Below are 56,553 nucleotides of genomic sequence, written 5' to 3'. Positions count from 1 at the left end.
GCCTGGACGGCGATGACGCCGGCGCCGCAGCCGATCTCCAGGAGGGAGAGGGGCGACCGGTGGGGGGTGGTGCCGGCGAGCCCGAGGAACTCGGCGCCGATGCGGGTCGAGGGGGAGTAGAGGGGCGCGAAGACCTCGCCGAGCAGGTCCCAGCGTCGGCCCAGGAGGGTGAACTCCCCGGGCCTGTCGGGCCGGGTCAGCGAGCGGTGGCTGCGTTCGAGCGACTTGAGGTGGTCACGGACGTCGGACATCAGGGCCTCCGGAAGAGGTGTGTGGTGCTCCGGCGAGTCGAACTCCTCACACCTTTCTCGATGGGGGCCCGCGCCCGGAAGGTGATCGAGTGACAGCCCCGGCCGCCTCGGTGGTGGCTCGGCCACAGGGTTGGGTGCGCCCCATGCTGGGCAGGCGTGCGAGTGCGCGGGGGCGGCCTCAGCCGGGACGGCAGGCAACCGCCGTGTGCGGACATGGCGGATCCGGTGCGTGGGGGAGAAGCGTGCGTTCAGACGAGTTACCGATATCCGAAGGCGGACGACCGGACGAGAGCGCACACATGCTCTCCGTCCTCGAACTCCTCGCGGCGGAGGCCCCGCCGGCACGGGTGCGGGAACTCGTGAGAGGTTTCGGCCGCGGGGACCCGAAGCCGGACCGCGAGGCGGTCCTGCGACTGGAACGGGCCGAGAGCCTGGCCCTCCAGGTCCACTCGCTGTTCGCCCGCCGCAAGCAGCGAGAGGCGGAGCTGTCCGCGCTCGTCGACACGGCGCGCGATCTCACGCTGCCCTACGAGCTCGACACCCTCATGGGGACCATCACCCGGCGCACGCGCGGCCTGCTCAGCATGGACATGTCCTACATCAGCTTCCATGACGACGGCGGGAACGGGAGTTTCGTGCAGAGCGCGGACGGCCACGCCTCAGCCCTGACGGTCGGTTACCGAGTGCCCGACGAATCGGGCCTCGGCCGCGCGGCGACCGAGAAGGGCGTCCCCATCTGGACCCCCGACTACCTCTCCGACGACAGTTTCCGGCACACCGGCGTACTCGACGACGTGGTGCGAGCGGAGGGGATCCGAGCGATCATCGCCGCTCCGCTGTCGGTCGGCGGCCGCACGTTCGGCGTGCTGTATGCGGCCGACCGGAACGTGCGCCACTTCAGTGTCAACGACGTCGCCCTGATGAGTTCGCTCGGCGGCCTGGCGGCCGTGGCCATAGACAAGACCCGCGCCCTGGAGCGCAGCCACGCGGACGTCGTCGGCCTCACCGACTTCCGCCGCCTCGGGGAGACGCACAGCAGACTGGTCGACCTCGCCCTCGCGGGCGGCGGCCTGCAGACGCTGGCCACCGAGGTGGCCGACGCCCTGGACGGGGCCGTGCTCGTGCGGGACATGGAACATCGCTCGCTCGCCTCCGTCGGGACGCTGCCCGAGATCGACGAGGAGGAGGCACGGGCGGCCGTCCGGACGGCCGCCACGGTCGGCGCACAGCGCGCGAACCAGGGCCGAACGGGGGTGTGGGCCGTGCCGGTCATGGCGGGCAGCGAGGAACTCGCCGTACTGCTGGTGCACCCGCGGCGGCCGCTGGACGAAGCCGGTGTACGCCGCTTGCGCCTTGCGGCACAGGCCGTCGCCGTTCTCCTCCAGGTCCAGCGCAGTGAGGCGACAGCGGCGAGCCCCTTCCGTGACGAGTTGTTCGACGACCTGCTGGCCCTTGAGCGACGACCGCTCAAACAGCTCGAACTGCGGGCGAGCAGACTGGGCATCGCCCACGACCAGTCGTTCGTCCTGGTGGTCGTGCGCCCCGAGGGCGGTACCGCCGGGCGCGTCGCGAGCTGGGCGGCCTCGTACGCGCACCGCGTGGGCGGACTCCGCAGCATCCAGAGCGGGTGCATCTCCCTGCTGGTGCCCATGTCGGCCGCCCCCGAGCCCGGCTGGGGAGCGGGGGACTTCGCCCGGTCGGTCTCCGACCAGCTGGACGGGCTGCTGGGACACCCGGCCACGGTGGGCGCGGGCGGGCCGGTCCGGGGGCTGGACCGGGTGCGCAAGGCCCATCAGGAGGCCATGCGCTGTATGGAGGCGCTGGTCGCGCTCGGCAACGAGGGGGCCAGCGCGTCGGCGGCGGACCTGGGCTTCCTCGGCGTGCTGCTCTCGGACGACCGCGACGTGGCCGCGTTCGTCGACTCCACGATCGGGCCGGTGCTCGACTACGACGCACAGCGGCTGACGGATCTGACGAGAACCCTGGACGCGTTCTTCGCCGCGGGCGGCAGTCCGACCAACGCGGCGGAACTGCTGCACGTGCACCCCAACACGGTCTCCCGGCGCCTGGAGCGCGTGGCCGAACTCCTCGGCGCGGACTGGTCGAAGCCGGAGAAGGCACTCGACGTGCAACTGGCTCTGCGCCTCCACCGGACGAATCGCATCCTGCGCCACCGGAGGCGGGCCCGCCGGACGACGGAGCCCTCCTCTCAGGCGGACAGCCCGCAGACCTTCGAGCCCGAGCCGTACACCGACTGACCGGCGGCGTCCGCCGCAGTCAGGGCGGAGATCGCGTAGGCGCAGGAGGCCAGGGTCATGTGCCGGTGCCAGCCCTCCAGCGACCGGCCCTCGAAGTCGCGCAGTCCCACCGCCTCGCCAAGGGTGCGCCAGCCCTGCTCGGCTCTCCCGGACAACCGGGTGAGGTTCAGCAACGCGGGCGCGGAGAGGGCGGGCACATTGGTCAGCCACACCTGCGACGGCGGGTGGCGCAGGTCGTGCCAGACCCCGAGGGCGGTGAGCGGCCCGCGGCCCGGCCCTTGGCCGGCGAGGCGCACCGGGGTGGTCACGAACGCCGTGTCCGGCCGACCGCCTCCCGTGGGCGACCGGGTGTGCCGCGATCGCAGCGCCCTGTCGAGGATCCGCTGCGCGGGGGCGACGCAGGGGCCGTGACCTCCCGACGTCGGATGTTCCGCCGCGATCCGCATCCGCCCGCCGATCCGCACCACGAGCGGGAACCCGGCCTCCAGACGCCGTGTCACGAGACCTTCCTCCTCCGGTACGCCGCGCACATCGAGCAGCGCCGGCCGCGGCGGGTCGCTCCAGCGGCGTACGTCGTCCAGGAGCCCGGTGACGGTGTCGTACCGGCCGGTGTCCGCCGCCGCGTCGTCGCTCCACCGCCCGGTCAGCCTCAGGCGCCAGCTGACCGGTGCGGTCACGCTCGGGGACGCGAACCACATGCCGTACGCCTGCTGGCCGTTGACGAGCTGACGGGTGTCGGGCGAGAAGTGCCGGCCCACCCCCACACTGTGTTCGCCGGTCTTGCGGATCGACACCGGTTTCAGCACCCAGGCCGACGCGGGTCCCGTCGTCTGGAGGAAGCGGGCGAGGGCCCGGCGCAGCGGCGTCCACTCCCAGCGCGAGCTGCTGACGAAGTGGTGCAGCCGCTGGGCGTCACGGGGTGCTCCGACGGCCGACGCGATGTTGGCGATGGACTTGCGTCCCTCGGCGCTCAGCAGCCCGTCCAGGTACTGCCGCGCCTGGATGCGCTGGTCGTAGCGGCGAAACTCCGTGAACAGGACGGCGCACAGCTGGGTGGCGATGTCTTCCATGACACACCAGGCTTCTCGTCGCCGGTGCGGAGGACGAGGTGGGAGGAACACACCGCTGCCGCCCGCCGAGGGTGGCCCGGTCACCAACCGGCGCCGGCCAGGATCCCGTCAACCGCCCGAATCGGGCGGCGAGGTGGTGGCCGGGCCACCACTCACGTCTCCGTCGCCCCGTCGTCCTCGGAGAGGAAGGCGACCAGTGCGTCGAGCAGGCGCGTGGTCGCATCCAGTGGCACCAGATGGCCCGCGCCGGGGATGAGCCGCAGCCGCGCGCCGGGGATCAGTGACACCAGTTCATGGGCCTTCGCGACGGGGATCCAGGAGTCCTCCTCGCCCCAGCACACGGTGACGGGGACACCGATGTCCCGGTACCGCCCCTGGATCTCGTCGGTGTGGCGCTGGTCGGCCTGGGCGATCTGCCGGTAGAACGCCGCTTGTCCCGTCTCGTCCGTCCAGGGCCAGGCCAGGGCGTCGGCCGCCTCGGGGCGCAGCCCCGCGTGGCTCGCCGAGGCGATGTACTCGCGCACGAGCGCGCGGTGCAGTGCGGGCGGCAACTGCTCGAACACGTGCGCGTACTCGCCGACCAGCCGGAAGAACGGTGAGCCCCACGGTGCGAGGGCCACCGGATCGACGAGCGCCAGGCGACGGTAGGGAACGTCGTGCAGCAGATGGGCCCTGAGGGAGACACAGCCACCGAAGTCGTGGGCGACCACGGACGGGGCCGACAGCCGCCAGTGCGCCACCAACTCGGCGAAGACCTCGCCCTGCGCCGCGAGGGAGACGTCCTGGCCCTCGGCCTTCTCGGACGCACCGTAGCCGGGCATGTCCCAGACGAACACCTGATGGCCCCGGTCGGCGAGCGCGGAGGCGATCTCCCGCCACACGTACGAGGAGAACGGGGTGCCGTGCAACAGCACGACGGGTTCACCCTCTCGTGGTCCCAGCCGGTTCCATCGGACTGTCCCCGACCGGCTTTCAAAGGTCTCGGGCAACTCCCAGTCGTGCAACGGTCGGTTCCTTCCCGTCCTCACCAGGCATGGACGACCGGAGGACTCCGGTGTCGGTGCGTCATGAACAGTCTCTCACCGGGACACCGTCCGGGCCTCGCGGCCGGGGTGTGGTGGCCCGGGCACCGTCCCGGCGCCCGGTTCGGGCGGTTGCCGCGTCCCGGGCGGTGCCGGGTGGTGACCGGACCACCGCGAGGGGGCCGCGAGGGTGTGTCCCTCGCACCTCGCCCCGGGCACCGGAACGCGGGAAGTCTGGTGCGCCGTGGACGACATCGGCCCGTGCGGCGCGTCTCCACGGACTCCCCTCTCTGCTCACACCGCTGCGGTCCCGGCGCGAGATCCCCCGGCACGCAGCGCCTCGATCCGAGAGAAAGAAGACAGAACACACATGACAGTGAACACGAGCACATCCGTGGAACCGGACCGGCTGGACTCCCCCCACCGTCGCGTCGCGGACCTCGCGTCCGTGCTGGCCACGTGGTGCCCCGACCTGTGCGCGGCGACCCCGTGCGGTGTGCTGGCTCCGCTGCTCGGCCGACTCGAGGGGGGACCATCCGGAGTTCCGGTACGTCCATCGTGAGGACAACGCCGTCGCGCTGGCCGTGGGCACCGCCCTGGCCGGCGGGCGTGGCGCCGTGCTCATGCAGAACTCGGGCTTCGGACAGTCCGTCAACGTCATGGCGTCCCTGGTGGAACCGTTCGACGTGCCGCTCGGACTGATCGTCAGCATGCGCGGCACCGGTGTCGACGGCACTCGGGAGAACCGGGGCATGGGAGAGGTGACCGTGCCCGTGCTCGACCGTCTGGGGGTGCCCTGGCGCACGTTCGGACCGGACGGCGACCGCGGTGCGGTGGCGTGGTTCGAGACCATGCTGGCGGACCGGACGGGGCCCGTCGCCCTCCTGGTGCCCCCGGAGTCCTTCGGCTGGAGCGCGGCCCGGTGACGCGGCGACCGGACGTGCTGGAGGCGGTCGTGGCCCACGGACACGACAGCCCTGTCGTGTCCACCACGGGCTACACGTGCCGGGAGGCCTTCGCCGCGGGCGACGCGCCGAACCACCTGTACATGACGGGCTCCATGGGGATGGCCTCGGTGATCGGTGTGGGAATCGCCCGGCGGACGCACCGGACCACGGTGGTGGTCGACGGGGACGGCGCCTTCCTCATGAACCCCGGGGCGCTGATGGTCGTGAAGCAGTACGGGCCGGAGAACCTCCTCCACCTCGTCCTCGACAACGGCGGCTACGAGTCGACCGGCGGCCAGGAATCGTCCAGCGCCCTGTTCGACATCCCCCTGATGGCCATGGCCATGGGCTACCGCGCGTGCACACGGATCGAGGACCCGGCGGACCTCCGTCGACGACTGCCGGAGCTCGTCCGCACCCCCCGGGGGCCGCATCTGGTGTACGTCCCCACGGAGCCCGCGCCCGCCGGGAGCAGTCCACGGATCGCGGTGGACCCCGCGGCCAACTTCCTGCGCTTCCGCGACTGGATGACCGGTCCACGAAAGGTGGAGGTATGACGACCGCCCTCACGTCGCACGCGACGTTCGACTCGGAGATCAGGACGACCTCGTCGGACAGCCTGATCGTGCGCTACTACCGCGGGATCCGGCTGGTGTCCGAGAGGCTTCGCGACAGGGCGCCCGGCGACACCTTCACCCCCGCGTTCGACTACCCGGAGCTGAACGACACCTGGGAGGAGTTCTTCAGCGTCGCGCGAGCGTCGTGGACGGGGCTCGACGACTACGGCGACAAGCGGCTGACGCTCCTGGACCTGACGAGGAATCCCGCGACCCGCACCGGCAAGACCCCCGCCTCGCTGCTGATGGTGGCGCGAGCCGTCCGCCACATCCGGCGCACCGGCGAACCGGTCCTGCTCTTCACCCCCTCGTCGGGCAACAAGGCGATCGCCCTGCGGGACGCGGTCGGGCGGGCCCTTCGGCTGGGGCTGGCGGACCCCGACGAACTGCGCATCGTGACGCTGACCCCGCGGGGGACGCTCTACAAGTTCCGCCGCGACCCGCTCATCGACTCCGACGAGCTGCGGCGTCTGAACCCGTTGATGGTGTACGAAGGCGACGATCCGGCCGCGGTGAAGAGGATCGGCGCGGAGTTCACGCGCGTGCTGTCGGCTCCCGGGCACGGGCCGTGGCGTGTCTGGCAGTCCTTGAACATCGCCAACTACCAGGCTGCGGACTGCTGCCGGGCCTTCTTCGAATACGAGTTCGGTGACGGGCCCGGCCGCCGGCTGCATGCCCACGCGGTGTCCAGCGCCTACGGACTCCTCGGCTACCAGCGCGGCCTCGACCTGCTGGCGAGTCTGGGCCTGCCGGTGCGTCAGCCCGGCTTCCTGCTGGTGCAGCACTCCGAGACGAGCGACATGGTGCGGCACTTCCTGCGTGCCCGGACGGGCGAGGAGCCCCGCGTCGAGTACCGGCACGACAGCCGCACCGGACTGCTGCGACAGGACGCCTCGCCCCACTTTCCGCGGACCACCTGGTCCGAACGGGAGAACCTGGAGCCGACCTTCTACACCAAGGAGCCCCCGACCGCGCCCGAGATGACCGGGCTGATGAAGGCGCACGGCGGCTCGGGCGTCATCGTGTCGCTGCAGGAGTGCCTGGCCCGCTACGGCGAGGTGCGGCGGTATCTGCGCGGCACCGGCTGTGAGCTGCCCGACGACCCGCGCACGCTCGGGGAGTGGTCGCTGGTCATGGCGCTGACCGGTGTCTTCAACGCTGTCGACCGAGGACTGGCCGACGGCTTCGGCGACCTCGTGGTCCACGGCTCCGGGGTCTATCACCGGCCCGTGGGCGAAGGTGTACGACCGGACCAGGTACAGGTGGTGACCGACGCGCAGCACATGGCCCTGCTGGTCTCCGAGGCCCGGTGACCTCTCCCCCGCCGTCCCGAGAAGAACCGTGCGGTGAAGAACTGTTCGACGAAGAACCGTGCGGCGAAGAACCCCGAAGGCGAGAACCGAGAAGGAGTTGACGACCCGTGAAGCGTGAACTGCTCAAGTCGAAGATCCACCGGGCGACCGTGACCCAGGCGGACCTGCACTACATCGGTTCGATCACCCTCGACCCCGACCTCATGGAGAAGGCCGACATCCTGCCGCACGAAAAAGTGGACGTCGTCGTCCTCAACAACGGCGCGCGCTGGACGACCTACGCCCTTCCGGGCCCCCGCGGGAGCGGTGTCATCGGGATCAACGGCCCGACCACCCGGCTCGCGCTGCCGGGCGACCTCGTGATCATCATGGCGTACGCCGGCGTCACCGAGGAGGAGACCAAGACGCACGAGCCCCGGGTCCTCTTCGTCGACGGTTCGAACAAGATCATTCACGAGGGCACCGACCCGGCCGCCGCCCCCGAGGGAACGGGCACCTTCCGCGGCGACCAGCTGAAGGAACCTCACCCCTCCGCCCCGCACCCCGCGGCACGGTAGGAATGCCGTGCGGGACCGGACCCGCCCGTCGCGGGTCCGGTCCCGCGCCCGCCCGTCGCGGGACGACCTCAGAGGAATTCCATTGACCAGTCGCGACATCCTGATCGTCGGAGTGGGATCGCTCACGCGGGCGATCCGCTCGTCCCTCGCCACCACCGCCGCCGAGCGGTGCACCGTGACCCTGCTGTCGGGCACACCGCGCAACGCGGCGGAGGTCTGCTATGTCGCGAACACGCGCGCCGCACTCAGCGGGACCGGGGCGGTGTTCCGCGCGCTGCCGGCGCCGGAGTACTCCGCCGAGGTGTTCCGTGCCGTGCTGGCACGCGTTCGGCCCGCCGTCGTTCTCAACTGCGCCTCGCACCAGTCACCTTGGGAGGGGACGCGCACTCCGTCGGCCTGGAGCGATCTCGTGGCCCGGGCCGGGTTCGGCGTGACCCTGCCGCTGCAGTCGGTGCACGCCCTCACTCTGGGAGAGGCGATCGCCGAGGTGAGTCCGCGGGCCCTGCTGGTGAACGCCTGTTTCCCTGACGCGGTCAATCCCGTGCTGGACGCGCTCGGCGTCCCCGTGTTCTGCGGGACGGGCAACGTCATGACGATCGCCGCCTCGCTGCGGTCCGCGCTGAGTGCCGAGGAAACACCGGGAACCCTGCGCGTGCTGGGTCATCACGTACATCTTCACGCGCCGCGCCACCCAGACGACGAAGCGCTGGCCTGGCTCGACGAGGCGCCCATGGCGGAGGTCACCGACGCGCTGCGCGCACAGCGCGGCACCCCGAGGTCCGAACTCAACGCGGTGGGCGGCCATGCCACGGCCCTTCTCCTCGGGCACCTCCTCGACGGGCGCGACACGCACGCGAACCTCCCGGGGCCCGCGGGCCTGCCCGGCGGTTACCCCGTGCGGATCCGCTCGGGCCGCATCCACCTCGACCTGCCCCGGGGAATGTCCCGGGAGCGGGCCGTCGCCCTCAACCAGCGTTGGGCGGTATCGGACGGCGTCCAGGTCAGGCCGGACGGCGAGGTCCGCTTCACGGCGGAGGGCGACCCGGACACCGACAAGGAACTGCCGGACGTCCTGCGCCCGTCACACGTCTCGGACATACGGGAAAGGTGCGCCCGGATGCTCGCGCTGAGGACACGGCTGCGGAACCTGCCGCCACGGGCCTGCGCATGAGGGAGGGCCAACGCGAGAGGCGGGCCTCCGTGGTGCCGGACACGACCGCGGGGCCGGGCGTGCCGCCCACCCTGATGGTGCTCGGTGGCATCGTCGCCCTGGAGCTGGGCGCCGCCCTCGCCAAACTGCTGTTCCCCCTCGCCGGTGTGGCGGGAGTGGTGGCCCTGCGGCTCCTGTTCGCGGCCGTCGTCCTGGCGGCCGTCATGCGGGCGTCCCCGCGCGCCGTGCGCGACCGAGCGACGCTCGGGCTCGTCCTGCTCATCGGAACCCTGCTGGCCCTGCACCATCTGGCGTTCTACGCGGCCGTCGACCGGCTGCCGTTGGGGGTCGCCGTCACCATCGAGTTCACCGGCCCCCTGGCGATCGCCCTGTTCTCCTCGATGCGACCACGCGGTCTGCTGTGGGCGGGGCTGGCCGCGGTGGGGGTCTGTCTCACCGCGCTGGCCGACACGACGGGTCCGGTGGGTGTTACCGGGGTGCTGCTGGCCGTCGGGGCGGCGGTGACCTGGGGCGGCTACATCCTCGTCTCCTCGGCCCTGGGGCGCCGGACCGCGGACGGGCGATGGCTGACGGTCGCGACCGCGTGGGCCGCCCTCCTGACGCTTCCCCCGGCCCTGACCACCTCCGGCACCCGGTTGCTCGACCCCTGGGTGCTGCTGGGCTGTCTCGGCGTGGCCCTCCTGTGCGAAGTCGTGTCCTACTCGCTGCAGAACAACGCCCTGCGCCGCATGCCGGCGCAGGGCTTCTCTGTCCTGATGAGCCTGGAGCCCGCCGTCGCCGCGCTTCTCGGGCTGCTGATCCTCGGCCAGGCCGTCTCCGCCTGGCAGATCGCCGGGATCGTGGCGGTCGTGCTCGCCTCCATCGGCAACACGCTGGCGCCCGGCCGGAAGTGAGCTCGGCGCCCCCGGTCGGCCGCTCAGTCGTTCCAGTGCGCGGGCGGGGGCGCCGGCCGCAGCCCGTGACGGATCGCATGGGCCGCGTCGATGCCGTACACCACATCACGGAAGAAGCGCTTGAAGGCGATACCCAGTGCGTACATTCCGTCTCCACCTCTCTTCATCTCTGCGCCGATACGTCTCTGCGTCTCTGCGCCGATACGTCTCCGCATCTCTTCGTCCTGTTGACATCACCCAGCGTTCCGTGAGCGCACGACGCGAACCAGTGGCGGCAATGACACCTTTCGATAAGATTCCGCCAGGGACTCCGTCATACCGAGGGAGGAGCGAGCGATGAGAGAGCGGCAGGCAGAGACCCCTTACCGGGTCGCCGTGCTGGTGACGGACGAGACCTCGGCCTTCGAGGTCGGCATGGCCACGGCCGTCTTCGGCCCGTACCTGGGCGACCTGATCCCCGGACGCTACGAGCTGCGGCTCTGCGCGGAGCGGCCCACCTCCGTCCCCCTGGCGGGCGGTGCCGTGCTGACCACGCGCTATGGGCTGCGGCAGCTGCGCACCGCCCACACCGTCATCGTGCCCAGCAGCGCCGATCTGGACGTACCGCCGTCCGACGCGCTGATCGAGGAGTTGCGCGCCGCGCACCGGGCCGGTGCGCGCATCGTCTCCACGTGCACGGGCGCCTACAAGCTGGCGGCGGCCGGACTGCTGGACGGCCGGCGCGCCACCACGCACTGGCGGTGGGCCGGCCTGCTGCGCACCCGCCACCCGCTGGTCGAGGTGGATCCGAATCCGCTGTACGTGGACGAGGGCGATGTCCTGACCGGTGCCGGCAGTGCCGCCAGTCTGGATCTGTTCCTGCACCTGGTGCGCAAGGACTTCGGGACGGAGCTGGCCAATACGGTGGCACGCCGCCTGGTGATCCAGCCGCACCGGGACGGCGACCAGGCGCAGTACATCGAGGCGTCGGTGGCGGCCCCGCCGGAGGACGACGGGCTCGCGCGGAGCATGGCGTGGGCGCTGAAGAACCTGGGCGGACCGATCACGGTGGGCACGCTGGCCCGCGAGGCGCGGATGTCCGAGCGCAGCTATCTGCGGCATTTCGCGAGGAGCCAGGGGATCTCACCGATCCGCTGGCTGATCTCGCAGCGGGTCCGCGCGAGCCTGCCGCTGCTGGAGACCTCACAGGCCTCCGTGGAGGAGGTCTCGGCCGCTGTCGGCTTCGAGTCACCCGTGACCTACCGACACCACTTCACCAAGATCATGCGCACCTCGCCGTCGGCCTACCGCCGAGGCTTCCGCACGGTCCAGGTGGGCAGGGAGGCGGCTGGGCCCGATGCGCTCCGTACGGTAGCGCCATGAGCGATCACTCAGAAGCAGCTGTCGCGCCCGTCGAGGCCTACGAACCCCCTTACTACGTGGCTGTGTTCACCACCGTGCGGACCGAGGATCAGGAGGGCTACGCGGAGACGAACGCGCGTATGGAGGAGCTGGTGAAGTCCCTCCCCGGCTACCTCGGGATGGACCATGCGCAGACCCCCGGCGGGCTGGGCATCACCGTCAGCTACTTCCGTGACGCCGACGCGCTGACGCGGTGGCGTACCGACGTCGAGCACCGCACGGCGCAGAAGCGCGGGCGTGCCCAGTGGTACCAGAGCTACTCGCTGCATGTGGCGAAGGTGGAGCGGAGCCACGGGTTCACGCGAGCGGGGGCCCCGCGGAACCCGGCAGTGGACTGACCGGCGGACCGGGGCGGGCGGCGGTGCCGTCGAGCACCGCCGCGAGGTCGTCCGCCGACTCGGGCGCGAGCCGGTAGAACCCCTGGAGGCTGACCGCGCGCTGCAGTCGTCCGTCCGCCACGTACTTCAGGTTCCGGGTCTGTCCTCGGCGGTTGCGCCAGGTCAGGCGTCCGAGGAGGTCGCCGGGTATCGGCAGGTCGAAGCGAACCGGTGTGGCGTCCACGTGCACGGCCTCGGCCCCGCAGCCGCCCGCGCCTAGCGCCGACCATGCGTGGTGTCCGGGGAACCCCGGGTCGCTCCAGGTCGCCGGAGCGGCGCCGCAGCAGTCGCGCCGCTCCCTGTCGACCACGCGCATCCGGCTCACCACCAGCACCTCGCCCCGGTTCACGTGCAGCGCGTACACCTCGTCGTCGGGGCGGGCGCCCGACCAGGCGGGGAGCGAGGAATGGACACCGCTGAAGGCGACGGGCGGGCGCTCACCCTCGCGCCCCGCCGTGCGCAGGGCACGGCACGTGTCGTGGGTCCACAGGACCGTGAAGGCATCGGACATGCCGAGATCCTACGAACGGGCGCTGACAACGCATGGTCAGCCTTCGGCCGCCTCGCGGGCGATCTGCTCGAACTGTGCGCCCATCGCCTCGGACAGCGCCTGGGCGGCGGAGAGCGGTCGGACCATCACCGTGAACTCGTCGATCTTCCCGTCGTCGTCGAAGTGCAGGAAGTCGCAGCCCTGGAGCCGCTTGCCGGCGACGGTCGCGGTGAAGACGAAGGCGTGGTCGCGCCCGTCGGGGTTGGCGATCTCGCGGACGTACGTAAAGTCCTCGAAGACGCGGGACACACCGCGCAGGATCGCGGCGGTGATCGCCTTGCCCGGATACGGCTTGAACGCGACCGGGCTGGTGAAGACGACATCGTCGGCCAGCAGGGCGGCGACGGCCTCCATGTCGCCGCTCTCCACGGCCTTACGGAAGGCGTGCATGAACCCACCTCTCACAGAGATTCATATTCAACGAGTTGAGTAAGTCATGAGGAGACTAGAGGGGCGCGTCACCCTTGTCCACAGGGCGAAAGAGCAGGGAATGGTCACCTCGTTGAGTGATCACGACGCTGCTAGCGTGTGCCCATGGCTTTGCGGAACGCGGTGATGGCCGCGCTGCTGGAGGGCGAGGCATCCGGATACGACCTCGCGAAGGCGTTCGACGCGACGGTCGCCAACTTCTGGATGTCGACTCCCCAGCAGCTCTACCGGGAGCTGGAACGCATGGAGGCCGAAGGGCTGGTCACGGCCCGCGTCGTCGAACAGGCACGCCGCCCCAACAAGCGCCTGTTCTCGCTGACCCGGGCCGGGCGCGAGGCCGTGCGCGCCTACACCGCCGAGCCGCCCGGGAAGCCGGAGGTGATCCGGGACGAGCTGATGGTCAAGGTGCAGTGCGTGGACGTCGGCGACAGCGAGGCGGTTCGGGCCGCCATCACCCAGCGCATGGAGTGGGCCACCACCAAGCTCGCCCACTACGAGAGGCTGCGCCAACGCCTCCTCGACGGACGCTCGGAGGAGGCCTACTTCACCGAGGCCGAACGCGTCGGCCCGTACCTCACACTGCTGCGCGGGATGTCCCTGGAGCGGGAGAACCTGCAGTGGGGGGACATGGCCCTGCGCAGACTCGACCAGCGCGCGGCCGCGGCGCGCCCTCGCGTCTAGGCCCTGCCGGACAGGCCCTGGCGGGGGTCCTGGCCGGACGCCTGGTCAGTGGGTGCGGTCAGGGGCGTGAGGGTGGGGCGCTTGGCCTGACGGCCGTCGCCCGAGGATCGGCCGCGCAGACGGCGGCCGAGCCAGGGGCCGAGGAAGGTACCGATCCAGCGCGCCTCGGCACCCACCGCCCGCCAGGCGGCGACGGGAGCCTCCTCGACCGGCAGGGGCAGGGTCCAGGTGTCGTCGCTGCCCGGCAGGTCGAGCGCCTGGGCCACGGCGGCCGCGATGCGCTCGTGCCCCAGCGGGCCAGCGTGCAGCCGGTCGGCGCTCCACAGTCGCGGGTCGGCCGCCGCGGCGTGCACCGCCGTCTCCGCGACCACCACTCCATGACGGCCTGCGGCCTCCCGGACGCGGTCGTTGAGGGCGAGCACCCGGCGGCCGATCGGGCGGGCCAGCGGGGAGATGCGCCCCACGTCGGGGAAGGTGAGGGTCGCGACCGTGGCGCCCTGGGCGGTGAGGGCGGCGAACATCGCCTCCAGATGGCCCGCCACCTCGTCGAGGTCGACGCGCGGGCGCAGCACGTCGTTGACTCCGGCGACCACGGTGGCGAGGTCGGGGCGCATCGCGAGCGCCGGGGCGAGCTGCCCGGCGCGCACCTCGCCGGCCTTGCGGCCGCGGACCGCGAGGTTGGCGTACCTGAGGCCGGGGTGGTGCCGGTCGAGCCGCTCGGCGAGCCGGTCCGCCCAGCCCCGCGGACCACGGTCGTCACCGTCCCCGAGCCCCTCGGTCTGACTGTCGCCCAGGGCGACATAGCGCAGATACGCACCGCTCGGCACGGACCGACCGCCTCTCGTCGACGCCGTCGGCACAGCGACGGCCCCTCGTCATAGTCAACGATGAACCTAGGTGCATCGTTGACTATGAAGATAGCAGCCGGCTCACGGCCGCACAGGGGGTGCCGGGACGCGGGGCCCGCGGACGGCGCCGCCCTGCCCGCCGTCGCGCGCTTGCAGTTGCCCTGGTTCGTCCGGCACCCCGAGTCGGTCTGCCGGACGGTGAACATGTTCGGCGTCACCGAGACGTGCGGCGGCACGGGTCTCAGAGGAGTCGCAGCTCGCGGGCACGGCGTACGGCGTCGTTGCGGCGGTTGACCGCGAGCTTGCGGAAGACGCTCTTGAGGTGCGTCTTGACGGTGTTGACCGACAGGCACAGATCGGCGGCGATCTCCTCGGTGGACATCATCCGGTCCAGGCGCCGCAGCACATCGCGTTCGCGGCCGCTCAGCTCCTCCACGACCGGCGGACGTTCCTCCGGTGCCGGCGGCCCGGTGCGCGTGGGCCGTCCGGCCGGTTCGGGGGTGAGCCAGCCGGCCGCGAGACTCCGCAGCGGGGCGGTGTCGAGCAGCGGCCGGAGCCAGCCGCCGGCCTCGGCGAAGGGCCGGCGCAGCCGCTCGCGCCGGGCCTCCTGGAGCGCCTGGGCGACGAGTCGGCGCACGGCGGCCTGGTCGCCCAGGGCGTGCGCGGCCTCGGCACGGACCAGCAGGGCCCGTACGGTCACCGCCGGGCCGGTGGGGCTCTCGGGGCGCAGCCCGTCCAGCAGCTCGATGGCCGCGAGGGGCGCGCCCGCGGCCAGGCGGGCGCGTGCCTCGCCCACCGCGCACACCGGCTGGTGGCCGGGCACGGCGTGCAGCAGTTCGGCGGCTGCCTCGGGCCGGCCTCGGGCGAGGTGGGCGGCGGAGGCGACCAGGGCAGTGTTGCCCTCCGCCCAGGGGGAGGCGACATCGGCGGCCACGGCCGGTTCGGCCGCCGCCAGGGCGGACCGGGTGTCGCCGCGGGCCAGCAGCAGACGGGCGGTGGCGAGGGCCCGGCCGGCCTCGGTCACCGGGTCCCGCGTCGCGGGCGGGGTGTCGGCCGCCGCGTCGAGATGGGCGCGGGCCAGCCGTAGTTCGCTCCGGTCCACGGCCACGGCCGCGAGGACGAGCCGTGCGACGCCGAACCCGGACGGCTGCGGCAGGCTGTACCGCTCGGAGACGGTCAGTGCCGCCATGGCCTTGCGTTCCGCCCTGCCGAGCCAGCCGTTCAGATAGTCGATGAGGGCCAGTCGGCCGAGGGAGTCCTCCCGCGGGAGCGCGGTCGACACGCCGTCGGAGCCTTCGGCGACCAGCGACAGGGCGGTGCGCGCCTCCTCGAAGCGCCCGGCCCACAGCCGTGCGGAGCCCAGATGGGCGAGGAGCAGGGCGGTGAGTTCGGGGTGCCGGTCCAGGAGGTGGGCGGGGACCTGGTCGCGCAGCCGCTCGGCGGTCCCGGCGGCCTGTTCCGCCCTGCCCGGTGAGCCGGTCAGCCGGGCGGCCAGCGTCTCCAGCAGCAGGCAGCTCAGGCGGGCCACCGCCGGGCCCGGTTCGTCCTGGGCCCGTGCCCTGTCCTCCTCCCCCGCGAGGCTCCGTTCGGCGTGCCGCAGGTGGGTCAGGCCGCGGTCGAGCTCGCACCGGGAGAGCTCGCGGGCGGCCCGTACGAGGTCCGCGGCGGGACTCGTGGCCCCGGGGTCCATGTGGGAGAACAGGTCGGTGAGGTCGTCGGAGCGCAGGCCGGTGAAGAGCTGGCCGATGGCGAGGTCGTCGACGAGGGCTCCGGCGGTGAACTCCCAGTCGCCCGCGGCGGCGCCGTGCCCGAGCGCCTCCGCGAGCATGTCCGAGCGGAGCAGCCACTGGGCGGCCCGGCGGTGGAGCACGGGTTCCAGGCCGGGGTGGCGCATCCGCAGATGGGCGCGGAGGATCTCCCCGAAGAGGGGGTGCAGGCGGTACCAGGCGTGCCCGAGGTCCTCGACGAACGCGTTCCCCCGGTGCAGCCCGGCCAGGATGCGCTCGGCGTCGTCGCGTTCGGTGAGCGCGTCCGCCAGTTCGGGGCGGAAGCGGTCCAGGACGCTGACCCGCAGGAGAAGGTCCTGGGTCTCGGGGGTCTGCCGTTCGAGCACTTCCGCGAGCAGGAAGTCGGCGACGGCCGTGCGTTCCGCCTCGAACCGTTTCAGATAGGTCTCCGGGTCCGGGCTCTCGCTCGCGGCCAGCGCGCACAGCCGCAGACCGGCCGCCCACCCCCGGGTGCGCTCCACGAGCGCCTCCGCGGCGGGTACCGGGAGCCGCAGGCCGTGCAGGTCCAGCAGGACGGCCGCCTCCTCGGGCGTGAAGGCGAGTTCGGCGTTCCTGATCTCCGTGATGTCGCCGGCCGTCCGGTGGCGGTGCAGCGGCAGCAGGGGTTCGGTGCGGGTGACGAGGATCAGGCGGAGACCGGACGCCGCGTGGTGCAGGACGAACTCAAGCTGGTCCGCGATCTCCGGATCGGTCACCCGGTCGTACTCGTCGAGCACCACGATGACGGGCCGCTCAAGGGCGCCCAGTTCGGCGGCGAGCCGGGTCAGCAGGGTGCGGTCCACGCGGCCGGCGTCGGCCGGGCAGCCGATGTCGGCCGGCAGGGGCACGCCGGCCGCGCGGAGCGCCTGGAGGACATACGCCCAGAACATGCCGGGGCCCTGGTCGCCGGCCTCGGTGGTGAGCCAGGCGACCGGCCGGTCCCGCCGGGCCGCCCAGTCGGCGACCAGCAGGGTCTTGCCGGCACCGGCGGCCCCGTTGACCACGGTCAGTGGTGTGCTCAGGGCCTGGTCGAGGTGGCCGTCCAGACGTGTGCGCCGCAGGAACGTGGCGGGCCGGGCCGGAACGGCCAAGCGGGTCGGCAGGAACGGGGCGCCCTGGGGATCGGCGCGGGTTGCCGACCCCTGCCCCCTCTCCCCGGACCTCACCATGGCGTTCACCACCACCAGTCGTCGGAACTCGGGCAGCGTTCCTCGTTCAGCATCCCAGCGTTCCCCCGTGTCCGCCCGTCGCACGGCCGCCGAGGGCGCACGGGGGCTCGGCGGAGTGCCGTCCGGCGTCAGTGGGACTCGCGGCTCACCTCGGAGCCGCTGGAGCCGAGGAGGAAGTCGAGGTCGGCGCCGGTGTCGGCCTGGAGGACGTGGTCGACGTAGAGGCGTTCCCAGCCGCGGCGCGGTGCGGCGAAACCGTCGTGTGTGGCCCGGTCGGGCGTGCGCGCTGCCAGCTCGTCCGCGGGCACGTCGACGTCGATGCGGCGGGCCGCCACGTCCAGGGTGACGACGTCACCGGTCCGGACGAGGGCGAGCGGGCCGCCGGCCGCGGCCTCCGGCGCCACGTGCAGGACGACCGTGCCGTACGCGGTGCCGCTCATCCGGCCGTCGCAGACGCGGACCATGTCACGGACGCCCTGTTCGAGGAGCTTCTTCGGCAGCGGCATGTTGGCGACCTCGGGCATGCCCGGGTAGCCCTTGGGGCCGCAGCCGCGCAGGACGAGGACGGAGTCGGCGTCGACGTCGAGGTCCGGGTCGTCGATACGGGCGCGGAAGTCCTCGATGGAGTCGAAGACGACGGCCCGGCCCCGGTGCCGGAGCAGGTGCGGTGAGGCGGCGGCGGGTTTGATCAGCGCGCCGTCGGGGGCGAGGTTGCCGCGCAGGACGGCGATGCCGCCCTCGGCGACCAACGGTTCGGAGCGGGTGCGGATGACCTCGGCGTCCCAGATGGGGGCGTCGTCGAGGAAGTCGACCAGCGGCCGGCCGGTGACGGTCAGCGCGTCGGGGTCGAGCAGATCGCGGACCTCCCGCAGGACGGCGAGCAGCCCTCCGGCACGGTGCAGGTCCTCCATCAGGAAGCGGCCGGCGGGCTGGAGGTCGACCAGGACCGGCACCCGGGAACCGATGCGGTCGAAGTCGTCCAGCGTCAGGTCGACGCCCGACCGGCCCGCGATCGCCAGGAGGTGGACGACCGCGTTGGTGGAACCGCCGATCGCCGCCAGGGCGACGATCGCGTTGTGGAAGGACGCCTCGGTCAGGAAGGTGCCCGGCCGCCGGTCGGCGCCCACCATGTCCACGGCCAGCCGGCCGGTGTGGTGCGCGGCCTCCAGCAGCCGGCTGTCGGCGGCGGGGGTCCCGGCCAGACCGGGCACCACCGTGCCCAGCGCCTCGGCGACCAGCGCCATCGTCGACGCGGTGCCCATCGTGTTGCAGTGGCCCCGGCTGCGGATCATCGCCGACTCGGAACGTACGAACTGCTCCTGCGAGAGCGTGCCCGCCCGGACCTCCTCCGAGAGTTGCCACACGCCGGTGCCGCAGCCCAGCCGGGCGCCGCGGAAGGTGCCGTTGAGCATCGGTCCGCCGGGGACCACGACCGCGGGGAGATCCACCGAGGCGGCGGCCATCAGCAGGGAGGGGATGGTCTTGTCGCAGCCGCCGAGGAGTACCACGCCGTCGACGGGGTTGGCCCGCAGCATCTCCTCCGTGGCCATCGCGGCCATGTTCCGCCACAGCATCGCGGTGGGCCGCACGTTCGTCTCGCCGAGCGACACCACCGGCAGGTCCAGCGGGATACCGCCCGCCTCGTACACGCCGTTGCGCACCGAGGCTGCGACCTCGTCCAGATGCGCGTTGCAGGGAGTGAGGTCCGAGGCAGTGTTGGCGATGGCGATCTGCGGCCGTCCGGTGAAGGCGTCGCCCGGCACGCCCCGTCGCATCCACGCCCGGTGGATGTAGGCGTTGCGGTCCTGTCCCCCGTACCACTGCGCGCTGCGGAGCGTCACCCGGAGTTCCTTCCGACTATCGGTACGGCGGTCTACAGTCTGGAACGCGATGAAGCATACGCAGGCGTACGGGAGCGCGACAGACCCCGCGGAGGGTGGCCCGACGGGTGCCGGGGGCGGCCGTCTCGTGGGGGCGGACCGGGTGTTGGCGGTCCTGAAGGAGCTGGCCAGGTATCCGGGCGGGGTGGGTCTGGAGGAGCTGACCCGGGTGGTCGGCAGCCCCAAGCCGACGGTGCACCGGGCGCTGGTCGCGCTGCGCCGGGCCGGGCTCGCCGACCAGGACGCGCGGGGGCGTTACGGGCTCGGCGACGAGTTCCTGCGCATGGCCTTCGCGCACCACGAGGCGCGGCCGGAGCACGTCCGCGTCCGCCCGGTGCTGGAAGCTCTGGCCCACCGTTTCGGGGAGACCGCGCACTACGCGGTGCTCGACGGCCGGGAGGTCGTGTACCGGGCCAAGGTCGACCCGCCCGACGGCGCCGTCCGGTTGACGTCGACGGTCGGCGGGCGCAACCCGGCCCACACCACCGCCGTCGGGAAGCTGCTGCTCGCCGGGCGGTTGGGCACCCCGACGGAGGTGGACGCGTGGATCGCCGGCTCGTCCCTGGAGCGTCGTACACCCCGGACGCTGTGCACGGCCGCCGCGCTGCACCGGGAGCTGGCGGCCACCCGCGCCCGGGGCCACGGCGTCGACGACCAGGAGACCGAGACCGGGGTCAACTGCGTGGCGCTGCCGGTGTTCCTGACCTCGCCGACCGTCCCGTCCGGGGCCGTGAGCGTCAGCGCGCTCACGTACCGGACGCCCCTGGCGGCCCTGATCGGCGCGCTCGACGAGATCCGCGCGCTGCTCGGGCCCCTGGGCGAGCCGTATCGATGAGGCCCCGCGCCGATGCGACCCCTCGCCCCGCACCCCGCAGAGACCTCACCGAAGCCCGGCCCGCCGTAGAAGACCCCGTCCCCCGCCCGGCCCCGGGCGCACGGCATCCCACCAGCCCTGGAGAAAGACCCGTGGACCTCATGCGCGCGTTCGTCCTCACCGCCCCCGGCTCGTACGAGGTCCAGGAGCTCCCGGCGCCGGTGGCCGGGCCCGGGGAGGTCGTCGTCGACGTGGAGCGGGTCGGGGTGTGCGGTACCGACATGGAGTTCTTCACCGGCACGATGGCCTACCTCCACCAGGGGCACGCGGCCTATCCGATGCGCATCGGCCACGAGTGGGCCGGGCGGGTGTCGGCGGGCGGGGACGGTGTCGACCCGGGCTGGGTCGGCCGGCGCGTCATGGGCGACACGATGCTGGGCTGCGGCGGCTGCCGCCGCTGTCTCCGGGGCGACCAGCACGTCTGTGAGCGGCGCCTGGAGGTCGGCATCCGCGGGGGTCTGGCGGGGGCTCTGGCGGAGCGGCTCACCGTACCGGCCACGTCCCTGCACGGCCTGCCGGACTCGGTGGACGCGGTGCTCGGCGCGCTGGTGGAGCCGGGCGGCAACGCGCTGCGCGCGGCGGAGGCGGCCGCGACCCGGCCGGGGGACCGGGCCCTGGTCCTGGGCCCGGGGACGATCGGGCTGCTGGTCGCGCTGTTCCTCCGGGCCGCGGGTGCGGAGGTCCACCTCATGGGCGAGAACGCCGCCTCCCTCGCCTTTGCCCGCAGTCTGGGATTCGAGCACACCTGGACCGAGGACTCCCTCCCGGACCTCCCCTTCGACTCCGTCGTCGACGCCACGAACGCGGCCCGACTGCCGCACCGCGCAGTGGAGTTGGTGGAGCCGGGCGGCCGCGTGGTCTACATCGGGCTGGCCGCCGTGCCCAGCCGGATCGACACCCGAGCGCTCGTCCTCAAGGACGTCACGGCCGTCGGTGTCCTGTCCGCCTCTCCCGGACTCGACGCGGCCATCCGCGCGTACGCCACCGGCGTGATCGACCCCCGGCCGCTCGTCGCCGCCACGGTGACCCTCGACGACGTCGGCCCGGTGCTTGCCGGTGAGCGGCCGGCCGGGGCCGGAGCCGGGCCGAAGGTCCATGTCGACCCCCGGCTCCGGCCGCTCCGGCGGGGCGGTTCCCGCCCGTGGGAGGACCCGGCTTAACGTACGGGGAGATCACGATCTGCCCGGGAGTTGGCATGGCCGGAATCCGCCGGAAGAGACCTGTCGAGGCCGTCGACGCCTTCGAGGCCATCGAGCCGCCGCGCAACGCCGAACTGATCCTCGGCGTGCTGGCGGTCACCGCCGTGGTGGAGGCGCTCGGGGTGCTGTCCGGGTCCGAGGTGTGGCTGCTCGGCCTGCTGGTGTTCCTGCCGGGCACGGCCTCCGCGCTGTGCACGGTCCGCCAGACGGCGTTCGTCGCCGCGTGGACCACGCTCGTGGTCACCACCACGGCGGTGGTGCGCAACGTCGACGCCGACCGCTGGCTCGACCGGCTCCTCCTCGTGCTGCTCACCCTCGCCCTGGGCGTGGCGTCGGTGTACGCCTGCCACCGGCGGATCCGGCGCGAGCACGAGATGTTCCGGCTGCGCTCCACGGCCGCGGCCATGCAGCGGCACATCCTGCACCCTCTCCCGCTGCTCACCGGCGACGTGCTGGTCAACGGCGTCTACGAGCCCCTCCAGGAGGACCGGCTGGTCGGCGGGGACATCTACGACGTCGTCGACTCGCCCTGGGGGACCCGGGTGCTGATCGGAGACGTCCAGGGCAAGGGACTGGCCGCCGTGGGCGCCGCGTTCGCCGTGATCGGCACCTTCCGTGAGGCCGCCCATCGCGAGCCCACTCTCACCGCCCTCGTCGACGCCCTGGACGCGGCGGTCGTGCGGCACAACTCCTACGCCGAGCACACCGGTGACGACGAGCGCTTCGTCACCGCCCTCGTGATCGGCATCGACGCGCACGGCGACGAGGTGCAGGCCGTCAACTGCGGGCATGTCCCGCCGCACGTGCTGCACGAGGGAACGGTCACCACGGCCGCGCTGGACTCCGGGGTCCCGCTCGGCCTCGCCGAACTGGCCCTGGAACCCACGATCGTGGGCTGGTTCGCGTTTCCGGAGGGCGCGACGCTGCTGCTGAGCACCGACGGCCTCACCGAGACCCGGGCCGCCGACGGCACGTTCTACCCGGTCGACGAACGTCTCGCCGAGCATCTCGACCTCTCCCCCACCGAGCTGCCCCGGGCCCTGTACGAGGACGCCCGCGCGTACGCGGGCGGCGGCGGCCGGCACGACGACGTGGCCGTCCTGACGGTGCGCCGGTCACCACGCCACTGAACCGGACCGAACCGGGACCGAAGAGGCCTCCTGGCGCCCGATGGCGCCGTCGGGCACGTAGCGGGCCCGGCCCACGGACCGTTTTCTCCGGATCGTCCCAAACCGCTTGCCCGGTGCGGACGCCCTGCTCATCCTTGAGCGGTGACCGATGAGCAGGAGCGGGCCGCCCCCGGTGTCCCGACGGTGTTGCACAGGCTGGTGGACGAACTGGGCCGGGTCCGCGCGCTGGGGCTGCTGCGGCTGCACGAGGCGGAGTTGGAGATGCTGCACGCCTGCGTCGCGGGCCGGACGCCCGGTGCGGAGACAGCGGAGACAGCGGAGACGTCCGCACCGGGAATCCGTGTGGAACCGGAGGCCGTCGAGCGTCTGCTGCACACCGTGGTCCTGGGCCTCGACGGGGCGCTGCTGCGCGACGCGGCCCTCCACTCGTTCGGTTTCGCCTCCGGCACCCGCGACCTGTCGGGCAAGGAACGCCGGGAGCGGGCGGCCCATGTCTACCGGGTCGGGGCGGAGCGGTTCCGCAAGCATCAGGAGAAGCTGATGCTCCAACAGGTCGCGCGTGCGCTCCTGAACGGCGAGGGCCGCGACGCCGCGGCCGTGCCGGGGACCCGGGCGGGTCCCTCCGAGGGTGTCGGCGCGGCACCGCCGTCGGATGCCGTCCTTCCCGTCCGGGCGGGACGCCACGTGGTGCGGACCGCCTTCTCCCACGGGGACGTCCTGGTCACCGTGCATGTGGCGCCCATCGAACTCGTCACCGGCGTGGACGTCCTGGTCTCCTCGGAGAACATCTACTTCGAGATGTCCAAGACGTTCCGCCGCACGGTCTCCGGCAGTCTGCGACGGGCCGGTGCCACCAAGGACTCCGTCGGCCGTATCACGGACGACGTGATAGCACGCCAACTCGCCGCCTGGATGCGCAAGTTCGGGGTGCCCGGTCTGCCGGTGGCGGCGGGCACGGTGGCCGTCACCTCGCCGGGAGCCCTGTCGGCGCAGGGGGTGCGGCGAATTCTCCACGCGGCGGTCGCCACGCCCTCGGCGACGGGCGACGGGTACGAGACCGCGCCCGATGCCGTCGCGGCCGCCGTCCGGCGCGTGTTCCAACTGGCGGCGGCGGAACGCCGTGCGGGCCGTGTCCCGCTGCGGTCCATCGCCCTGCCCCTGCTCGGGGCGGGCCGGGGCGGTCTCGACGCGCGGACCAGCGCCGAGACGGTCGTCGGAACGCTGGAGCAGGTGCTGGGGGCCGATCCCGACTGGTCGGTGCATCTGGTGACACGCAATCCGGTCAGTGCCCGTGCGGTGTTCGACGTGCTGAGCGACAGGCGGCCCTGAATCCGACGTGCGTTTCGTCCGACGCGAGAGAGCACGGTATTCGAATTCTCTCGCCCGGGAATCTCGAATACCGTGCCCTGCTCCTGCCGCATTCCCCCGACTTTCCCCCGCCATTTCCCCGTGTTCTCACTGCGGCCTTCCGATCAGAAGTATGCACGGACGCCAGGGACGCCGGAACCTCTTTTTACCGATCCCCCGAGGAAATCCGGAAAGCTACCGGTTCCCGCCCGGAAAGTGCCCGGGAGGGACGGGCGGGGGCGGGGTGGGGGCGGGCGGTGTCAGGAGCCGATGCCCGGCGCGGGGTCGACCGTCCCGATCTCGACGCGGTAGTCCTCCAGGGTCTCGGCCAGCCAGTTCAGACCGTCCGCGTCGTCGAGGATCCTCGGCGGCTCGTCGGTCTCCGTCAGCAGGTCGTTCTCGGCGGCGGACCCGAAGAGGACCAGGGACTCGTTGGGGCCGTCCAGCCGCGACCGCCAGACGAAGCCGTCCGCCCAGTCCGCCTCGCCGCGCAGCCAGTGCCCCCAGCGCCGGGTGAACGCGTACTCCGTGGGGTCGGACTCCACCAGCCACCAGTCGCTCTGCTGCACGGCGTTGAGGTGGACGATGCTGCTCAGGGAGACCAGTTCGACGTCCCGGGTGAGCCGCACCTGGGACAGGAGTCTGCCGTCCAGTTCCTTCCGCGGCAGGACGCGGGAGTTGCCCTGGCCGTCGAAGCGCAGGGTGCGCACGAACCTCTCGATGATCGCGGTCTCGGGTTTGGGGGCCGCGTAGAGGTACGCGTAGGAATCGTTCGGAGTGCTGTCGAAGCGACCGCCGCCGAAGTGGTGGTCCTGCGGCTCCGGGTTGAAGTGGTGCGCCCGGCGCCGCCGTGAGTGCACCCGGTAGAAGACCTCCCCCGCCCGGCGGACCGCCTTCCTGGCGTTCGCCGTGCCCTTCTCGGGCAGTTTCGCTCCACGAGCCATGTCAGTCGTCCTCCCCCACCACGCTCGCGGCGGCGAGCAGTTGATCGTCCAGCCCCGTGCCGAGCAGGGTCGCCGGCACGGCGTCCAGCCACGGATTGGGCCCCAGCCACCAGTCGGCCACCCCCCACGGGTCGGCCGCCGCGCCGAGCATCGCGTTGATGGCGAGCACCAGGGGCCGGGGGCGGCCCTCGCCGTCGAACTGGAACGCGGGCAGTTGCTCGGGCCCCGCGGCCGCGCGGAGCCTGATCAGTCCGGGCTGGTCGGCCGCGACGCCGAAGAGTTCCGTCAGGTCCGTCTCCGTCAGGGCGGGTTCGGCCAGCAGCCGCTCGCGCGCCGAAGCCCACCGCACGGCGCCCGGCGGTGCGCCACGGGACCCCCGGGCCCCCTCGGGGCCCCTGCCGGGCAGGTCCGTCCCGCCCGGTGCGAAGCGGTCCAGGAGCACGTCGTGCGGCGGCCGCCGGACGAGCGACGAGGAGGTGTAGCGCCGGCTCACCGCCCGCCCCTCGTCGCCCGGCAGGGCCGCGCGCAGATGGGCGGCGACGGCGCGGCTGATCCCCCGCAGCCGTTCCTCGCTCCCGCCCTCGGCGACGAGGTCCAGCAGGACGTCGAGTTGTTCCCGGTCCTCCGGGGCGAGTTTTTCCCGGATCGACTGCGGTTCCGACACGAGCGCGGCGATCAGTTGCTGCTCGTACTCGTCCATTCGTTCCCCTCCTGGAATCCGGAATCCGGATGCGGCCGTACGCTAGTGAGCTACGATCCGATTGGCAATTCGAGAGCCGGTACGGGGAGCATTCCCCGAAGCGGGCAGGGGGATTTCGTGTACACCGGAAATCAGGGAATCGATGATCACTCCGGGGAATCCGGGATGTCGGATCGTTTCGCTCGGATCGACCTCGTCGTACAGTTCCTCGAAGCGGCCGAGGACGCTTTGGAGGGGGAAGGCCGGGAGCACGTCGTGGACCTCCTCGACGAGGTGGAGCGGAACCTGACGGAGCTGACCGACTCCGCCACCGGCCCGGCCGAACTCCGGCTGCTGCTCGGGATGTCCGCCGACGCGGCCAGGCTCCGCTACGCGTACGGCCAGGCACCCGCGGACCTGGACGACACGATCGCGCGCCTGGACCTCGTACATTCCCTGGCCACCGAGGCGTACTCCTCCACCGGGCCCGGCACCCCGCCCGACCGCGCCGACCTGGTGCTCGTCCGCCGCGAACTCGCCCTCGACCTCGCCGAACGCTGGCGCACGAACGAGCCCGGCACCCGGCGGTCGGCCGACGCGGACCGGGTCGTCGAACTGCTCGGCCCGATCCTCGGCGGCCCGGACGTGCGCCACCTGCCGGATGCCACCTTGTGCCGGGCGGTGCTGGGTCTCGTCCTCTCGGACCGCTGCCGCTGCCCCGACCACGACAGTCCGGAACGGCTCGCGGACCGCCGCGCCGCCGTCGGACTCCTGCGGTCGGCACACGACTCCGGCGACCTCGACGCGGACCTGCGCCCCGACGTGGCCTTCGACCTCGCGATGCTGTCCTTGCTCGAACTGGGTGACCGCTACGAACAGTCGACCCCTTCGGACACTCAACCTCCGGATCCTGCGGCCGAGTTCGGTGGCGTGCTCGACGTGTTGCGGCCGCTGCTGAGCGACCCCGGCCCCGGGGGCGGCGACGCGGCCGAGCTGGGTGCGGACGCGTGCGACGCGCTCACACAGTACGACTCCGGTCAGCGGGCCCAGTCGATCGCCGTGGACTGGTACCGGACCGCCCTCGCCCATCCCGCGCTGCCCGAGGAGGCCTCCCACCGGATCGCGACCAACCTGGGGCTGGCCCTGGCGGAGCGGTCCGAACGCAATCGCGCGGCCCAGCACCCCGACGACCCGGCACCGGCCCATGACCGCGCCGAGGCGGGGGCCCTGTGGGAGCAGGCACTGACCCGCCTCCCCGGGACCGGCGAGGCGAGGGTGGCGTGTCTGGCCGGGATCGTCGACCTGCTCTGGATCGAGCTGTCGAACGGACTGCTGGACGACGACGGCGTCGACCGGCTCGCGGCCCGCGCACGTGAACTCGCCTCCCTCGTCGCGCCGGACGACACCGACCGGGCCGAACTCGTCCTCAAGACCGCGATCACCCTGAACCAGCGGGCGATCGACCGCGGAACGCCGTACGCGTACGACCTGTCCAACAACGCACTCACGACCGGCACCGCGGACCCGGCCCTGTCGCCCGCCCAGGCCGAGCCCCGCATGGTGGCGGACCTCCGCGAGGCCATCGGGCTGCTGCGCACGGCGACCGGCCTCTACCACCACGAGGACGAACTCCACCTGGCCGCCCAGTGTGTGCTGGGCGTCGCCCTGCTGCTGGACTTCGCCTGCGCGCTGCCGCAGGTCCGGCACGAGTCCCTCCGCGACGCCCTGCGCATCCTGCGCGTCGTCCTGGAACGCGCCCCGGCCGACAGCGAGTTCCGCGACGAGAACCTGCACGCCTCGTTCCGCACCGCGATGCTCTACCGCGTCTGGTACACGGACCCGTTCACCGCGCCCCAGGATTCCGGGAACCGGCCGGTGCCGGACGTCACCGGGTTCCCCACCGTCGAGGACGATCTGCACCTGCTCGCCGGGCTGCTGGACCCGGCCGCCACGGAGCAGGAGCCGTACTTCGTCTTCCTCTCCGTCATGGTGGGCTTCCTGCGCTCACCGGACGGGATGCCGTCGGCGGCGGACTGCCGCGTCTGGTCGGACCGGTTGCGGCGGGCCGCACCGCTGCTCGAACCGGAGGCCTGGGGCCTCAGGGCCGTGATGCTGGCCGTCGCGGGCACCCTGGGGCTCGTCCTGGACCGTTCGGGAGAGGCCGCGCTCACGGACCGGGCCACCACCACGGCGACGCTCCGTCAGGCCCGAGCCCTGCTGCCGCCGGGATCCGCGACGCGCGTGATGATCGACCAGGCGCTGCGGCAAGGGGCGGTGGCCGACTTCCGGACGCTGCTGGGCACGCTGTTCCCGGCCGCCGCACGCCGGCAACGGGCGGACGCGGCGCCGGGGACCCGGCCGGAGAGCCCCGCACCCGGTGCCTCCGGCCCGGCGGAGCCGCAGGAGGACGAGGGTGCGCTCACCCCGCCCACGATCGACCCGGCCGCGACCGTCCTGCTCGGGGACGGCACGCCAGACCCGTTCGCGCTGCCGTCCGGCCGGGTCGCCGAGATCCTCGGCGGCGACGAGGCCCCGGCGAGCGCGGCCGTGGCCGCCGCACGGGCGCTGCTGCACTACCGCCGCTGGCTCCGCGAGCGCGACGGCCAGGACCTGACGAGCGCGATCGCCCTGGTCCGGCGGGCCCTCTCCACCCCGGACACGGCAGGGGACGCGACGGCGGCCACACACGCCACGACCTCGGGCGACGGCAACGGCAACGGCAACGGCAACGGCAACGGCAACGAGCACGGGGCGACAACGGCCTCCCCGGCGCTGGCCGACCGGTGTGCCGAGTTCCTGGCCCATCTCCTCCTCGACCGGCATGTCCTGCTGGGCGACCACGCCGACCTCGACGCCGCCGTGCACGAGTACGACGTGCTGCTCGACCGCACGCCCGAACACCTCGTCCGTCCGCCGCTGCACACCGTGCTGGCCGAGGCCGGGGATCCGCGCGTGCCGCCGCACATCTTCCGCGCCGCGGAGCCGACGGGCGGCCACGCCCCCTTCAGGGGTGAGCTGTTGTCCGCCGCGGGCACGGCGTGGCTGTTGCTCGCGCGGTCCCGTCGGCGGCCCTCCCCGACGCTGGCCGCCGACGCCGTGCGCGCCTGGCAGGAGGCCGGGCGCACGCTGCCCGCGGACCATCCCCGGATGCCGGCGGTCCGTACGGAACTGGCGGCGCACGCCCTGCGCGAGGCACGCGAGACGGGGAACACCGAGGCGGTCGAGGCCGCCGTGGGCGCCCTCGTCGAGGCCGCGACGGCCTGTCCGGCCGGGAGCCCGCACCGCCCCGCGCTGCGTCTGCGCGCCGCGGCGGCCCTCGCGCGGCGCACGACCGTCGCGGGGCAGGCGGCGCCGGACCGGCTCGACGCCCTCGGTCGGGGCATCGCTCTGCTGAGGGGTGCGGCGGCGGAGGGTCCCCACGAGTTCCACGGGTCGCGCGGGCGGTGTCTGTACGGGCTGGGCACCCTGCTGCTCACCCGGCACCTGGAGTCGGGGCGCCGCGAGGAGTTGGAGGAGGCGGTCGCCGTCCTGCGCGAGGCTCGGGTGGTGCTCAACGCGAGCCCGGGTGACCCCTTCGCCATCGCGCTGATCCGGACGATCGCCCTCGCCCATCGCGCCTTCGGCCCGCAGGAGGCCGAACACCGGCGGCAGTCCCGTGAGACGGGCAGATCGGCGCTGACCGCGTACGGCCGCTCCGTGCTGCTGCAGTCCGGCGCGGACCACGGGCTCGAAGCCGCGCGGGCCATCGCGCCGGACATGCTGCGGCTGGTCCGCTGGAGCCTCACCGACGGGCTGCCCGAGGCGGCGTTCGAGGCGCTCGAACTCGGGCGCGGGCTGGTGCTGAACGCGACGACGATGAACGTCACCGTCCCCGACCTGCTGCGCGAAGCCGGTCACACGGAGCTGGCCGACGCCTGGGTGCGGGCCGCCGTCGACAGCGGCCGGCTGAGCGAGGTGCCCGACGATCTGCGGCGGCGCGTCCTGGAGGCGCTGGCGGGCGGCGCCGCCGAGAAACGGCTGCTGTCCGCGCCCCGTCCGGGGGTGCTCGGGCGCACACTGCGCCGGATGGGGACCGACGCCCTGGTCTATCTCGTGCCCGGCGAGGACGGGGCCTGCGGCCACGCGGTGATCGTCACGGCGACCGGAGTGGTCCGTTCGCTGCGGCTGCCCGGGCTGACCTCGGTGCCCACCGGCCCCGTCGGCGCGTACGACGCCGCTCTGCAGGCCTTTCAGGAGGAGGGCCGTCGGGAGCCGCCCGCCCCGCACCACCCACTGGTCATGCACGAACGCCGTCGCAAGGCGCTGCTCCTGCTGGAGGGCAGGTGGCGGTCGGCTCTGGGACGGCTGTGCTCATGGGCCGGGGAAGTCGCGATGGAACCGCTCCTGGCGGCCGCCGAGGCCTGGTGGCCGGGCCGCGTCCCTCGGATCGTCCTCGCGCCCGTGGGCCCCCTCGGCATCGTCCCCTGGCACGCGGCCCGCCGGCCGGTGTCCACGGCCTCGACCCCGGGTGGGCGGGGGGCGGCGAAGGCCGGCCACGCGTGCGAGCGGGCCGTCATCTCGTACTGTGCCAGCGCCCGCCAGCTCATCGAGGTCGCCGACCGCCCCACGGCCGTCATCGGCCGGGGCGCCGTGGCCGTCGTCGTCGACCCGGACGGCTCGCCCACCATGCACCGTGAGGCGGCGCTCGTCGTCTCCCTCCATCCGCGGGTCACCGTGATCGGCGGCATGGGCGGGGGCCCGGGCACCGGCGGGGCGGCGCTGCCGCCGGAGCCGCGGTCGCTCGAACCGTTCCTGCCGGGACGGGGGCCCTCGCCGACCGCGCTGCTGCACGTCAACTGTCACGCGGACACCGGCACGACCTCCAACGACTCCGTCCTCAAACTGGACGCCACGCACACGGTGTCGGTGCAGGACCTGCTGACCGGCGCCGCGGGCCGCGACCCCGCGATGCCCGGTGGCACGGTGCTGCTCGCCAACTGCACGAGCGATCTGACCCTGAGCGACCACGACGAGGCCCTGACCCTGGCGACGGCTTTCCTGGGCGCGGGCGCCACGGCGGTCGTCGGCTCCCGCTGGGCCATCGCGGACGACCCCCGGACGACTCTGCTGGTGCTCCTCGTCCACCACCACATGAAACAGGGCACGCCACCCCGGGACGCGCTACGGGCGGCCCAGTTGTGGATGCTGGACCCCGACCGGGTGCTGCCCGCCGAACTGAGCGCGTGCGAGGCGCTGTTGACGGACACCACGACCGGGCCGCCGGACGAGCTGGAGATCTGGGCGTCGTTCACGCACCACGGTCAGTAGGGGACGTCAGCCAAGGGTGTCGTCGACGCCCAGATCGCGGCGCATCTCCTGGCGCATGTCCGCCAGGAGTGTCCACGCCTTGCGGACCTCCGGGTCGAACGCGTCCAGCGTCCCGGCGTCCACGGGCACGGCGGCGAGGAACTTCCGGAGCGTCCCGTACCCGCTGTTGAGCTGCCTGCTCGCGGCGCCCGCGGAGACCAGCACGGCGGTCGGCAGGATCAACTGGGCCTCGGCGCAGGCCTCCCGGTGGGCGGCGCGGCGCTCGTCCAGTCGCTGTGCGCAGTCCTCCACCTCGGGGCCGTCCCGCAGGGCGTGGCACAGGTTGACCTGGGCGGTCTGGTACTGCCGGGCGGCGGTGTTGAGGGCGACGCAGCAGGCACGCCGCAGCTCGTGCCGTTCGCGTCCCCGGGCCGCGGCCAGCTCGGCCCGGCGCACCCGCTCGGCGTGCTCGCGCTCCTCGCCCTGCTGCCGGGCCAGCGCCTGGAGTTCCAGTCGTTTGGTGCGGTCCGCCCGGCTCTGCGTCAGCAGGGCGGCGCCCAGTGTGCCGACGACGCCGACCGTGGCGACCGCCAGGGCCACCCACGCCTCCCCCATATCAGGTGTCGCCGAGGACGACCACCCTGCGCGCGGTGCCCGCTCCGGGGGTGGTGGTGGCCGGGCCGGACCGTCCTGCGGGTACCGCGCGTTCCCGGCCCCAGGCGCGGATCTCCTCGATCTGTTCGGGGTTGCTGCGGCTGAGGGGGGCCGTGTTGGCGAAGGTGTCCTCGACGAACGACGCGTCGAGCCGCTCCACCCCGCCGCCGAGCAGGACCTCGGCGCCCACGTCGTGGAGGGCCGACTCGATGTCGGAGCCGGCGAAGCCCTCGGAGAGGTCGACGAGCCGGTCGAGCTGGTCCGGGTGGGGTTCGGCCTTGACGTAGCGCCGGTAGTAGAGGGCGATGATCTCCCTGCGGTCCTGGTCGTCCGGCAGGTCCACGAAGAACAGTTCGTCGAAGCGTCCCTTGCGCAGCAGTTCGGGCGGCAGGCTGCGCACGTCGTTGGCGGTGGCGACCACGAAGACCCGGGAGTCGGACTCCTGGAGCCAGAACAGGAACTGCCCGATGATGCGCTGCTGGACGCCGGAGCTGTCGTGGCTGCCGGCCAGCCCCTTCTCGATCTCGTCGATCCACAGGATGCAGGGAGCGACCCGGTCGGCGGCGTCCAGCGCCTCGCGCATCCGTCCTTCGGACTCGCCCAGGTACCGGCCGTGGATGCCGGCCATGTCCAGCCGGTACAGCGGCAGCCGCCACTGCTGGGCGATGGCCTTCGCCGACAGGGACTTCCCGCAGCCCGGGACGCCGACCAGCAGGACACCGCGCGGCGGGCGCAGCTGGGTGCCGCGCAGGTCGGTGTGGATGAGCCGGTGTTTGCGCTCCAGCCAGCCGCGCAGGTTGGTGAGGCCGCCGACGGAGTAGTCGACGTCCTTGAGGGCGAGACGTTCGAGTCCGGCGAGGTTGTTGAAGATGCGGTCCTTGGAACTGGCGAGGGTCAGCACGTCGGCGGCCTCCACGGACCCCTTGGCGATCAGGGTGGCCATGAGGTTCACCGCCTCGCCCTCGGTGACGCCCTGGAGGAACTCGGCGGCCCGGCGGGCGTCGTGCTCGGTCCAGGCGATGGAGACCACGCCCCGGTGGTCGGTGAGGAAGCCGCTGATGGTGGCGTACATCTCGTCGGCGTTCGGCAGGTCCAACTGCAGGCTCATACCGAGTCGTTGCAGACCGCTCCAGATCGGGTTGTCCGTGATGAGGACGACGCATCCGGCGTGGGTGTCGGCGATCCTGGCCAGTTCGGCGACGTTACGGGTGAAGGGGGTGTCGGACTCCAGCTCGCCGGGGTCGACCAGGACGAGGGTGGCGTGGGGGCGGGCGGCGAACTGGGCGGCGGCGAAGTCCATGGCGCCGGTCAGCGACCGGTCGTCGAGGACGGCCGCTCCCGACCGCAGATCACGCAGTCCGGTGGCTCTGGTGTGGATCCAGAACTGCTGGTTCGCGCGTCTCGGCTGGGTCGCCACCTCCTTGAGCATGCGCAGGGCGCGGGCCTGTTCGATGGTGCGCAGTCCGACGACGGGCACCCGGGCGGTGAGGTAGTTGTCCAGATCACGCTTGCTGTCGGAGTAGTTCGACATGGTGGGTCTCCGGGGTGCCGTTGCCGTCAGTCGGGGGTGACGATGCGCCGTCGTCCGGTCGGCTCGTACCAGCCGGCCGGGGGCGGGGCGGAGGGTTCGGACAGGACGGCGGTGAGGGGGTTGTCGCGCAGGGTGCGGCGCCGGGTCTCGACGGCGTGGGGATCGGCGCCGTCCGCGAGCAGGGCCCGCACACCCCGTTCGAGTTCCTCCTGCAGTCGGCGGGTGTGCTCGTCCATGAGGGTCGCCATGCGGGCGCGGAAATCGGCGGGCAGGCTCGGGTGGGTGACGACGGAGCGGACGGAGCGCAGCACGTCGCGGCCACGGGTAAGGGCCCGGCCCACCGAGAACTCGTCGGCCGCGTCGTTCACCTCACGCACCATCAGGTCCAGTCCGCCCTGGAGGCGGCGGTCGACGGCGGAGGCGATGCGTGCGAGCAACCGCTGCCAGGTGTCGGCGGGCAGGTCGTCGGGGGACAGCGGGGGAAGCTGGAGGGGATCGGGGCGGGCACCGTCGGCCCATTCGTCCAGGGTGCGCGCCCAGCTCAGGTAGTCGCTGTCGCCTCCCCACCGGGCGCGGTTCACAGGTCCCTCTGCGGTCGGCGTACGAGTTGTTCACCGGGCGGCAGGGGGTCCCAGGCCGGGAGGTCGGTCACGGTCCGCCGCAGCCGTCGGGTGACGGGATCGGGCGTGGGCTGCCCCGGCGGCCGGGCCGGTCTTGAGGCCCAGGGGGCGGGTGCGGGGGACGGTGCCGCGGGGCCGGGCGGCGGTGGGGCGGCGGGGTCGCTCTGTTCGGGGAGGTCCGGCGGCTGGGCCGGCCTGGGGGGCATGGCGAGCGGGCGCAGGTGCTCCGGGATCTCCGGTCTGAGCCAGGGCGGCGTCCCGTCCGGCGAGAAGGCGAGATCGTCACTCATGGTCGTTTCCTCTCGGTGGTCTCGGCCACTGCGGGTGGTCCCGGTGGTCTCACTCGCCGGTTCCGACGACGCGGCCCTCGAACGGGGAGGGCGCGTTGGTCGCGGTGTTCAGGGACGCGATGAAGGTGCGGGCCTCGGCCTCGACGAAGTCGGCCGCCCAGTACTGCTGTTGCCAGTCGGTGAGTTCGGCGTGGGCGCCCCGGAGCCGGCCGAGTGCCTCCGCCATGTGCCGGCTGAGCAGTTCACGGGCCTTCTCCTGCGCGGTGCGCCCGGCTTCGGCACGGTTGTGCAGGACGATCCCCCAGATCCCTCCGACGGCGATCGCCGCGAGGAAGGCGAAGCCGACGTTCACGCCGAGGAAGACCATGAGGATGGCGGCGACCGTGGCACCGAGGAGGGCGAGCTGGGAGGTGTAGTTGTAGGCGAGCGACTTGATGTACAGGTCGACGTAGCCGCTCCAGTGCCGGGTCAACGACGCCTCCAGGTCGGGCAGGTCGTCGGTGAGCGGCTTGGTCCAGGTGGTGAGCTTGAAGCGCTGGGTGCCGTGGCTGACGCCGTAGGTGTTGCGCAGGGAGATCTCGATCTTCGGGGGCATCGCGGCCCGGTAGTCGCGGCTGAATCCGGCGTGCGCCTGCGCGAACCACTCCTGGCACGACGCGACGGCCATGCGCTGCGCCGCCGGCGAGGCGCCCACGGCCGTGGGGTCGAGGGCGGCGACCGACTGCACGCTCAGGTAGTTGCGGGTCTCGTCCAGCGCCTCGGACCGCATGTCCACCTCCTGGCGGGCGGCGTCCTCGTCCCCCTCGTGGCGCACGATGGCCTCGTTGAGCAACAGCTCGCGTTGCAGGGGGAGTTCCTCCTCGTCCGAGTTGCGGACCAGACCGTCGAGGATGTCGTCGACGGTGTCCTCCAGGTGGGAGGCGGGCAGGAGTTCGCTCTCCATGAGGGCGCGGAAGCGGGCGAGGAGTGCTTCGTGCGCGCGGGCGCGGGCGAGGAGGTCGTCCAGCACCGGCCACTGCGGGCACACATCGGCCAGGCGCGGGAGGTCGTCGGCGGCCGAGGGGGCGCGCAGGGCGTCGATCTCCTGACGCCAGCGCGCCACCTGGGCGGCGCGTACGGCGTCGTCGTCGAGCAGGCGCTGCCGCCACTCCTCCAGGGTCTCGCCGAGCAGTTGACGTCCCCGCGCCCCGAAGGCGCCCTGGGAGACGCACTCCAGGACGACCTGGAACTCCCGGCCGAGCACCCGGGGGTCCTGGCCCTCCAGATAGTGCCGCAGCCAGCGCACGGACGCGTCCTGCCGCCCCTGTCTGCGCAGGATCAGGGCGAAGAAGAGCGAGGTCTTCGAGGTCGAGCGCCGAAACGCCTCCTCCACGGCCCGCGCGCACAGCGCCTCGTCGTCGCCCGCCCAGGCGGCCAGCCCGACCAGGGCGGGGGCCAGCCAGTAGCGCGGCGTCTGGATCATCAGCTCCTCGCTGACCTGCCGGACCGTCTCCTCCTGGACGAGTCCGGTGTCGAAGGCCTGGAGGATGCCGGTGGCGGAGCGGCGGACGACCTTGTGATGGCCGTAGGTGTGCTCGATCTCGTCGTTGATGCGGACGATCCGGGTCTCGGCGCGCTGGGCGGCGGCGATGCGTTCGGATCTCTCCTTGTACTTCTGGAAGTCGTCGCAGAGTTCTTCCAGGCGGGACCTCGTCTCTGCCTGTACCGCTCTGACCTCTCGGACCCCACCGTCCACCTGCTCGATCTGGCCACCGAGGGAGCGGACGGAGTTGTCCAGCTTGCGTTCCAGGTTGTTGAGGCTGCTGATGATCGGCCCGAGGTTGATGTCGCTCACGGGGGTCTCCGTTCCGTGCCGTGTCGTTCTGGTGAAGCGCGGTCCGCCTGTGCGCCGCTCAGGGCCTGACGACGCTGCCGTCGGGCAGCACGGGCAGCACCAGTCCGTCGGCGTACACCTCGACGAACGCGTACGCGCCCGAGCGGGCCAGCATGCGGGCGGCGTCGAACGGGGGCGGCATCACGTCGTGTGCCGCGCAGTGCCCCAGGATCCGCCCGTCCAGGCCGAGCCGATGGTCCACGTAGGGAGAACCGAGCAGGCAGGGCGCGACGAATCCCACGGGCACCGGCGCACCCCGGCTCACGTACTGCTCGTGCAGCCAGGAGGCGATGTCCCGGACCGAGGCGTCGTCCACGGCGGCATCCAACCGCCGCAGCCGGCCGAGGAGTTCCGGCGTCCGGGTGGCGAACAGTTGCCGGGTCGCGGCCGGCCCGGTCGCGGCCGGCGCGGCGATCCGGGCGCCGCTGTACGGGACGAACGTGCCCGGCGGGACGACGACGCGGCGAGGCCGCTCAACGGAACCCATGAATGCCCCCCCTGCTGAACATGGACCGACAGGCGTCCCTTCGGTGACGCTCGGTATCCGAAGGGTAGTGACGCCTCGTCAACTACGCCTAAGTTGAGCGATATTCATCGACAATGACCGTTTACTACCCGGATAAGTACCGGATAACTACCGGGCGGCCCACCGCGACCGACGCCGGCTCAGTGCGGGACGAGCTGATCGGCCAGGCGGTGGGCCTGGGCCAGCAGCGTCCCGTACGTCACCAGCGCGTCGGGGTCGTCGGCGACGGCGGGCAGCCGGCCGCGGAAGTCGTCGAGGGTGCGGTGGAGTTCCCCGACGACCTCGCGCAGCTCCTCCGCGCCGGCGTCGTCGTGACCGCCCTGGGCGAACCGGGTCCGTCCGTAGAGGCTGACGGCGCGGGCGGTGCGGTACAGGAAGTCCGCGTAGGGCCGGGCGATCGCCTCGGCCGGACGCGCGGCCTTCCCCCCGCCGTCGGAGACCTCCCACACCGTCCGGGTCACGCCCGAGGTGTGGACGGCCACATGGTCGAGCACGGCCAGTGCGTCGGCGTACGCCTTGCCGGGCGGGGCGACGGCGTGCCTGCGGCGCCCCCATGGGTTGACCCGCATGCTCTCCTTGCTCCAGCCGATGGCCTGCCGCGCCTGGTCGACCAGCCGCCCGAGCCGCAGTGCGCGCTCGTGCCACTCCCCCGCCTGGTGCCCTTCCCACTTCCCGGCGGCCAGCCCTTCCGCGACCGCGTCCAGGATCGCCTCGGCCTCCCGGGCCGCGTCCCGGAGCGCGGCGCGAGTGTCGCGCAGATACACCGGGGGCCTGATCAGCGCGTTGACCGCGACACCCACCACCGCGCCGAAGACCGCCTCCGCGATGCGGGCGGCCGACGCGGCGACGGTGACCTGGCCGCCGGTCAGCACGAAGAGCGCGCCCGTGGCGGCGTAGACGCCCTGGCTCCCCAGCCGTTGCCACTGGCCCAGCACCAGCACCGTCGGCAGCACCAGGGCCGTCGTGACCAGCGTGTGGTCCACTGCCAGGGCCACGCCGGTGGCCACCACCGTGCCCACCGCGATGGCCCCGAGCTGCTGCAACCCGTGGGCGAGCGACCGGAACACCGTGGACTCCACCAGGACGACCGCCACCCAGGGCGCCACGAACGCCATGGGAGCCGCGAGCCACCAGCCCACGACCGCCCACGCCAACCAGGCGGCCAGCGCCGCCTTGCCGGCCTGCGCCACCAGATCCCGTTCACGCCCCGGTCCGGCCCACGCCAACCGCACCGTCCGTACGGCCGCCGCGCCACGCCGCCGTGTCGCCCGCATCACCCTGCCGGTCCACTCCATGCCCCACCAAGTGCCACGACAGCGGCGACCCGCACCTCCCGATCGTGATTCCGCGGCGGACGGCCACGGTGGACGGTTTGGACCGGCACCGCCTTGGTCCGGCATCGGCTGGGTCATCGTCCTCGGCTTGGTCCGTCATCCGCTTGGTCCGTCATCCGCTTGGTCCTCGTCATCGTGGGCACGCGATGCGTGCAAGCACGGCGCGCGGCCCGGCCGACGGCGCCCCGCCGTGGACAGCGCCGGCGAAAGGCACACACCTTGCCGTCCCAGCACGAACAGCCCGCACCGCAGGTCACCGCCGAGCCCTCCCCGCCCTACGACTCGGACAAGCGGCGACGGCCCGGTCTGGAGGCCGACATGCGCACCGCGCCGCCGGAGAACCGAAGGACAAGGTCGCGCTGATCACCGGCGGCGACTGCGGCATCGGACGGGCGGTGGCACTGCTCTACGCCCGGGAGGGCGCCGACGTCGCCGTGGTCCATCTGCCGGAGGAGCGCGTGGACGCGGAACAGGTACGGCAGGAGGTGGAGGAGCAGGGCAGGCGCTGCCTGTTGCTGCCGGGCGACCTCAAGGACACTGAGTTCTGCCGGGAGACCGTGGAGCGGACCGCGGACCGGCTCGGCGGGCTGAGCATCCTGGTGAGCAACGCCGCCCACCTCAACAGCAAGCTCGAACGGGAGCAGCTGACGGCCGACGACTTCGACCGGACGTTCAAGACCAACATCTACGCGTACTTCCTGGTCATGGCCGCCCTGCCGCATCTCGACCCGGGCGACGCCGTGATCGCCACCACCACCGAGGAGGCGCTCAAGGGCAGCACGACGATGATCGACTAAGCGGCCTCCAAGGCGGCGCTGATCACCCTCACCAAGTCGATCGCCCCGCATCTGGCCGAGCGCGGCGTCCGCGCCGACGTGGTGGCCCCGGGTCCGACCTGGACCCCGCTCAACGAGGCGGACCAGCACATGCCGCCCGAGGGTCTGGCTCGGATCGGCAGCGAGGCGCCCCTGGGCCGCGAGGCCCAGCCGGAGGAGATCGCGCCGACCTACGTCTACCTGGCCTCCGACGCCCGACTCCAGCTACACGGTCGGCGAGGTCATCGCCGTGACCGGCGGCATCGTCGACACCCGGTGACCCGGGCCCACCGTGAAGACGGTGGCGTACCGCGCGCCGCCCCGGGAAGGCGGCTGTCGCAGCCGCCTCTCCACGGGGTCGCGTGCGAGGCTTGGTACGTCGAAATCTCCCAGGCCGGGCGAAACGGAGGACGGTGTGGACTGGGATCGGTTCGCCCAGCAGATGGCGTCGATGGCGCGCGACCTGCTGGCACAGCCTTCGGTCGACTCCACACTGGAGCGGATCACGGCCTCGGCCACCGAACTGGTGGAGGGCTGCGACGCGGCCGGCATCCTCGTGCTGCACGGCACGTCCGCGGAGACTCTCGCTCCCACGGACCAGCTGGTCGTCGACAGCGACCGGCTGCAGGAGCGGCTGCGGGAGGGGCCCTGTTTCGACGCCGCCCGCGATTCGGAGGGCGAGCGGGTCTTCCGTATCTCCGACTTCACCGCCGAGCAGCCGCGCTGGTCGGCCTACGCCCCGCAGGCCCGCCGTCTCGGGGTGGGCAGCATGATGGGCTTCCTGCTCTTCACCGAGGAGGAGGACCTCGGCGCCCTGAATCTCTACTCGCGCAGGCCCGGCGCGTTCACCGAGATCAGCGAGTTGGCCGGCTGGCTGCTGGCCTCGCACGCGGCGGTCGCCTTCTCCAGCGCGCGCACCCATGCCCAGCTGGAGCGGGCCGTCGCCACCCGCCATGTGATCGGCGAGGCCATGGGCATCCTCATGGGCAGCCACCAGCTGACCGAGGAGCAGGCGTTCGACGTACTGCGCCGCTTCTCGCAGGAACACAACATCAAGCTCCGCGAGGTCGCCCGCCGGGTCTGCGAGCAGGGCAGCCTCTGATGTCACGGCGCGTGGGCCGGCCCGTGTCACCAGGGCGGATGGGCCCCTGACGCGTCCAGGGGACGGCTCCTCCGGCACGTTGTCAGAACCAGAGAAGCCTGGCCGGGCCGACCCCCAGGGGAGCGCCGTCGAACCCGGCCTTCCCACCGGGTCCCCCCGCCTCGGCTCCCCACACCCCGGAACCGCCGACCACTTCCGACGGGTTCGGCCACAGCCGGGGCCGCCGGTCCGTACGGCGTCGAGCAGGCAGGTTCGGGTACCCGGCACGGGCACGCGGGGGCGACCGTCCTCCGCCCACCCACCCGACGAAGGGCCGTACCCATGAACGACGACGTGCGGAACCCGGTCGAGCGTCACCCCCGGCCGGATCTCCCCCAGCAGGACCAGGACCATCCCGGCTGGACCGGCCCGATGGACCGGCCCGATGGACCCGCCGCCCGACCACGGGGAGGACTCCTACCGGGGCAGCGGACTGCTCCAGGACCGCAGGACGGTACTGACCGGAGGGGACTCCGGTATCGGCCGCGCGGTCGCCCTGGCGTACGCCCGGGAGGGCGCGGACGTCCTCTTCACCCATCTACCGGAGGAGGCCGAGGACGCCCGGGAGACGGTCCGGCTCGTCGAGGAGGCCGGGCGCAAGGCGATCGCCGTCCCCTGCGACGTACGCGACGAGGAGCAGTGCCGTCGCCTGATCGAGCGGGCGGTCGACGAGTTCGGCCGGATCGACGTGCTGATCAACAACGCCGCGTGCAAGATGGCGCAGTCCGACGGCATCGGCGCGATGACCACGGAGCAGTTCGACCGGGTGGTGCGGACGAACCTCTACGGCATGTTCTGGCTGTGCCGGGAGGCCCTGCCGCACATCCCGGCGGGCGGCTCGATCATCAACACCACGTCCGTGCAGGCGTACAAGCCGAGTCCGCACCTCCTCGACTACGCCATGACCAAGGGCGCGATCGTGACGTTCACTCAAGGGCTGGCGCAGATGGTCGCCGCGGACGGCATCCGGGTGAACGCGGTGGCGCCGGGACCGGTGTGGACACCGCTGATCCCGGCGACGCTCCCGGACACGAAGGAGTTCGGCAAGCAGGCGCCGCTCGGCAGGCCCGCCCAACCGGCCGAGATGGCACCGGCGTACGTGTTCCTCGCCTCCGACCGGGCGAGCTTCGTCACCGCGGAGATCCTCAACGCCACCGGCGGCACCCCGCTGCCCTGAGGGCCGTTTGGGCGCTCCGGCACCGGGCACCCGTGGGCGCGACAGCAGGAAGCGGTTCGCCTTCGGGTTCGGAAAGAAGATGAGATGCCGTGAGCACGCACACCGTCGGGAAACTCGTCGTCCGCGAGAGCGGCTGGGCAGAGGCCCGGCGCCGACACGGGAAGGGTGTGCGCCTGTGCCTGCCGGCCGTGACGGACCGGGAGCGCACGCAGGCGGCGGGGGCCGGGACGGACTCGCACATCGTGAAGGGTGACGACTGACGACGGACGTCGACCCACGTGACGTCGACCCACGTAGCGAGCGCGGCGAGTCCCGAACGAGGTGGACAACGAGGTGGACGAGGTAGGCAGAGGCGGACGGCGGCGGGCCGGTGGCCACCAGGTGATCCTGGTCCCCACCGGCCCGCCGCCGTCCGCCTCGTCGGTCGCGTGGTCAGTCGCGTGCCACGTCAGTCGTCCTTGCCCCGGCCGGACAGCGCGTCCCGCATGCGGTCCATGAGGCCCATTCCGGGGGCGAGCAGCTTGTTGGCCGGCGGGGTGTCCGGGGCCGCCGGGTGCGGCCGGGTCGGGGCCGTCTTCTTGGCCGTGCGGACCTTGTCCCCGAGACTGTTCAGGGCGTCCGCCGAGCAGGCCGCGCGCAGCCTGGGCAAGAGGTTGTTCTCCTCGTCCTGGATGTGCGACCTGATCTCGGCCATCAGCTGGGTGGCCAACAGGTCGAAGTCCGGGTCGTCGGCCTCGCACCGCTCCAGCGCCTTCATGGTGCGCTCGGCCTCGGCGTGGTCCTCCAGCTCACGGTCGGCGATCGCGTCGCCGTCCGGCAGGTGCTCGCGTACGGCCGGGTAGAGGTATGCCTCCTCGGCGACCGAGTGACGCACCAGCTCGATGGTGACCTGGTCCATGTGCTGCTTGCGCTGGGGATCACCGGAGGGCAGTGCCTCGATCCGGACGAACATCTCCTCCACTTCCCCGTGGTCCGCGGTCAGTTCGTCGATGACATCTCCGCCGTGTCCCATGTCTCGCGCTCCTCTCCTCGCTACGACGCTTGCGCCATCCGTACCCGCGAGCCTCGTCGGGCCCCCGGCGCGACCCCGAGTACCCGCGAACGGCCCAGCCACGCGGCCCTCCTGGAATGTCCCCCGACGGACGTTCGCCGCGCTCAGTGCCGTGTCGGCGGGCGAACCGCACCGGCACGGCGGTGGCCCGCTGCCGACCGCTACGACCGGGCGGGCTGGTCGGCGATCAGCAGGGTGCAACCGGCGGGGCGGAAGCCCAGACGGGAGTAGATGCGGGCCACGGTGTCCTCGGCGTAGGCGAGGAAGACGGTGCGCACCCCGTGGTCGCGGGCGTGTGCGACCAGGGCCGCCGTGACGGCTGCGGCCAGGCCCTGCCGGCGGGCGGTGGGCAGGGTGCCGACGCCGCCGATCTCGGTGGTGCCGTCCATCGGATGGAAGTGGCCGACGGCCAGCGGCGTACCGTCCGGGGCGATGGCGGCGACGAGCGCCTTGTGCCCGGCGCGGAGCACGGGGCGGACCGTCTCCACGGTGCCGTCCGCGATCAGTTCCCGGGCCACCGCCGCCAACTCCGCTCGGCCGGCCGCGCCGACGGCGGTGCCCTCCTCCGCGAAGGCCAGCCGCGGCAGGGCGAGGGCCGCGGGCAGCACGGGATCGTCGGCGGTCAGCGCCCGGAGGGTCACACCTTCCGGCACCGGGTGCGGGGCGACTCGGTGGGACGGGTCCAACGCCATCAAGGGGCGTTCCAGCACCGGCAGTCCGGAGTCCTCGATCGCGGTCCGCAGCGCCGGCGCCGACTCGGCCAGCCACTCGAACGCCTCCGGGACGCCGAGTTCACGCTGTCGGGCCCGGACCCGTGCGATGTCGGCGGCACCGATCGCCGCGGCCCTTCCCACCATGGGCTGGGCGTGACCGGGCCCGCCGTAGTAGGGAGCGCCCGGCTCCTTGCGTACGAAGAGCCGCAGCGGCCCGAACTCCTCGACCTCCGCGAACCGCGACGGCACGGTGGTGTAGTACCGCTCGATACGGGCCCGCAACGATTCGCTCACGGGCCGCATCCCACCACGGGGCGGCGCCGTCCCGCATCCGGATTCGTGGGCGGTGGTGGGCAGTTGGTCGTCGGGGGGCCGTTGGCGTGCGAGACACACCGGCCCGAAGGGGCCGAACGCACGCCCATTACGATCTCCGGAGTCGAACGCGCGGGGGGTGCGTGAGCGGGTGCACCACTCCGCGTGAGCGGCGAGGCCATGTTCGTACACACTCTCGAAGGACGCTGTCACCGCGATGCTCCACGGCCCCCGTCCGACGACGGCGTCCCTCGACCGGATCGACCGGATCGACCGTCTGCGCCCGTTCGGGTACGTGGGGCGGCCTCTCAGCGACCTGCGCGAACGGCTGGTGCCGCCCTTCCCGGAGCCGGGGACCCGGATCTGGGAGCGGGTCGGGCTCGGGCCGGCGTCCGCGTACCGGATCGCGCGTGCGACGGGGTGGCTGGGGCCGCTGCTCGTGGCCCTGCTGGCGGGGTCGATCCGCTTCTGGCGCCTCGGACAGCCGCGCGAACTGGCCTTCGACGAGACGTACTACGCCAAGGACGCGTGGTCGCTGCTGCGACTGGGCTACGAAGGCACTTGGCCGGACCGCAAGGTCGCCGACCCTCAGGTGCTGGCCGACCCGCAGGTGATCCCGCTCTCCGACGCCGGCGCCTTCGTCGCACACCCGCCGACGGGCAAGTGGGTGATCGCCGTCGGGGAGTGGATGTTCGGTCTCGAACCGTTCGGCTGGCGCTTCATGACGGCCCTCCTCGGCACCCTGTCGGTCCTGATGCTCTGCCGCGTCGGACGCCGCCTGTTCCGTTCCACGTTCCTGGGCTGTCTGGCCGGCGCGCTGATGGCGGTGGACGGTCTGCACTTCGTGATGAGCCGCACCGCGCTGCTCGACCTGATCGTCATGTTCTTCGTCCTGGCGGCGTTCGGTTGCCTGCTGCTCGACCGGGACCACGCCCGGGCCCGGCTCGCGGCGGCGCTGCCGGTGGCCCCGGACGGGCATGTCCGCCCGGACGGGGACACCGGGGACCACGCCGGTGCGGGATGGCGCCCTTGGCGGCTCGCGGCGGGTGTATGTCTGGGTCTCGCCGCCTCGACCAAGTGGAACGGCCTGTACTTCCTGGCCTTCTTCATGGTCCTGACCGTGCTGTGGGACGTCGGCGCCCGCCGCGTCGCGGGGGCACGCCGCCCGTACCGGGCGGTGCTGCGCAAGGACCTCGGCCGGTCCGTGCTCTCCCTCGCCCCGGTCGCCGCGGTGACGTATCTGGTGACATGGACCGGCTGGTTCCTGTCCGACGACGGCTACGGCAGGCACTGGGCGGACGGCCGCGGCGGCGTCTGGTCCTGGATCCCGGCGCCGCTGCGCAGCCTGTGGCACTACGAGTCCGCCGTCTACCGGTTCAACGTGGGGCTGGACACCTACCACAAGTACGAGTCCAACCCGTGGAGTTGGCTGGTCCTCGGCCGCCCCGTGCTGTTCTCGTACCGGTCACCCGAGCCGGGTGAGGCCGGCTGTCACGCGCTGACCGGCTGCTCCCAGGCGATCCTCGCCCTGGGGACGCCGATGCTGTGGTGGACGGCGTGCTGCGCCCTCGGGTACCTGCTGTTCCGGTGGGCACTGCGCCGGGACTGGCGCGCGGGCGCGGTGCTGTGCGCGGTGGCCGCCGGCTACCTGCCCTGGTTCTTCTACCAGGACCGCACGATCTTCGCCTTCTACGCCGTCGTGTTCGTGCCGTACCTGTGCCTGGCCGTGGCCATGACGCTGGGCGCGCTGCTGGGTCCGCCGGGCGCGGGCGCCGACCGCCGCAACCGGGGAGCGGTGGCGGTCGGGACCCTCGTCCTGCTCGTAGTCTGGAACTTCGTCTACTTCTTCCCGATCTACACGGGCCTCACGATCCCGTATCCCGACTGGCAGGTCCGGATGTGGCTCGACACCTGGATATGAGCCCCGACTCCGTGCTCCCGCCGCCGACCCGGGCGGCTACCGTCGCGGGCCCGCGAGGGCGTACACCGTGGTGCCGGTGACCGCGAGGGCCACGGCCGTCCAGGTGGCCGCGGGCGTGCCGGGCGGCAGCAGCATCCAGGTCGCGATCTCCGTCGGCAGGCTCGTAGGGGGCGGGGCGAAGACCGAGAACGACAGCCAGCCGACCGCCGGGGTCCACGCGTACGGTGCCCCGCACACGACCGCTCCGAGGGCGACGAGCCCCGTCAGCCCCGCGCTGTCGCGGACGACGAACGCGGTGGCGGCCAGGTCGGTGCCCGTCGCCCGTACCGCGAGGAGCACGGCGGCGACGACCGTGCCGATGAGCAGCACATGTGCCGCCCTGCGGGGCCGCCAGCCGATCGCGGCCGTGCGGTCCAGCGCGTGGTCCTGCCCGCCGAGCCCGATCGAGGCGGCCGTCACCCCGGCGACGAGGACGAACACGGGCGTCCTCGGATCGACCGCTCCCCCGCCGCCGTCCCGGGCGACCAGCGCCCACACCGCGGCCGCGCTGAACAGGACGGCGGCGAGCGACGCGGGCACCTGCCGGGAGCGCGCGTACAGGGTCAGCCATCTCATCGGGCCGTACCGCCGTCCAGGATGGTGAGCGGGTCGCCCGAGCAGGAGACCGCGGCGGTGTGCGCGGCCTTGACGCGGGCGACCTGCTCGGACCATGGCAGGGCCTTGAGTTCCTTGAACACCGGTCCGGCCGTGGCGAGTTGGGCGCTCTGCGGGTGCATGGCGCCCTCGAAGGGCCGCAGATCGCCGAGGACCCAGCCGGCCACGACGCCCTGTGCCGCGAGTTCACCGACCGTGCCGCTCTCGCGGGCGCTGCGGGCGAAGCAGACCGGCGCCATGCCCTGCCCGAGGAGGGCCCGTGTCAGCTGCTCGCCCTCGGCGTCGGCGATCACGCTGTCGCCGAAGTCGAAGAGGACGGCCGTACGTGACCGTTCCGGCGCGTCGAAGATCCCCCGTTGCGCGGTGCTCTCCCGGACGGTGGTCGGTGCCTCGCCGCCGAGGACGTCCCGCAGGTGGCGCAGCGCCTTCTTCCCCGGGTCCGCGAGGTCCGGCAGGCGCTCCTGGTGGACGGCGGCCACGCACACCGGTCCGTCGCACACCTGGGCCGCGGCGGCCTCGTCGACGACGTACACCCGACGGGGGTCGGCGGGCAGGACGAGCAGGGCGATCACGGCGCCCGCCAGGACGGGCGCGAGGGCGAGCAGCCGGGCGCGCGGCGTGGCAGCGGCCAGCAGGGCGAAACCGGTCACGGCCATGCCGAGCAGCCAGACCGTCTGGCCCAGGTGCACGGGGGCGGAGAGGGTCAGGAACACGTTGAGCGTCTCGTCCACCGCCGGTGACAGCAGGGCGACGCCGGTCGGCCCCGAGACAGCCGTCGGCACGGCCGACTCCGTCGACATCCGCAGCAGGTTGACGAAGACGAAGGCGGCCACGGCCAGTGCGGGCGGGGTCAGCGGGGAGGGGAGGCTGCGTCCGATGCCCATGCCGAGCAGGGCCCCCGCGACGAGCGCGAGCACGGCGACCAGCGAGATCGGCAGCCAGCCGAGGTGCGTGTACTCGGTGTTGCCGATCACTTGGACCGCGCCCAGGAGGACGACGAGTGTGAAGGCCGCGGTCAACGTGATCACCGTGGCGCCCGCGGTCGTGACCGCCCGCTGCCGGGCGGGCCGTGGGGTGCTCGTCAGCAGCTCGGTCATGCGGGAGCGGTGGTCGCGCAGCCCCTGGAGGGCGCCGAGCGCCAGCGCGAGCGGCCACAGGACGGCCAGCAGGAACCGGGTCCACAGGGCCAGGGACGTCCACTGGCTCGTCCACGGCGCTGAACCCTTCCACCACGGTCCGCTCACCAGGTACAGGAACGCCAGGGCGACGCAGAGGGACACGACGCCGGCCCAGGGGGCGACGGAGCGCCTCAGCTCGATGCGCAGGACACGGCCGTTCACCAGGTGCCCCTCTCCTGGCGGGGGTCGAGCAGCAGCGCCGAGTAGCCCCGCTCCAGCGGGCTGTCGCCCACGTGCTCGGGACCGCCCGCGGCGGCCAGCTCGTCGGGGGTGCCCTGGAAGACGAGCCGGCCCTCGGCGAAGAGGACCACGTCGGTGCAGGCGGCGGCGACATCCTCCACCAGATGGGTCGAGACGACGACACAGGTGTCCGTGCCCAGCTCCTGCAACAGCTCACGGAAGCGCAGCCGTTGGGCGGGGTCCAGGCCGACGGTCGGCTCGTCGAGGAGCAGGATCGCCGGGTCGTTGACGATGGCCTGGGCGATCCCGACGCGCCGCACCATGCCGCCCGAGAGGGCCTTCATCCGCTCGTCGGCGCGGTCGGCGAGGCCGACCCGTTCGATCGCCCGCTGCACGGCGCCGGGGATGTCCGCCTTCGGGACCTCCTTCAGCCATGCCATGTACTCGATGAACTCGCGCACGGTGAAGCGCTTGTAATAGCCGAACTCCTGCGGCAGATAGCCGATCCGGCGGCGCATTGCCCGGTGTTCGCCGAGTCCGCCGGCGAACTCGCCCAGCAGTTCCAGGGTGCCCTCGGCGGGGCGCAGCACGGTGGCCAGCGCCCGGATGAGGGTGGTCTTGCCGGCCCCGTTGGGTCCGAGCAGGCCGTGCACGCCGGTGCCGAGCGACAGGTCGAGCCCGTCGACGGCCATCCGTTTCCGCCCGGCCCTCACCTTCAGCCCCGTGGCCCGGATCTCCCAGGCGTAGGGCGTCGGCGCGAGGTCGGCCGCGGTCAGCGCGGTCATCACGTGTGGTTCCTTCCCGTCGGTGGTCGTCTTGGTGGTCGTCTTCGGGGTCATCGATGGGCTCCCAGCACGGAGTAGGCGCCCCTGCGGGCGATCACGACGCCGACGCCTAGCGCGAGGATCAGCCCCCACACGGGCATGCCGTCCGTCCGGAGAGCGAGGGGTGTGCGGCCGGTGGCCAGGGTCGGCGCCACGACCACGGCGGCCCACACCGCGACCAGCGCGAGGGCGGCTCGGGTCACGCCGACGAGTCCGCCGAGTGCGAGGGTCGTCGAGGTGAACGCCAGACAGGGCAGCAGCCACTGGGCGGCCGTCACCCCCGTCGCCCATCCGCCCACGAACAGCGCGGGCACGACGAGGACGAGCACGGCCACGGTGCGCCGCAGCACCAGGGGGAGCCCGGCCCGGGGCACGGAGGCCGTCAGCTCGTACGCCGGGTCCAGGCCGCGTGCCCAGGAGGCCGCGACGCCGAGCACGGGCAGGACGGGGGAGAACAGCAGCACCAGCGACACCTCGCGGGAGCCGGGTCCCGTGCCGGGGTCGGCGAGATCGAACAGCAGCGCGATCAGGGTGACGCTCATGACCATGGCCAGCCACGGCACCGTCGTGGGCGTCAGCCAGGTCGACAGCCGGGCGCCCAGCCGTCTCCTGCGGGGCATGGTGGCGGTGGCGGCCAGCCGGGGTTCGAGGTCGGCCCATACGGTGCCGACCAGGGCGGCCACGGCGGGCGCGCTCGCCGTGACGGCAGCCGACAGCCGGTCCCGGCAGGTGCGGCAGGCCTCCAGATGTGCTTCCAGGGCCCAGACCTCGTCGGTGGCGAGGCCGGTGTCCCCGCGCGCGTAACCGTCGATGAGCCGCGTCGACGCGTGCTCCACACTCATGCCAGGGCCTTTCGCATCTCGGTCCGGGCCCGGCGGGCACGGGTCTTGACCGTGCCCTCGGGCACGCCGAGCAGGACCGAGGTCTCCCGGACGGTGAGCCCGTCGAGCACCATGGCCTGCAGTACCGCCCTGAGTTCGGGCGCGAGACGGCGCAGCGCGTCCCCGACGTCGCCGCCGACGGTCGCCGCGAGCGCCTCGTCCTCGGCGGCGGGCGCCACGGGGTGCGCGGCGGCCGCGGGCGGGGGTTCCGCGTGGTGGGCCCTGCGCCGGAAGGCGTCCACGAGCCGACGGGCGGCGATGGTCCACAGCCAGCCGACGGCGGTCCCTCCGACGGCCGCCCCGGCGAACGCGCCCGCCGCGCGCCACACCGCCAGGTACGTCTCCTGCATGACCTCGGCGACGATCTGCTCGTCGGCGCAGCGGCGCCGCAACCGCACCGCCAGCCATGGCGCCGTGCGCCGGTACAGCTCGTCGAACGCCGCGCGGTCGCCCTTGGCCACGAGCCGGACGAGGCGTTCCTCGTCCGGCTCTCCCGCTGCCTTCCTGACTGATCTCACACCCCCTAGACGTGGCGCCCGCGCGACGGGTTTTCCGTCCGGAGTGATCCCCGTCACATACCCCAGAGGGCTTCGACGTCTCGGTGGCGGGAGCGCTCGTCCGGCAGCCCTATCACCGCACGAAGCGGTACTTCAGGTGGGTGGCGAGCGCGGTGTGGACCACCCCGACCGTCTCGAGGTCGCGCCGTCCGGCGGCCGGATCGTCGAAGAGTCGCAGCCCGTCCCCGAGGAGTGCGGGCACGACGTGCAGGTGCAGTTCGTCGATGAGCCCTTCGCGGAGGTACTGCCGCACGGTGTCCGCTCCGCCCGCGATGTCGACGTTGCGACCCCCGGCGGCGGCCCGCGCCCGGTCGAGGGCGCCGTGGACACCGTCGGCGACGAAGGTGAAGGTGGTGCCGCCCTCCTTGACCAGGGCGGGCCTCGGGCGGTGGGTCAGCACGAAGACGGGGGTCCGGAACGGCGGGTTGTCGCCCCAGAACTCCTCGCCCAGGTCGTACATCGTGCGGCCCATGATCACCGCCCCGGTGGCATCGAACCATTCGCGCATCAGCTCGGAGTCCCGGTTCTCCTCGCCGCCGGTCATGCCCTGGCGCTCGCGCCAGCTCGCCAGGTTGTGGATCCAATCGAAGAGCGGCTCGGCGCCGTCGCCGCCCGGGTTGTCCGGTGAGACGCCGGGGCCGGCGAGGTACCCGTCGAGGGAGATGGCCAAATCCGCAGTCACGGTCACGGTCACGGTGAGGTACTCCTGAAGTCCTGGGTCGTACTGCTTTCACTCTCACGTCGATCGGCGAACGCCGCTTTCGACACCGCCCGCCCCATCCGTCGCCAGGACCGGCGGAGCACCGCTGACACATGACGCATTGGCGGCGGACGTGCAGAGATGGGACTATTTGTGCGTTTGTCGGGAACTCGCACCACGCAGCGGTCGTCGAAGGGCCTCGGCCCGGCGGGCGATCTCGGGTACGGACGAGGGAGAAGCCGTGACCGTTCGTGTAGGCGTAGAGGAAGAGTTTCATGTTCTGGACGCGGAGAACGGGCGACTGGTCCCCGGGGCCGGCGCGGTCCTCGGCCGACTGCCCGGCCCCGAGTTCAAGGCCGAGCTCCAACGGTCGGCGGTGGAGTGGAACAGCCCCGTCCACTCCGCGCTCGACTCCCTGCACGCGGATCTGAGCGGGGCGCGGCGGCGGCTGGACGAGGCGGCCACCGGGCTCGGCCTGGCCGTCGTGGCGGCCGGGACCGTGCCGTTCGCGCGGGTGACGCCCGGTGACGCCACCCCGGACTTCCGCTACCGGGCTCTGGTCGACGAGTACCGGAAGGTGGCCGACGAGCAGCTCGTGTGCAGCGCGCAGGTCCATGTCGACGTGCCCGACCGGGACACGGCCGTGCGGATCATGTGCGCGGTGTCGCCGTGGCTGCCCCCGCTGCTGGCCCTGTCCGCCAGCTCGCCGTTCTGGCTCGGCTCGGACACGGGCTACGCGAGCTGGCGCACCATGCTGTGGCAGCGCTGGCCCACCGCGGGACCGGTCGGCTGCTTCGGCGGGGCCGCCGAGTACGACGCCGCCGTCGAGGACCTGATCCGCTCCGGCGTGATCAAGGACCCGGGCATGGTCTATTACGACCTGCGGCCGAGCGAGCACCAGCGGACCCTGGAGCTGCGCATCTGCGACGCCTGCCCGCGCGTCGAGACGGTCGTCCTGGTAGCCGGTCTCTTCCGCGCCCTCGTGGAGGACGCCAGGGCCGGCCTGGAACGGCCCGGCGCGGGCTGCGACGGCAGGCACGAGTGGCTGCGGGCCGCGGTCTGGCGGGCGGCACAGGCGGGCTTGGAGGGCACCCTCGTCGACCCGGTCACGCGCGCCGCCACGCCCGCTCCCGAGGTGGTGCACACCATGGTCCGCAGGCTGCGCCCGGCCCTGGAGGCCCTCGGCGACTGGGACACCGTCCGCACGCTCACCGAGGAGGCCCTGGCCCGGGGCAGCGCGGCCCACCGGCTGCGCCAGGTCGCCGAGCGGGAAGGCCTGCCCGCCTGCGTCAAGGCAGCGGTCGCCGACACCCGGGGCGACCACGGGCAGGGCACCGGCCCCGGGGCCGTCCGCCGGCCCGTCGCCGCGGCCGGTGGGGCCGGACCGGCGGGGACCTCGGCGGCGTACTCGGTCGAGTCCGTCGGCGGCTGACCCGTCCGCGGGGCGGTGCGGAGAGACAGGCACCGGCCGCCGCCCCGCGAACGGTCACGGCGCGGAGACCCGGACGGAGAACCCGTCGTCCGCCCCGTGGAGCCGGTGCCGACCGTGATCAAGGAGTGGCTCGCATGCGCAGCAGCAAGACGGAGACGCGCCCGAAACGAACCGGCCGGTGCCCGATGGAGGCTCCGCCTCCGGGCCCGGCCCACGGTCACCCCCTGCGAGGAGGTGCGGTCTGATGTGCGGCCTCAGCGGAGAGATCCGCTTCGACGGCGGGCGGCCCGACCTGGCAGCCGTCGAGCGCATGACCGACCGACTCGCACCCCGGGGCCCGGACGGCAGGGGCCTGTGGTCGCAGAACGCCGTCGCCCTGGGTCACCGCAGGCTGAAGATCATCGACCTGTCCGAGTGCGGGGCCCAGCCGATGACGGACCCGGCCGGCCGGATCGCCGGTGTCTTCAACGGCTGCGTCTACAACTACAAGGAGTTGCGCGAGGAACTGCGCCGCCTCGGCCACCACTTCTTCTCCGGCTCCGACACCGAGGTGGTGCTCAAGGCCTACCAGCAGTGGGGCACCTCCTGCGTCGACCACTTCTACGGCATGTTCGCCTTCGCCATCGTCGAACAGGCCACCGGACGCCTGGTGCTGGCCCGCGACCGGTTGGGCGTCAAGCCGCTGTACCTGTCCCAGGCGCCGGGGCGGCTGCGGTTCGCCTCCTCGCTGCCGGCGCTCCTGGCGGGCGGCGGCGTCGACACCTCGCTCGACCCGGTCGCGCTGCACCAGTACCTGAGCTGGCACGCCACGGTGACCGCGCCGCACACCGTGCTCGCGGGCGTGCGCAAGCTTCCCGCGGCGACCGTGCGGGTGGTGGAGCCCGACGGCAGCCACCGCGACATCCGCTACTGGCAGCCGCCGTACACCCGTCGGCCCGGGGACACGGGGATGGACGCGGACGACTGGCGGGACGCGGTGCTCGAAGCGCTGCGCGCCGCCGTCCGCCGGCGCATGGTCGCCGACGTGCCCGTGGGCGTCCTCCTGTCCGGCGGCCTCGACTCCAGCCTGATCGTGGCGCTGCTGGCCGACGAGGGGCAGCGCGATCTCGCGACGTTCAGCGTGGGCTTCGAGTCCGAGGGCGGCGAGGAGGGCGACGAGTTCCCCTACTCGGACCTGGTCGCCCGGCACTTCGGCACCGACCACCACCAGCTGATGGTGCCCTCGGACCGGGTGTCGACGGCCCTGGACGCGGCGATCGAGGCGATGAGCGAGCCGATGGTCAGCCATGACGTGGTGGCCTTCCACCTGCTCTCCGAACAGGTCGCGAAGGAGGTGAAGGTCGTGCAGAGCGGCCAGGGCGCCGACGAGGTCTTCGCCGGCTACCACTGGTACCCGGACATCGCCGCCGCCCCGAGAGAGCGGGCGGCCGAGGCGTACGCCGAGACGTACTTCGACCGGTCGCACTCCGACCTCGCCGGCATGCTGCAACCGCACGTGCTGCCCGATCACGACGTCTCCGGCCGCTTCGTGCGCACCCACATGGCGCGCCCCGGCGCCGAGACCGCGCTCGACGCGGCACTGCGACTCGACGCCGAGGTGATGCTCGTCGACGACCCGGTCAAGCGCGTGGACAACATGACCATGGACTGGGGCCTGGAGGCCCGCGTCCCGTTCCTCGACCACGAACTCGTGGAGCTGGCCGCCGTCTGCCCACCGGAGCTGAAGCTCGCCGACGGCGGGAAGGGGGTGCTCAAGGCCGCGGGCCGCGAGGTCCTGCCCACCGAGGTCGTCGACCGGCCGAAGGGGTACTTCCCGGTCCCCGCCGTCAAGCACATGGCGGGATCCGTGCTGGGGCGGGTCCGTGAGGCCCTGTCCGCGCCCGAGGCCAGGTCACGCGGCATCTTCCGGGACGCCTACGTGGCCAGGCTGCTGGCGGCCCCGGACGAACACCGCGCCAGGCGTGGGGCGAACGAGCTGTGGCAGGTAGCTTTGCTGGAGATATGGCTGCAAACGCACGGAATCAGGTGACCGGGGCGCACCCCCTCACGGGCTCCCCCCGCCCCTCCCCCGTCGGCGAGGACCTCGTCGACGGGACGCCGTGGCGCCCCGAGGAGCACGGTCCGGCCGCCGCGGCCCCAGGGGCGCCGGGAACGAACGGCCAGGCAGGCACGGCCCTCGTGCCGACGCCGGCGGACGCCACGGCCCCGGTGCCGGTCCCGCTGCCGGACACCGCCGCCCCGCTGGACACGCCACAGCCGTTGCGATCGCACGGCTGCTGGTACCCGTCGGTGGACCCGAGCGGCAGGTACGTCGCGTTCATCTGCGACCGGAGCGGGGTCCCCCAGCTGTGGACCGGGCCGGTCGGCGGGGACGAGGTCCATCTGCTGGACTCCGATCCCCACCCGGTCAAGGAGGTGGCCTGGTCGCCCGACGGTCGCTGGATCGCCTACACCACCGCACCGGGAGGCGGCGAGCACACCAGGGTGCTGTGCGTACGGCCGGACGGGACCGGGCGGCGCATCCTCGCCGGTGCCGAACCGGGCAGCTCCGCGTATCTGGGCTGCTGGCAGCACGACGGTACGGCCGTCGCCGTCACCGTCGCCGAGCCGGTCCGCACGCCCGGCGGGGCCGAAGGGGAGGAGTGGGCTGCGCCCACGGGCCCCGGCCTCGCCGATCCGGACACCTACACCGCGCCCCGCCCGCCGGGCTGGGCCACCCGTGACGGCCGGGCCGTGCTCCTGGGCGGCCCGCACCACGGCGAGGCCGGCTCCGGGTCCGGCCGCGACACGCGGGCCCCCGAGGACCGGGGCGACGCGGGGACGGCCGGCGCCCACGAGAGGGACGGCGGGACGGCCCGCGAGAGGACGTCGGGCGGAGGGCTGGCCGCCTATCTGGTCGACCCCCTGGGCGTGGCGGCGCCCACCCTGCTGGCGGTGGAACGCGGCGCGGCGACCCTGCGCGTGTGCGACATCAGCAGGGACGGGCGGCTGGCCCTCCTGCGCCGGGGGCCTCGCGGCCGCCGCGAGGCCCTCGTCGTCCGGACCGGCGATCTGCGGACCGCCTTCGCCCTGCACGTCGCCGACGGGGACCCGTGGATCGGCCGGTTCTCCCCGGACGGTACGACGCTGTGGCTGCGCAGCGACGCGACCCGTGAGTTCGCCGCGCTGTTCGCCGTCCGCCTCGACGCCGAGGGCGCGGCCCTGGGGCGGAGCGTCGCCGCCGAGCGCGCGGACTGCGGACTGGAGCTGCTGGCACTCGGCCACGACGGGTACACCGCTGCCCTCGCCTGGAACGTGCGCGGCGCCACCGAGCTGGAGGTCGCCTCCGTGTCGCCGACGTCCGCCGGGGAGGCCCGGGTGGGGCCGTCGCGGACGGTGTCGCTGCCGCACGAGGTCGTGACGCGCATCCCGCGCGTCGACGGGCGGGCGGGACTCGTGCTGGCCCTGTCCGGCTCGCAGCGCCGCCCCGGGGTGTGGTGGTTCCCCGACGGCACCGCACGACGGACCGCGTGGTCGTCCCGGGACGAGGACGCGGTCCCGCCCGGCCGCCCGCCCGTACGGCCCGTGCCGCTGCGGCCCGTCGCGCGGGACGGACTGCCGCTGAGCGGCTGGTACTACCGGGCTCCCGACCGGGGAGCCGGGGAGCCCGCGCCCTGTGTGATCCATCTGCACGGCGGACCGGAGGAGCAGGAGCGGCCGGTGTTCAACCCGCTCTACCACGAGCTGCTGGGCCGGGGCCTCGACGTCTTCGCGCCGGACGTGCGCGGCTCGTCGGGGCACGGCCGGTCGTTCGTCGACGCCGACCTCGGGACGGGCCGGTTCGCCGCGATCGAGGACGTCGCCGTCTGCGCGGCCCATGTCGTCGTCGCCGGTCTCGCCGATCCCCGGCGGCTGGCCGTGATGGGGCGCTCCTACGGCGGCTACCTGGTGATGGCGTCCCTCGTGTGGCACCCGGACCTCTTCCGCACCGGCGTCGCGGCCTGCGGCATGTCCGACTTCGCGACCTTCTACGCCGGTACGGAGCCGTGGATCGCGGAGTCGGCCGCGCACAAGTACGGCCATCCGGAGCACGACCGTGAACTGCTGCACGCGCTGTCCCCGATGACCCGCGTGGACGCCCTGCGCGTCCCCGTCCTCACGGTCCACGGGGAGCACGACACCAATGTGCCGCTCGGCGAGTCCGAGCAGTTCGTCCGCGCGGCCCGGGAGCGCGGTCTGCGGGCGGAACTGCTGCTGCTCCGCGACGAGGGCCACGACTTCCTGCGCGCGGACAGCCGCAGGATCTTCCGCCGGACCGCCGCCGACTGGCTCCAGCGCCACATCGCCGAGTAGACCGCCGACCGGTCACACCGGTCGTGCACTCCTCGTGATCCGGCACGCCCTTGCGCGTCAGGGCAGTCGGCGGACGGCGAGAAGCAGCAGGCGTGGGAGGCGGCGGGCGCTCCAGGCACCGGCCAGGCCGATCACGGCGCCCGCGGCGACATCGCTCGGGAAGTGGGCGCCGCTCTGCACCCGCTCGACGGCCACGACCACGGTGGGGACCGCGCACACGGCGCCGGCCGCGGGCCAGGTGGGCCGGACGGCGGCCGTGAGTGCGACCGCGCCTGCGGTGTGGCCGGACGGGAACGACGACGACGCGGGACGCTCGTCGACCTCGGCGTGCGGGAACCACTCCCTCGGCGGCCTGCGCCGGTCGATCAGCTGCTTGCCGAGCGCGTTGGAGCCGGCCGCGCCACCGTCAGCGCTGCCAGGCCCACCGCCGCCGCTCGCCGGCCGCGCCCACCGCCTCACCCGGCCACCCCACGGCCGCCGCGCACCACAGCCTGGCGCGCTCCACGGTCTCCTCCACCGCCCAGAACGGCTTGCCCACGCGGACGGGATCCCAGGCCGCCAGCCGCTTGGCAAGCCACCGATCCCCTGCCCGCAGCCCGGCCGACACGTTCATGCTCCAGTCATGCACCGCTCGCCCCGCGGCCGCGACGGGCCGCGTGCGGCGCGGCGGCGCAGTGGTCGGCGCGGAGCGGAGGCGCAGGGCGACGCGCGGGCCGAAGGGTGGGCCGAAGTGCGGGCCGATGCGAGTCCTTCAGACCTCCGGCGGGTCCGTCGTGAACAGCGCGTCGTCGGGGACGACGTGCATAGCTGCCTCCTCCGCGCCCGCCGCGCCGCCGTCGATGCCCTCGTCCTCGGCGATCAGTTCCTTGGTGGTGTCCGTCCGGGCGCCCTCGTCGGGTGCGACGAGGCGGCCGGCGCGGTCCGCTCCGGCCTCCGGATCGAGGGGTTCGCCCTCTCCGCCGGGGAGGTCTCCGATGCCGTCCCCCGCCGGGACCTCCACATCGGGCACCTCCTGCCGCAGTCTGTCGTCGAGGGACTCGCCCTCGTGCTGCTCGGCGGCCGTGGTCCCGCTCTTGGTGACGCCGAGCGGCCTCTCCGGCGGCGAATAGCCCTCGTCCAGCATGTCGTCGTACGTACGTTCGTCGAGCGCGTCCTGGAGATCCAGGGGAGCGGCGTCCTCCTGCTCCTCGTTGCCACC

51 protein-coding genes and 2 pseudogenes (2 of these 53 running past the window's edge) are annotated in these 56,553 nt (G+C 73.0%); 24 read left to right on the top strand and 29 right to left on the bottom strand.

Going from position 1 to position 56,553, the window contains the following annotated elements:
- Positions 1–251 carry the 5' end (the start) of a methyltransferase domain-containing protein gene (locus P8T65_RS42905; protein WP_316730855.1) on the bottom strand. Its footprint begins 505 nt before the window's first position, so the window shows 251 of its 756 coding nt (coding positions 1–251); its start codon is at positions 249–251; the stop codon falls past the left edge of the window.
- Positions 252–550: 299 nt separating this feature from the next.
- Here P8T65_RS42905 and P8T65_RS42900 point away from each other — a divergent pair, with 299 nt between their 5' ends.
- Positions 551–2,509 (top strand): helix-turn-helix domain-containing protein, encoded by a 1,959-nt coding sequence (locus P8T65_RS42900; protein ID WP_316730854.1) that lies wholly within the window; start codon positions 551–553, stop codon positions 2,507–2,509.
- On the opposite strand, the gene P8T65_RS42895 is transcribed toward P8T65_RS42900, so the two are convergent.
- Together P8T65_RS42895 and P8T65_RS42890 are read right to left on the bottom strand one after the other, a co-directional pair.
- Positions 2,461–3,579, bottom strand: a complete 1,119-nt coding sequence (locus P8T65_RS42895; protein ID WP_316730853.1) for a transposase — start codon at positions 3,577–3,579, stop codon at positions 2,461–2,463. The two genes, P8T65_RS42900 and P8T65_RS42895, sit on opposite strands and share 49 nt — an antisense overlap.
- A 152-nt stretch (positions 3,580–3,731) precedes the next feature.
- Positions 3,732–4,583 (bottom strand): alpha/beta fold hydrolase, encoded by an 852-nt coding sequence (locus tag P8T65_RS42890; RefSeq protein ID WP_316730852.1) that lies wholly within the window; start codon positions 4,581–4,583, stop codon positions 3,732–3,734.
- 512 nt (positions 4,584–5,095) lie between these two features.
- Between P8T65_RS42890 and P8T65_RS42885 the strand changes: the two genes are divergently transcribed.
- From P8T65_RS42885 to P8T65_RS42860, 6 genes are all read left to right on the top strand, one after another.
- On the top strand, positions 5,096–5,527 hold the full coding sequence (locus P8T65_RS42885; RefSeq protein WP_316730851.1) for a hypothetical protein: 432 nt from the start codon (positions 5,096–5,098) through the stop codon (positions 5,525–5,527).
- The gene (locus P8T65_RS42880) at positions 5,524–6,105 is read left to right on the top strand and encodes a thiamine pyrophosphate-dependent enzyme (protein ID WP_316730850.1); all 582 of its coding nucleotides are present in this window, start codon (positions 5,524–5,526) and stop codon (positions 6,103–6,105) included. The genes P8T65_RS42885 and P8T65_RS42880 overlap by 4 nt, the downstream gene beginning before the upstream one ends.
- Positions 6,102–7,478 carry a DUF6002 family protein gene (locus P8T65_RS42875; RefSeq protein ID WP_316730849.1) on the top strand — a complete coding sequence of 459 codons (1,377 nt, stop codon included), beginning with the start codon at positions 6,102–6,104 and terminating at the stop codon, positions 7,476–7,478. The genes P8T65_RS42880 and P8T65_RS42875 overlap by 4 nt, the downstream gene beginning before the upstream one ends.
- Positions 7,479–7,585: 107 nt before the next feature.
- Positions 7,586–8,035: an aspartate 1-decarboxylase gene (gene panD, locus P8T65_RS42870; RefSeq protein ID WP_184897609.1), complete on the top strand. Its 450-nt coding sequence runs from the start codon at positions 7,586–7,588 to the stop codon at positions 8,033–8,035.
- Between the two features lie 82 nt (positions 8,036–8,117).
- Positions 8,118–9,206, top strand: a complete 1,089-nt coding sequence (locus P8T65_RS42865) for a hypothetical protein (protein WP_316730848.1) — start codon at positions 8,118–8,120, stop codon at positions 9,204–9,206.
- Positions 9,203–10,099, top strand: a complete 897-nt coding sequence (locus tag P8T65_RS42860; RefSeq protein ID WP_316730847.1) for an EamA family transporter — start codon at positions 9,203–9,205, stop codon at positions 10,097–10,099. Before P8T65_RS42865 ends, P8T65_RS42860 begins: the two co-directional genes overlap by 4 nt.
- Before the next feature lie 23 nt (positions 10,100–10,122).
- Here the strand turns inward: P8T65_RS42860 and P8T65_RS42855 are convergent, their stop codons facing one another.
- A complete protein-coding gene (locus P8T65_RS42855; protein WP_316730846.1) occupies positions 10,123–10,245 on the bottom strand; it encodes a hypothetical protein in 123 nt (40 codons plus the stop codon).
- Positions 10,246–10,435: 190 nt separating this feature from the next.
- Here P8T65_RS42855 and P8T65_RS42850 point away from each other — a divergent pair, with 190 nt between their 5' ends.
- A complete protein-coding gene (locus P8T65_RS42850) occupies positions 10,436–11,461 on the top strand; it encodes a helix-turn-helix domain-containing protein (RefSeq protein WP_316730845.1) in 1,026 nt (341 codons plus the stop codon).
- Positions 11,458–11,838, top strand: coding sequence for an antibiotic biosynthesis monooxygenase (locus tag P8T65_RS42845; protein ID WP_316730844.1), 381 nt, complete (start codon positions 11,458–11,460; stop codon positions 11,836–11,838). Before P8T65_RS42850 ends, P8T65_RS42845 begins: the two co-directional genes overlap by 4 nt.
- Here P8T65_RS42845 and P8T65_RS42840 read toward each other — a convergent pair.
- Complete coding sequence (locus P8T65_RS42840; protein WP_230216535.1) at positions 11,798–12,388, bottom strand: hypothetical protein; 591 nt, start codon at positions 12,386–12,388, stop codon at positions 11,798–11,800. The two genes, P8T65_RS42845 and P8T65_RS42840, sit on opposite strands and share 41 nt — an antisense overlap.
- A gap of 36 nt (positions 12,389–12,424) precedes the next feature.
- Positions 12,425–12,817 (bottom strand): nuclear transport factor 2 family protein, encoded by a 393-nt coding sequence (locus P8T65_RS42835; RefSeq protein ID WP_215451941.1) that lies wholly within the window; start codon positions 12,815–12,817, stop codon positions 12,425–12,427.
- Between the two features lie 144 nt (positions 12,818–12,961).
- Here P8T65_RS42835 and P8T65_RS42830 point away from each other — a divergent pair, with 144 nt between their 5' ends.
- Positions 12,962–13,537, top strand: a complete 576-nt coding sequence (locus tag P8T65_RS42830; protein ID WP_316730843.1) for a PadR family transcriptional regulator — start codon at positions 12,962–12,964, stop codon at positions 13,535–13,537.
- On the opposite strand, the gene P8T65_RS42825 is transcribed toward P8T65_RS42830, so the two are convergent.
- From P8T65_RS42825 to P8T65_RS42815, 3 genes are all read right to left on the bottom strand, one after another.
- Positions 13,534–14,364, bottom strand: coding sequence for an SGNH/GDSL hydrolase family protein (locus tag P8T65_RS42825; RefSeq protein ID WP_316730842.1), 831 nt, complete (start codon positions 14,362–14,364; stop codon positions 13,534–13,536). The genes P8T65_RS42830 and P8T65_RS42825 overlap by 4 nt on opposite strands.
- A 262-nt stretch (positions 14,365–14,626) precedes the next feature.
- Positions 14,627–17,320: a LuxR C-terminal-related transcriptional regulator gene (locus tag P8T65_RS42820; protein WP_316730841.1), complete on the bottom strand. Its 2,694-nt coding sequence runs from the start codon at positions 17,318–17,320 to the stop codon at positions 14,627–14,629.
- Positions 17,321–17,448: 128 nt separating this feature from the next.
- The gene (locus P8T65_RS42815; RefSeq protein WP_316730840.1) at positions 17,449–19,161 is read right to left on the bottom strand and encodes an IlvD/Edd family dehydratase; all 1,713 of its coding nucleotides are present in this window, start codon (positions 19,159–19,161) and stop codon (positions 17,449–17,451) included.
- A 49-nt stretch (positions 19,162–19,210) separates the two neighbouring features.
- Between P8T65_RS42815 and P8T65_RS42810 the strand changes: the two genes are divergently transcribed.
- From P8T65_RS42810 to P8T65_RS42795, 4 genes are all read left to right on the top strand, one after another.
- Positions 19,211–20,035, top strand: coding sequence for an IclR family transcriptional regulator (locus P8T65_RS42810; protein ID WP_316730839.1), 825 nt, complete (start codon positions 19,211–19,213; stop codon positions 20,033–20,035).
- A 140-nt stretch (positions 20,036–20,175) separates the two neighbouring features.
- A complete protein-coding gene (locus P8T65_RS42805; protein ID WP_316731901.1) occupies positions 20,176–21,234 on the top strand; it encodes an alcohol dehydrogenase catalytic domain-containing protein in 1,059 nt (352 codons plus the stop codon).
- A gap of 35 nt (positions 21,235–21,269) precedes the next feature.
- On the top strand, positions 21,270–22,403 hold the full coding sequence (locus tag P8T65_RS42800) for a PP2C family protein-serine/threonine phosphatase (RefSeq protein WP_316730838.1): 1,134 nt from the start codon (positions 21,270–21,272) through the stop codon (positions 22,401–22,403).
- Between the two features lie 141 nt (positions 22,404–22,544).
- Entirely contained in the window at positions 22,545–23,732 is a 1,188-nt protein-coding gene (locus P8T65_RS42795) for a macro domain-containing protein (protein ID WP_316730837.1), read from the top strand.
- Positions 23,733–24,010: 278 nt separating this feature from the next.
- Here P8T65_RS42795 and P8T65_RS42790 read toward each other — a convergent pair whose 3' ends face one another.
- Positions 24,011–24,694: an RES family NAD+ phosphorylase gene (locus tag P8T65_RS42790; protein ID WP_316730836.1), complete on the bottom strand. Its 684-nt coding sequence runs from the start codon at positions 24,692–24,694 to the stop codon at positions 24,011–24,013.
- A gap of 1 nt (position 24,695) precedes the next feature.
- Complete coding sequence (locus P8T65_RS42785) at positions 24,696–25,394, bottom strand: DUF3168 domain-containing protein (protein ID WP_316730835.1); 699 nt, start codon at positions 25,392–25,394, stop codon at positions 24,696–24,698.
- Positions 25,395–25,559: 165 nt separating this feature from the next.
- On the opposite strand from P8T65_RS42785, the gene P8T65_RS42780 reads away from it, so the two are divergent.
- Entirely contained in the window at positions 25,560–30,680 is a 5,121-nt protein-coding gene (locus tag P8T65_RS42780; protein ID WP_316730834.1) for a CHAT domain-containing protein, read from the top strand.
- 6 nt (positions 30,681–30,686) lie between these two features.
- On the opposite strand, the gene P8T65_RS42775 is transcribed toward P8T65_RS42780, so the two are convergent.
- The 7 genes from P8T65_RS42775 to P8T65_RS42745 form a co-directional block, all read right to left on the bottom strand.
- A complete protein-coding gene (locus P8T65_RS42775) occupies positions 30,687–31,259 on the bottom strand; it encodes a hypothetical protein (protein ID WP_316730833.1) in 573 nt (190 codons plus the stop codon).
- Positions 31,260–31,275: 16 nt separating this feature from the next.
- Positions 31,276–32,844: an AAA family ATPase gene (locus P8T65_RS42770; RefSeq protein ID WP_316730832.1), complete on the bottom strand. Its 1,569-nt coding sequence runs from the start codon at positions 32,842–32,844 to the stop codon at positions 31,276–31,278.
- A gap of 26 nt (positions 32,845–32,870) precedes the next feature.
- Positions 32,871–33,425, bottom strand: a complete 555-nt coding sequence (locus P8T65_RS42765) for a hypothetical protein (RefSeq protein WP_316730831.1) — start codon at positions 33,423–33,425, stop codon at positions 32,871–32,873.
- Positions 33,422–33,754, bottom strand: a complete 333-nt coding sequence (locus P8T65_RS42760; RefSeq protein WP_316730830.1) for a hypothetical protein — start codon at positions 33,752–33,754, stop codon at positions 33,422–33,424. The genes P8T65_RS42765 and P8T65_RS42760 overlap by 4 nt, the downstream gene beginning before the upstream one ends.
- Before the next feature lie 49 nt (positions 33,755–33,803).
- Positions 33,804–35,588, bottom strand: coding sequence for a hypothetical protein (locus tag P8T65_RS42755; RefSeq protein WP_316730829.1), 1,785 nt, complete (start codon positions 35,586–35,588; stop codon positions 33,804–33,806).
- Positions 35,589–35,646: 58 nt separating this feature from the next.
- Complete coding sequence (locus P8T65_RS42750) at positions 35,647–36,114, bottom strand: hypothetical protein (RefSeq protein ID WP_316730828.1); 468 nt, start codon at positions 36,112–36,114, stop codon at positions 35,647–35,649.
- A gap of 179 nt (positions 36,115–36,293) precedes the next feature.
- Positions 36,294–37,448 (bottom strand): aromatic acid exporter family protein, encoded by a 1,155-nt coding sequence (locus P8T65_RS42745; RefSeq protein WP_316730827.1) that lies wholly within the window; start codon positions 37,446–37,448, stop codon positions 36,294–36,296.
- A 258-nt stretch (positions 37,449–37,706) separates the two neighbouring features.
- On the opposite strand from P8T65_RS42745, the gene P8T65_RS42740 reads away from it, so the two are divergent.
- From P8T65_RS42740 to P8T65_RS42715, 5 genes and pseudogenes are all read left to right on the top strand, one after another.
- Positions 37,707–37,850 (top strand): hypothetical protein, encoded by a 144-nt coding sequence (locus P8T65_RS42740; protein WP_316730826.1) that lies wholly within the window; start codon positions 37,707–37,709, stop codon positions 37,848–37,850.
- Positions 37,851–37,882: 32 nt separating this feature from the next.
- Positions 37,883–38,461, top strand: a pseudogene (locus P8T65_RS42735) (SDR family oxidoreductase); the annotation flags it as partial.
- A 256-nt stretch (positions 38,462–38,717) separates the two neighbouring features.
- A complete protein-coding gene (locus P8T65_RS42725; RefSeq protein ID WP_399102498.1) occupies positions 38,718–39,404 on the top strand; it encodes a GAF and ANTAR domain-containing protein in 687 nt (228 codons plus the stop codon).
- A 321-nt stretch (positions 39,405–39,725) separates the two neighbouring features.
- Positions 39,726–40,620 (top strand): annotated as a pseudogene (locus P8T65_RS42720) (SDR family oxidoreductase).
- An 89-nt stretch (positions 40,621–40,709) separates the two neighbouring features.
- Complete coding sequence (locus P8T65_RS42715) at positions 40,710–40,880, top strand: hypothetical protein (RefSeq protein WP_316730824.1); 171 nt, start codon at positions 40,710–40,712, stop codon at positions 40,878–40,880.
- A gap of 188 nt (positions 40,881–41,068) precedes the next feature.
- On the opposite strand, the gene P8T65_RS42710 is transcribed toward P8T65_RS42715, so the two are convergent.
- Together P8T65_RS42710 and P8T65_RS42705 are read right to left on the bottom strand one after the other, a co-directional pair.
- Complete coding sequence (locus P8T65_RS42710) at positions 41,069–41,632, bottom strand: hemerythrin domain-containing protein (RefSeq protein WP_316730823.1); 564 nt, start codon at positions 41,630–41,632, stop codon at positions 41,069–41,071.
- Positions 41,633–41,832: 200 nt separating this feature from the next.
- Positions 41,833–42,687, bottom strand: coding sequence for a GNAT family N-acetyltransferase (locus P8T65_RS42705; protein ID WP_316730822.1), 855 nt, complete (start codon positions 42,685–42,687; stop codon positions 41,833–41,835).
- Positions 42,688–42,913: 226 nt separating this feature from the next.
- On the opposite strand from P8T65_RS42705, the gene P8T65_RS42700 reads away from it, so the two are divergent.
- Positions 42,914–44,617: a phospholipid carrier-dependent glycosyltransferase gene (locus P8T65_RS42700; RefSeq protein WP_316730821.1), complete on the top strand. Its 1,704-nt coding sequence runs from the start codon at positions 42,914–42,916 to the stop codon at positions 44,615–44,617.
- Positions 44,618–44,653: 36 nt separating this feature from the next.
- On the opposite strand, the gene P8T65_RS42695 is transcribed toward P8T65_RS42700, so the two are convergent.
- From P8T65_RS42695 to P8T65_RS42670, 6 genes are all read right to left on the bottom strand, one after another.
- Positions 44,654–45,232 (bottom strand): hypothetical protein, encoded by a 579-nt coding sequence (locus P8T65_RS42695; RefSeq protein ID WP_316730820.1) that lies wholly within the window; start codon positions 45,230–45,232, stop codon positions 44,654–44,656.
- Positions 45,229–46,611 (bottom strand): hypothetical protein, encoded by a 1,383-nt coding sequence (locus P8T65_RS42690; RefSeq protein WP_316730819.1) that lies wholly within the window; start codon positions 46,609–46,611, stop codon positions 45,229–45,231. Before P8T65_RS42690 ends, P8T65_RS42695 begins: the two co-directional genes overlap by 4 nt.
- Positions 46,608–47,414, bottom strand: coding sequence for an ABC transporter ATP-binding protein (locus tag P8T65_RS42685; RefSeq protein ID WP_316731899.1), 807 nt, complete (start codon positions 47,412–47,414; stop codon positions 46,608–46,610). The genes P8T65_RS42690 and P8T65_RS42685 overlap by 4 nt, the downstream gene beginning before the upstream one ends.
- Positions 47,415–47,464: 50 nt before the next feature.
- Positions 47,465–48,295, bottom strand: coding sequence for a zf-HC2 domain-containing protein (locus P8T65_RS42680; protein ID WP_316730818.1), 831 nt, complete (start codon positions 48,293–48,295; stop codon positions 47,465–47,467).
- Complete coding sequence (locus P8T65_RS42675; RefSeq protein ID WP_184897548.1) at positions 48,292–48,852, bottom strand: RNA polymerase sigma factor; 561 nt, start codon at positions 48,850–48,852, stop codon at positions 48,292–48,294. The genes P8T65_RS42680 and P8T65_RS42675 overlap by 4 nt, the downstream gene beginning before the upstream one ends.
- A 112-nt stretch (positions 48,853–48,964) precedes the next feature.
- The gene (locus tag P8T65_RS42670) at positions 48,965–49,579 is read right to left on the bottom strand and encodes a dihydrofolate reductase family protein (protein WP_316731898.1); all 615 of its coding nucleotides are present in this window, start codon (positions 49,577–49,579) and stop codon (positions 48,965–48,967) included.
- A 253-nt stretch (positions 49,580–49,832) separates the two neighbouring features.
- On the opposite strand from P8T65_RS42670, the gene P8T65_RS42665 reads away from it, so the two are divergent.
- The 3 genes from P8T65_RS42665 (at position 49,833) to P8T65_RS42655 (ending at position 55,355) form a co-directional block, all read left to right on the top strand.
- Entirely contained in the window at positions 49,833–51,023 is a 1,191-nt protein-coding gene (locus P8T65_RS42665; RefSeq protein ID WP_316730817.1) for a glutamate--cysteine ligase, read from the top strand.
- Positions 51,024–51,267: 244 nt separating this feature from the next.
- Entirely contained in the window at positions 51,268–53,052 is a 1,785-nt protein-coding gene (locus P8T65_RS42660; protein WP_316730816.1) for an N-acetylglutaminylglutamine amidotransferase, read from the top strand.
- Positions 53,025–55,355 (top strand): S9 family peptidase, encoded by a 2,331-nt coding sequence (locus tag P8T65_RS42655; protein ID WP_399102488.1) that lies wholly within the window; start codon positions 53,025–53,027, stop codon positions 55,353–55,355. The genes P8T65_RS42660 and P8T65_RS42655 overlap by 28 nt, the downstream gene beginning before the upstream one ends.
- Positions 55,356–55,412: 57 nt before the next feature.
- On the opposite strand, the gene P8T65_RS42650 is transcribed toward P8T65_RS42655, so the two are convergent.
- From P8T65_RS42650 to P8T65_RS42640, 3 genes are all read right to left on the bottom strand, one after another.
- Entirely contained in the window at positions 55,413–55,814 is a 402-nt protein-coding gene (locus tag P8T65_RS42650; protein WP_316730815.1) for a phosphatase PAP2 family protein, read from the bottom strand.
- Positions 55,762–55,968 carry a hypothetical protein gene (locus P8T65_RS42645; protein ID WP_316730814.1) on the bottom strand — a complete coding sequence of 69 codons (207 nt, stop codon included), beginning with the start codon at positions 55,966–55,968 and terminating at the stop codon, positions 55,762–55,764. The genes P8T65_RS42650 and P8T65_RS42645 overlap by 53 nt, the downstream gene beginning before the upstream one ends.
- Before the next feature lie 138 nt (positions 55,969–56,106).
- On the bottom strand, positions 56,107–56,553 hold the 3' portion of the coding sequence (locus P8T65_RS42640; RefSeq protein WP_316730813.1) for a DUF5709 domain-containing protein. It continues 42 nt past the right edge of the window; only the last 447 of its 489 coding nucleotides appear in the window; its start codon lies off the right edge, out of view; it ends in the stop codon at positions 56,107–56,109.

This window comes from Streptomyces sp. 11x1, assembly GCF_032598905.1.
Classification (GTDB): Bacteria; Actinomycetota; Actinomycetes; order Streptomycetales; family Streptomycetaceae; genus Streptomyces.
This window is presented reverse-complemented; position numbering and strand designations above follow the sequence as displayed.

Excerpts from the sequence above, each read along its gene's own strand:
- P8T65_RS42855 (WP_316730846.1), bottom strand. The coding sequence starts at position 10,245 with ATGTACGCACTGGGTATCGCCTTCAAGCGCTTCTTCCGTGATGTGGTG.
- P8T65_RS42700 (WP_316730821.1), top strand. The coding sequence starts at position 42,914 with ATGCTCCACGGCCCCCGTCCGACGACGGCGTCCCTCGACCGGATCGAC.
- P8T65_RS42745 (WP_316730827.1), bottom strand. The coding sequence starts at position 37,448 with ATGGAGTGGACCGGCAGGGTGATGCGGGCGACACGGCGGCGTGGCGCG.
- P8T65_RS42710 (WP_316730823.1), bottom strand. The coding sequence starts at position 41,632 with ATGGGACACGGCGGAGATGTCATCGACGAACTGACCGCGGACCACGGG.
- P8T65_RS42645 (WP_316730814.1), bottom strand. The coding sequence starts at position 55,968 with ATGAACGTGTCGGCCGGGCTGCGGGCAGGGGATCGGTGGCTTGCCAAG.
- P8T65_RS42780 (WP_316730834.1), top strand. The coding sequence starts at position 25,560 with ATGTCGGATCGTTTCGCTCGGATCGACCTCGTCGTACAGTTCCTCGAA.
- P8T65_RS42845 (WP_316730844.1), top strand. The coding sequence starts at position 11,458 with ATGAGCGATCACTCAGAAGCAGCTGTCGCGCCCGTCGAGGCCTACGAA.
- P8T65_RS42840 (WP_230216535.1), bottom strand. The coding sequence starts at position 12,388 with ATGTCCGATGCCTTCACGGTCCTGTGGACCCACGACACGTGCCGTGCC.
- P8T65_RS42695 (WP_316730820.1), bottom strand. The coding sequence starts at position 45,232 with ATGAGATGGCTGACCCTGTACGCGCGCTCCCGGCAGGTGCCCGCGTCG.
- P8T65_RS42680 (WP_316730818.1), bottom strand. The coding sequence starts at position 48,295 with ATGAGTGTGGAGCACGCGTCGACGCGGCTCATCGACGGTTACGCGCGC.
- P8T65_RS42900 (WP_316730854.1), top strand. The coding sequence starts at position 551 with ATGCTCTCCGTCCTCGAACTCCTCGCGGCGGAGGCCCCGCCGGCACGG.
- P8T65_RS42830 (WP_316730843.1), top strand. The coding sequence starts at position 12,962 with ATGGCTTTGCGGAACGCGGTGATGGCCGCGCTGCTGGAGGGCGAGGCA.
- P8T65_RS42805 (WP_316731901.1), top strand. The coding sequence starts at position 20,176 with ATGCGCGCGTTCGTCCTCACCGCCCCCGGCTCGTACGAGGTCCAGGAG.
- P8T65_RS42875 (WP_316730849.1), top strand. The coding sequence starts at position 6,102 with ATGACGACCGCCCTCACGTCGCACGCGACGTTCGACTCGGAGATCAGG.
- P8T65_RS42660 (WP_316730816.1), top strand. The coding sequence starts at position 51,268 with ATGTGCGGCCTCAGCGGAGAGATCCGCTTCGACGGCGGGCGGCCCGAC.
- P8T65_RS42685 (WP_316731899.1), bottom strand. The coding sequence starts at position 47,414 with ATGACCGCGCTGACCGCGGCCGACCTCGCGCCGACGCCCTACGCCTGG.
- P8T65_RS42895 (WP_316730853.1), bottom strand. The coding sequence starts at position 3,579 with ATGGAAGACATCGCCACCCAGCTGTGCGCCGTCCTGTTCACGGAGTTT.
- P8T65_RS42785 (WP_316730835.1), bottom strand. The coding sequence starts at position 25,394 with ATGGACGAGTACGAGCAGCAACTGATCGCCGCGCTCGTGTCGGAACCG.
- P8T65_RS42655 (WP_399102488.1), top strand. The coding sequence starts at position 53,025 with ATGGCTGCAAACGCACGGAATCAGGTGACCGGGGCGCACCCCCTCACG.
- P8T65_RS42760 (WP_316730830.1), bottom strand. The coding sequence starts at position 33,754 with ATGAGTGACGATCTCGCCTTCTCGCCGGACGGGACGCCGCCCTGGCTC.
- P8T65_RS42850 (WP_316730845.1), top strand. The coding sequence starts at position 10,436 with ATGAGAGAGCGGCAGGCAGAGACCCCTTACCGGGTCGCCGTGCTGGTG.
- P8T65_RS42770 (WP_316730832.1), bottom strand. The coding sequence starts at position 32,844 with ATGTCGAACTACTCCGACAGCAAGCGTGATCTGGACAACTACCTCACC.
- P8T65_RS42835 (WP_215451941.1), bottom strand. The coding sequence starts at position 12,817 with ATGCACGCCTTCCGTAAGGCCGTGGAGAGCGGCGACATGGAGGCCGTC.
- P8T65_RS42790 (WP_316730836.1), bottom strand. The coding sequence starts at position 24,694 with ATGGCTCGTGGAGCGAAACTGCCCGAGAAGGGCACGGCGAACGCCAGG.
- P8T65_RS42810 (WP_316730839.1), top strand. The coding sequence starts at position 19,211 with ATGAAGCATACGCAGGCGTACGGGAGCGCGACAGACCCCGCGGAGGGT.
- P8T65_RS42820 (WP_316730841.1), bottom strand. The coding sequence starts at position 17,320 with ATGGTGAGGTCCGGGGAGAGGGGGCAGGGGTCGGCAACCCGCGCCGAT.
- P8T65_RS42800 (WP_316730838.1), top strand. The coding sequence starts at position 21,270 with ATGGCCGGAATCCGCCGGAAGAGACCTGTCGAGGCCGTCGACGCCTTC.
- P8T65_RS42750 (WP_316730828.1), bottom strand. The coding sequence starts at position 36,114 with ATGGGTTCCGTTGAGCGGCCTCGCCGCGTCGTCGTCCCGCCGGGCACG.
- P8T65_RS42860 (WP_316730847.1), top strand. The coding sequence starts at position 9,203 with ATGAGGGAGGGCCAACGCGAGAGGCGGGCCTCCGTGGTGCCGGACACG.
- P8T65_RS42705 (WP_316730822.1), bottom strand. The coding sequence starts at position 42,687 with ATGCGGCCCGTGAGCGAATCGTTGCGGGCCCGTATCGAGCGGTACTAC.